Source organism: Streptomyces sp. NPDC047880 (assembly GCF_040706515.1).
Lineage (GTDB): Bacteria > Actinomycetota > Actinomycetes > Streptomycetales > Streptomycetaceae > Streptomyces.
On the sequence record NZ_JBEZOK010000023.1, the window covers coordinates 57,406 to 113,104 of the forward strand.

A 55,699-nucleotide genomic window follows, 5' to 3' on the forward strand; every position below is an offset into this window, starting at 1 on the left:
GATCACGTACGAACAAGACGGTCAGGGGAGTTGACGGTGACGGCCGCCCGCACCGCAGCCGTCACCACGCGCTCGGCCTGGCACGACGTACCGCGCTTCCAGGTGCGCCGGTTCGCCGCGATCGCCATGGCCGAGGCGCCCGAGCTCGCCGAAGAGATCCTCCGCGAGATCCAGCGCGAGTACCCGCACCTGCCCGTCGTCCTCGACGACTCCGGCGAGCCGATGGCCCTGGTCGGCATCCGGCGCGCCATCGAGGTGTTCGTGCAGCACCTGGAGCACTCCGAGGGGCGCCCGACCGTCCCGCCGGGCGTCTTCCAGGACTTCGGCCGCGGCGAGGGCCTGAACGGCCGCTCCCTCGACTCCCTCCAGGCCGTCTACCGCATGGGTGTACGCCTGGCCTGGCGCCGCTTCGCCGACATCGGCCAGCGCGTGGAGATCCCGCCCCCGGCCATGTACGAACTCGTCGACGCGGGCTACGAGTACCTCGACGGGCTGGTCGACCAGTCCGTACGCGGCTACGCCGAGGCCGCCGCCCGCCAGGCCGGTGAACGCCTGCGCCTGCAACGCCGCCTGATGGAACTGCTCCTCGCCGAGCACCACCGCGGCGACCCCGCCGAGGCTCTGACCGAACGCGCCGCCCGCATCGGCTGGCCCTTACCGGCGAAGGTCGCGGTCGGCGTGCTGCTCCGCCCGGCCCGGGAGGCGATGGCCCCCGCGGTCGGCCAGGGCGTCCTGCTCGACATGGAGTACGAGCAGCCCCGCATGGTCGTGCCCGAGCCGGACGCCGCGGGCCGCCCCGAGCTCCTGCACCGGGCCCTGGCCGGCTGGTCCGGCGCGATCGGCCCGCCGGTCCCGCTCACCGACGCGGCGAAGTCGCTGCGCTGGGCGGAGGCGGCGGTCCGTCTGGTGGAACGCGACCTCCTCCCCTCCGGCGAGGTCCTCCACTGCACCGAACACACCGAGGCCCTGGTCCTCCTTCAGCCGGAGGAACTCATCGACGACCTGGCCCTCAGGTGCCTGGCCCCCCTGACCCACTGCGGCCCCACGCACGGCCGCCGCCTCGCCGAGACCCTCCTGGCGTGGCTGGAGACCCGCGGCGGCGCCCCGGAGGTCGCCGCCCGCCTCGGCGTCCACCCCCAGACGGTCCGCTACCGCCTGCGCCAGATCCGCGAACTGTGGGGCGACGAGATCGACGACCCCGACCGCCGCTTCGAACTGGAACTGGTGCTGCGGGCGCAGCGGTTGCGGGGAGAGCTGGGGGCGTCGGCGGAGCGACGGAGGCGAGCGTGAGCACGCCACGGCGGGCGCCTCTCAGCGGGGCGGCTCCGTCACGAACGTGCCCGGCGGGGGCTGCTTCTCCGCCATCGCCCGGCCCCCCGCGAGTTTCGCCCTGAGCCGGATGACGGTTCCCGGCGGCAGACCCTCCACCAGTGCGCCGGGCACCGCGAGTTCCAGGCGCTCGCCCACGTACCGGGACAGCAGGTCGGCGTAGCCGGGGACCGGCCGGGCGTCGAGCACGTCGACGAGCAGCCGGTCCCAGCCGTCCAGCCGTGGGTGCGGACCGGAGGCGACCAGCCGCGTCTCCAGCGCGGTGAGATTCTCGATCGCCTGCACCATCCCGGTCACCTCCGTGTGTCCGCCGGCTGCCGGCCGCCGGCCCCCCCGTGTCCGCCAAGTCCCGCCCGCCCCCGCGACGCCCGGCCGTGCGCTCGCCGCACCGGATGCCGCAGAGACCCGCCCTCCGGGCGGAGGACGGGGGGACGGGGCTCCACGGAGACGGCCTACGGCCGACGGTACGAGTGCCCCACGCCGCCCCCGGTCGCGTTCGCCGCACGCGGCGTGCCGTTGAGCTCCGGCCGCGAACCCGCCTCGGTGAACGGTTCGGGCCCGCGCGCGGAGCCGCTCATCCGCTGCTCCAGCGCGTCGAGCCGGGCCTGGAGGGCGTGGACCGTCTCGGCCAGCCCGGTCTCGCCTGCCGGTGCCGAGCGCCCCGCGCCGGAGTGGACCGGCATGTGGACGGGACCCGGCACGGTGACCCCGACGGCGGCCGTCATCGTCGGACCGGAGGCGGAGATGCCGCTGACGGACACACCGGTCGCGGCGCCCGCGTAGGAGTGCGAACTCGGGGCGGTGGACGGGCCGAACGCGGTGTTGCCGGAACTGCCGGGGTAGGCATCCCCGGCGTCACCGCGGTTGGCCCCGAGCTCCAGCTCCCGCTCGTCGTCCGCCTGCACGAGACCCACCATGTAGTGGGTCTCGTCGGAGTTGTCCGGCTGGTGCTCGTCGATGTGCCACATCAGCAGCCCGTCGCCGGGCAGTGAGACGTCGTACCCCGTGCGCTGGCGGTTCTCGAGCAGGAAGTACTCGCTGCCCGGCAGCCCACCGGTCCACAACCGGTGCACCTGGTGGCTGTTCTTCACGTCGGGCAGGGACAGCGTCGTGGAACCGGTGACGTTGGCGACCGTCGCCCAGCCCTGGCCGATCTTGCACCAGGCCGACGGGTGCGTCGGGATGTCACCGCCGCCGCCCCAGGAACCGCCGCCCATCAGGCACCAGTTGCCGACGCCCTCGGACGAGCCGTCGATGTCGTACAGGTCCGGGAAGCCGAAGACGAGATGCCCCAACTCATGGGCGCAGACACCGATCTTGGCGTCCTCGGGGATGGTGAGGTAGGCGAAGATCCGTGCGCCGTCGGCGTTGTAGGCGTCCGGCAGGACCCACTTGTGCGACCAGATGTCCCCCGGGTCACCGGTGACCTCGCCGCCCCGCCCCGCGTGCACGACGATGAACGCGTCGACGAACCCGTTGCCGTCGTTGTCGTACGGGGCGTAGTTGATCTGCGGGTCGGCGGTGATCGCGGTGTCCCGGGCCATCAGCTGCGCCCGGGCCTCCCCGGAGGGCCGGCCGATGCCGAAGTTGCCGTTGGCGTAGAAGGACAGCTTCTTCGGCAGCCTCACCGGGCCGACGACCTCGCCGACGATGTCGACCAGACCGTGCGTGGCCTCCCGGAAGTACTCCCGGACACTGCCGTGGGGCATCGAGCCGAGGGAGAAGAACAACTCCTCGAAGTGCTCCTGAGAGGCCGTCAGCTCCTTGTCGGCGAAGTCGGCGAGGATGACGACCACACGTACCGCGCCGGTGAGCGGGGCGCGTTCGGCGGCCGCTGCGGCGATGGACTCCCGGGGTGTGCCCACGGGGAACTCGTCGGGTGGCTTGATCGTGCCGTCGTTGAAGCCGGGGTGGTGCGGCTCGCCGCCCACGACGAACTGGCCGCCCAGCGGCGAGGCGGACTCGATGCGCAGCCGCTCCTCCTGGAGCCGCTCGCGCAGTTCGGGACTCGGGGAGACGGCGCAGAAGTCGGACCGGACGGCGACGGCGCCCCTACGGCGGGGGAGATGGTCGGACATGGTGGTGCCCCTCGAAGTGGGAAGGTCGGGTTTCGGCCAGTGACGCACGCTGCTCGAACCGTCGCAACCGCAGTGGCCGGCCGCACCCGCGCGCGGTCCATCTCCCCGTCGCGGGACCGCCGGTGTGCGTATGCGCGCCGGGCCGATCCGAGGTTTGATGGAAGGGAGCGCCGGGCCGCCCCGCCCGCGCGAAGTCCTCAACAGGACGACACAACATTCAACTTCATCGGGTCGCCCCCGATCCCCGGCGCGGGCCCTCGCACTCACCACCCTCAGCGCCGCTCCAGTGACACACTCCTGTGTGGAGCACCCTCATGCCTGGCACCCCGGACTCGAACCGCCCTCCGCTCTCCGCAGCGGAGATCCGCACCTCCCCCCTCCAGGTCCCGCAGCACGACGCTCCGGACTCCAACGGCCTCAAGCCGGCCGAACTGCCCAAGTCGACGGTCGTTCCCGTGCGGGCTGCGGCGGCGGGTGAGACGGCGGCGCCCGACCTCGCTCCGTCGATGCCGACCGGGCAGGACGGCATCCGGCTCGAACCGAACCGCTTCCCGGTCGGCGAGCCCCCGCAGCTGGTCTTCGCCGGGCAGGAACTGGAACCGCTCCTGGTCTTCAACCCCGACGGCCGGCGCGTCTACGACGACCGGTCCTTCCCCTGGGTGCTGGCCTGTCACGTCTTCTCCGGCGCGCACGGCGGATCCGGCGCGCTGATCGGACCGCGGCACGTCCTGACCGCCAGCCACTGCATCGACTGGCAGCAACTCACCGTCTCCGTGACCCTGGTCCAGGGCGCGACCCAGATCGCCGCCGCCGGAGCGACCCACATCATGGCCTACGAGCACATCGTGGACGTGACGTACAGCAACGCCGACGACGACTACGCGATCGTGATGCTGGACCGCAGGCTGGGCGACAGCTTCGGGGCCTTCGGCTGCCGCACCTACGACTCCGGCTGGGACAACGAGACCGCGAACTGGTTCAACATCGCCTACGAGCCGCTCCTGCACGCCACGGCGGCGAACTTCCAGACCGGCTTCTTCCTCGACGAGGACGACTTCGATCTCGGCGGCGGCCGCATGCTGATCACCAAGACCGGTGACTTCCTCAAGGGCATGTCGGGCAGCCCGGTCTTCGGCTTCTGGCCGGAGGGCCCCTTCGTGGTCGGTGTGGCCAGCGCCGGCGCCAACGGCGGCGTCTTCGGCAACTACAACGCCATCGCCGGAGGCAACAACCTGACCCGGCTCGTCAGCAAGGCCAGGGCCGACTTCCCCTGATCCACGGCCCGCCTGTGCACCGGCAGGAGCCGCCGCAGGAACGCGGCCCCTGCCGGTGCGCGTCCGTCCCGTGCGCGCCTTCGCCCGATGCGTGCCTCGGTCCCTCGCGTGCCTTTGCCCATTGCCCGGGCATACCTCTATGGCTAGCCTGTGTTCGTCATGCCGATCGCCTGTTGAAATCTCGAACGCAGGCGCCTGAGACGTATAGGGAGGGGGCCGGTCGTGGGACGCCTCGTACCAGCCGTGACCCGGGCTCTCGACATTCTCGAGCTCTTTCTCGACGGGGACGGGACGCTCTCCGCCCCCGACATCGTGCGCCGGCTCCAGCTGCCGCGCACCACCGTGCACGAGCTGGTGACCACGCTCGCCGCCCGGAAGTACATCGTCCCGGTGCCCGGCCAGCCCGGACGCTACCGGCTCGGCGTACGCCCGTACCAGCTCGGAGCCCGCTACTCCGAGCAGCTCGACCTCGCCGCCGAGGGCCAGCAGGTGGCCCGGTCCGTCGCCGAGACCTGCGACGAGACGGTGCACGTGGCGATCCTGGAGGACACGGACGTCATCTACATCGCCAAGGTCGACTCCACGCACGCCGTGCGGATGGTGTCGGCGGCCGGGCGCAGGCTACCCGCCCACTGCACCTCCGTCGGCAAGATGCTGCTGGCCTCCCTTCCGGAGCCGGAGCTCACCGCGCGGATCCCGGACGGTGCCGAGCTGGTCGCGATGACCCCCAACAGCATCACCGACCCGGCCGCCCTGCGCGAGGCCCTGGCCGAGATCCGTGAGCGCGGCCTCGCCGTGGAGAACCGCGAGTCCAACCCGGACGTGTCCTGCGTGGCCGCGCCGGTCCGCGACCGCACCGGGCAGGTCGTCGCCGCCCTGTCGATCTCCGTGCCCATGATCCGCTGGAGCGAGGAGCGCCGCGCCGAGCTGGAGCAGCTCGCCGCCAAGGGCGCCGCCGAGCTGTCCGAGCATCTCGGTCACCGGGGCGTGGCATGACGGCGCCCTGCGAGGTCGCGGTGCGGGCCGAGGCCGAGCTGGGCGAGGGACCCACCTGGGACGCGGCGGCCGGCCGGCTGCTGTGGATCGACATCCTCGGCTCCCGCCTGCACACCTACGACCCGGCCACCGGGCGCCGCACCCTGCGCCGCACGGAACAGCACATCGGCGCCGCCAAGCCGCGCGCCGGCGGCGGACTGGTGCTGAACCTGCGCGACGGGGTCGGCCTCCTCGATCCCGACGGCACCTTCCGCTGGCTCCACCACGAGCCGGTCCCCGGCCGCCGCGCCAACGACGCGGCCGTCGCGCCCGACGGCGCGCTGTGGGCGGGCACCATGCGCTACGACGAGGCGCCGGGCGGAGGCACCCTGTCCCGCCTCACCGGCGACGGCACGGCCGAGGTCGTGCTCGACGACGTGGCCGTCAGCAACGGCACGGGCTGGAGCCCCGACGGGCGGCTCATGTACTACATCGACACCCCGACCCGGCGCGTGGACGTCTTCGACCACGCGGACGGGAGGCTCTCCGGGCGGCGGACGCTCGCCGTGATCGAGGAGGGCGCGGGCTTCCCGGACGGGCTCACCGTGGACGCCGAAGGGTGCGTGTGGGTCGCCCTGTGGCAGGGGTGGGCGGTGCGGCGGTACACGCCCGACGGTGAGCTGGACCGGGTGATCGGGCTGCCGGTGCCGCTGGTGACGGCGTGCGCGTTCGGCGGGGACCGGCTGACCGACCTGTACGTGACGACCGCCCGGGTGGGACTGACCGAGCCGTCCGCGCTGGCGGGGTCGCTGTTCGTGGTGCCGGGGGCGGGCAAGGGACTGGCACAGCCCGCGTTCGCCGGCTGACGAGAGACCGGCGGTACGGGCGCGACCGGGCTCCCGAGGCGCCCGCACGCGGGGACGATCGCCTGTGCTTCAGCGGCCCGTCCGGTCCAGCGGCACGCCCGTACGCACGCGGGGACGAACGCCCGTGTTTCAGCGGCCCGTCCGGTCCAGCGCCAGGCCCGTACGCGGGGAGCCCGTCCGTGGTTCAGGGGCCCGTCCGGTCCAGCCGCCGCAGGATCGCCCGCTCGTCGTCCGTCAGCGGCGCACCCACCGCCGCCGGCAACGGCGGTCCGCTCAGCGTCGCCAGTACCGTCGACGGCCGGAGCAGCCGCGTCGGCCCCGTCGTCATGCTCATCACGTCCCAGAGCGCGGACGCCGCGGTGTACGAGCCGGTCGCCGTGCGGATCATGCGGCGGGTGTAGGCGGTGACCAGACGGTCGGCGACGCCGGGCGAACCGCCACGCGTCCCGGGGTACCAGACGTCCTGGCTCACGGCCATCGTCCACGCGGACTCCACCGGCCTGGCCGCCCGCCGCTGCACCCGCCGGGCGAGCCCGGGCTCGCCGAGGCCGGACCGCCGCAGCTCCCGGCCCAGCTCACGGGCGCCCAGCGCGGCCACCGACATGCCCTGCCCGTAGGCGGGGTTGAACATGGCCAGCGCGTCACCGAGGACGACGAGGCGCTCGGGCCAGGAGCGGACCTTCTCCAGGTACCGGCGGTGGTTGCTGGTGCTGCGGCTGACGTGGACGTCGGTGAGCGGTTCCGCGCCGGAGATCAGCCGGCCCACGATGGGGTCGGGCAGGTCCAGGGTGTACCGGTGGAACGCGTCCGGGTCGGACGGCGGTTCGCCGCCGCCCCGCGTCCCGGCGAGGCTGACCATCCAGCGGTCGCCCTCGATCGGCAGCACCATGCCGCTGCGCCCGGGCCGCCCCTGATACGGGTCGGCCTGCACCATGGTCAGGGGGAAACGCTCGGCTCCCTCGGGGGTGCGGTAGAGACGGGTGGCGTTCACCAGGCCGGCGTCCACCGTCTTCTCGCGCACGTCGTGGACGCCCAGCGCCGACAGCCAGGTCACGATCCGCGAGCCGCGTCCGCTCGCGTCCACCACGAAGTCGGCGGCGAGTTCCTCCTCCCCGGCGGCGGTCGAGAGGCGAACCCCGGTCACCCGCTGCCGCGACCCGGTCAGCTCCAGCACCCGCGCCTTGCGTATCACCACCCCGGTACCGTCCAGCACGGCGCCCCGCACCGCCCAGTCCAGCAGGGCCCGGGTGCAGGTCAGCATCCGCGGTCCGGGGTGCCGCCAGCGCCGGAACCAGCCCTCGGGCGTGAGGGCGACCATGCCCGAGCCGAGCGGAATCTCGTGCGCCCCGGCGGCGAGCAGGTGCTTGCGCATGCTCACGCCCGGCACCAGGTCCTCCATGGGGGCCAGACCCCCGGCCATGAGGAGATGCGCGTGACGTCCCTGCGGCAGGCCCTTGCGGTGCTCCGGCCCCTCGGGCAGGTCGTCGCGGTCGAGCACGACCACCTCGTCCGCTACGGCGGACAGGGCCGCCGCGGCCAGCATGCCGGCCAGACCCGCACCGATGACGACAGCTCTACGCGACATGCGACTCCTCGCACTCAGCCATGAAGGCTCCTTCGCCCCTGAGGGCACTCCCCGACGTCCGGCCACAGCGGTGCCGGCGCACAACACCCGTGCGCCGGCACCGGTTTCGAGCCATACGGGCCTCGTTCCGGACAGCTCTCACCGTACCTTCACGTTCCGTGCGAGCGGCCTTCCGTGCGGGTCTCGTCCGGGTATTCGGCCGCCCACGGCAACCGTGGCCGCGGGGCGGGCCCGGGGGCGCGGTCAGCCGGTGAGCGACCTGCCGTCCGTGTGGTCGCGGGCCAGGGCGCGGATCGCCCGCAGGTCCTCGGTGCGGCGCAGGGCCCGGGACACGGCGCCGATCTCGCGCAGCAGGTCCGTGGTGTCACGGGCACCGGTGCCCTCGTCGTCCCGCGTCAGGTGCCTGGCGTCGGCCGCGTCCAGGATCGCCGCGGTGGCGGCGAGTGCCTTCGCCCGGTCGGGCGGGTGGCCGAGCGCCAGGGCGGCGTCGTGGAACCGTTCGCGCCGGTCCTCGTCGATGTGCCGGGCGAGCGGCAGCAGCACGTCGCGGATGAACGTCTCCCGGCGGACCAGCCGCAGCTCCGGCGTCGCACGCAGCAGGAACGGGACCCCGGTGCCGTTGACCGTCCTCATCAGCAGGTACAGCGGCCGCAGTTCGTGCAGGGCGAGCCGGACGTGCCAGCGGCCGTGCAGGTACTGCCCGGCGTGCGGCAGGATGAAGCCGACCGCGATGAGCACGGCGGACAGGCAGGCGAGCGGCGGGGCGACAGCGGTGCTCAGCCAGTCCAGGTCCCGCCCGGACCAACGGGCCGCCACGGCGCTGATCTTGGCGGCGTCGAAGAGCAACTGCGCGGCGTAGCCCACGCCGAGGAACTTCAGCCCCCAGCGCAGCAGCGAGTCGAGCCCGTCCGTGCGGACCCAGTTCCAGATCAGCCCGTTGGTGACCAGCGCGGCCACGGTGTGCGCGAGCAGGTACAGCACGATCACCTCGCGCATGTACGGGGTGTTCGCGTAGTACGTGTCGAGATCCCGCAGCCGCTCCACCGGCACGTCCGCGAGGGCGAACAGCACCCACATCGCGACGATCACACTCGAATAGACCGCGACGACCCCGCGCATCGCCCGCCGGGTGCGGTCCGAGCGGTCGGACAGGCCGTTGCGCCAGGAGATGATCAGCAGCAGGCAGAAGGCGCAGAACGCGGTGAGCAGCGAGTAGACCCAGGGGCCGGAGAAGTTCGAAACCCCGGTGAGCCGGTTGACCCGGGCGATCGTCGACGGCGCCACGAAGACGAACACCGCGCAGGCGAGCAGCAGCAGCCCGCCGACCGCGCGCAGCATCGGGTCCTGCCAGAGCCGGATGATGCTCGGCAGTTTGATCGCCAAGGCGGCGGCCAGGACCCCCGCGGGGATCCACCAGAAGTTCGGATAGAACTGGTTGACGAACTCGGCCGGGGTCAGCGCCACCGTCGTCACGGCGCCGCACCTCCTCGCGGCCCCCGGTAGTACAGGGACCGCTGCACGGGTTCGAGGGGTACGTCGGGGTCGCGCCCGCCCGGCAGCAGCGACCGGCACCCCGCCGCCAGCCGGTGTCCGAACGCGTCGGCCTCCGCCTCGTCCCGTTCCCGGGAGCCGTGCCGGGCGGCCACCGCCAGGGCGGCGTCCTCCCAGCCGGGCCGGTCGGCGAACGCGTGGGCCGCCGCCGCACCCGCCCCGTGGTGATGCCCGTGTCCCGCGTGCAGGTGCCACAGCTCGTGTCCGAGGATGACCAGCTGCTGCACGGCCTCGGCCCGTTCCTCGACGATGACGAGGTCGAAGTCCTGGAACTCGACCCACAGGCCGGTCACTTCTATCTCGTCGGGGAAGCGCTCGAACCGCAGCTCCACGGGCCGTCCGCCGCGCCGCGCGCTCATCTCCTCGCACAGCGCCCGGCACAGCGACCGTACGTCGGTGGGCCGCCGGGGTCTTTTCCGGACCGCGGTGGCGAGCTCGGCGGCCAGCCCGCGCATGGCCGGGCCGCTGCGTGAGCGCCTGAGCGCGGCGGCGACTCGGGCGGCCCTGATCCGCGCGCCCGCGATGTCCATCGCTCCCCCTTCTCGGCCCCCGGCCGATGGCTTTGGCGGCGCGTCCGAGACTACGCGCCCGAAAGTGTGCGCGTCATGCGATCCGATGTCCGTAGTTCAACCGGGAACGACCGAACTCGCCCAAAAGTCCTGCGCGAACTTCATGCATGACCCATTGACGCGCAAGCGCTTCGAACTTACGGTCCCGTTCGAAGTTACGAGTGCTATTCGAGATGTCGAACATAGAGACAGATCGTGACAGGCGTGGCCCACACCGGCTTGGCAGGGCAGTGGAACAGCCCCCGAAGAGGCGCGGGGAACCGCCCGATCAACCCCCGCGGACCCGCAGCCGCCACACCACAGAACCACCCACCCCGAAAGGCGACCATGCACACCGCCCGCTTCACCCTCGATCCCGCCTTCACCGTCGGCGACGTGAACCCCCGCCTCTTCGGCAGCTTCGTGGAACACCTCGGCCGCTGCGTCTACACCGGCGTCTTCGAACCGGACCACCCCACCGCCGACGACAAGGGCCTGCGCCGGGACGTCCTGGACCTCGTCCGCGAACTCGGCGTCACCGCCGTCCGCTACCCCGGTGGCAACTTCGTCTCCGGCTACAAGTGGGAGGACTCCGTCGGCCCCGCCGAGGACCGCCCCCGCCGCCTCGACCTCGCCTGGCACTCCACGGAGTCCAACCGCTTCGGCCTCTCCGAGTACATCGACTTCCTGCGCAAGATCGGCCCCCAGGCCGAACCGATGATGGCCGTCAACCTCGGCACGCGCGGCGTCGCCGAGGCCCTCGAACTCCAGGAGTACGCCAACCACACCGCGGGCACCGCCCTGTCCGACCTGCGCGTCTCCCACGGCGACAAGGACCCCTTCGGAATCCGGCTGTGGTGCCTCGGCAACGAGATGGACGGCCCCTGGCAGACCGGCCACAAGACCGCCGAGGAGTACGGCCGCCTCGCCGCCGAGACGGCCCGGGCCATGCGCCAGATGGACCCCGGCGTCGAACTCGTCGCCTGCGGATCCTCCAGCCAGTCGATGCCGACCTTCGCCGAGTGGGAGGCGACGGTCCTGAAGGAGACGTACGACCTCGTCGACCACATCTCGCTGCACGCCTACTACTGGCCCGAGAACGGCGACCTCGACTCCTTCCTCGCCTCCGCCGTCGACATGGAGTCCTTCATCGACAACGTCGTCGCGACCGCCGACCACGTGGGCGCCCGGCTGAAGTCGAAGAAGAAGATCAACCTCTCCTTCGACGAGTGGAACGTCTGGTACCTGCCCGAGTGGGAGGCCCGGGCCAAGACCTTCGGGCAGGACGACTGGCCCGAGGCCCCGCGCCTGCTGGAGGACAACTACAGCGTCACGGACGCGGTCGTCTTCGGCTCGCTCCTCATCGCCCTGCTCCGGCACGCCGACCGCGTCACGGTCGCCTGCCTCGCCCAGCTCGTCAACGTCATCGCACCGATCATGACCGAGCCCGGCGGCCCGGCCTGGCGGCAGACCACGTTCTTCCCGTTCGCACAGGCGGCACGGTACGGCCGCGGCCGGGTCCTGGACGTCCGCGTGGATTCCCCGACGTACGGGACGAAGAAGTACGGCGAGACCGACCTGCTGCACGCCACCGCAGTGCGCGCCGAGGACGGGACCGTCACCGTCTTCGCCGTCAACCGCAGCCGCACCGGCGCCCTGCCGCTCGAAGTCGCCCTCGGCGGCCTCGACCTGACGCGGGTCGTCGAGCACAGCGCCCTCGCGGACGCCGACCCCGACGCCCGCAACACCCTCGACGACCCCGAGCGGGTCACTCCCCACCCCGTCGACGGCACGGCCCTGCGGGACGGCACGCTGAGCGCCGTCCTGGAGCCGCTGTCCTGGAACGTGATCCGGCTGGGGTGAGGACCCGGGACCCGGTCAGCGTTCGATGCGCGGCAGGGCGGTCGAGGACGCCGAGGTCGAGGTCGTCCCGACCGCCCAGTAGCCGTCCGAACCCGGCACCTTCGCCAAGGCGTTCATGACGACGGGGGTGGTGGCCACCGGCCCCCGCTCGCTCACCCAGGCCGCGCCGTCCCAGCGCAGGTAGTGGGCCCGGGTCTGGTCCCAGAAGTCCCAGCCGGCGATCCGGTCGGGCCGCCCTCGCGCGTCGGCGACGATCCCGTTGAGCATGCCGACGCCGAACGGTCCGGAGACGCCCTGCCAGGTGCTGCCGTCACCGTGCAGGAGCAGCACGCCCGGGGGCTTGCCGATCGGACCGCCCACCCCGTAGTCGTGACCGACCAGCCACAGGTCGTCGTCGGCGACCGGCAGCAGCCCCGTGAGGGTCGCCCGGATGCCCTGGTAGGAGGGGAGTTCGGTCCAGGCGGAGCCGTTCCAGCGGGCCACGATGCCGACGCCGTACAGCCAGACGTCGCCGCGCGGGGTGAGGCGGACCCCCGAGGGCGTGGCCGTGGGCGCGCCGGGCGGTGCGGGGAGCCAGGTCCAGGTGCCGCCGTCGTGGTGCAGGAGCAGCCGGCCGTCGGAGGTGCGCCCGGAGAACCAGGCCCCGCCGCCCGGGTCGACCGCGACGTCCGTGAGGGAGGTGCCGGACCGGCCGCGGCCCGGGAAGTCGGTCTCCCGCCAGGTTCCGCCGTGCCACGCGAGCAGATGCGTGGCCCCGGCCGTGTCGGTGCCGATCGCCCACGCCGAGCGGGCGCAGGTCCCGGCGACGGAGTGCAGGTAGCCGCGGAAGCCAGGAGCGCCGGCGCCGGTCCGCGCCCACGCCGCGCCGTCCCACACCAGCGCCAGCGGCGACCCGAGGGTGCCGCCGCTGCGGCCCTCTTCACCCACGGCCCACGCCAGGCCGTCCCCGGCCGCGGCGACGTCCCGCAACTGGGCGGCCGGTGCGCCGTCCGGTACCGGCACGGCCTGCCACTCCCGGGGCGCCCCGGTTGCCCGTGCGGGCGCCGCCGCGGCCCGCCCTCCGCCCACCGGGGCGAGGCCCAGACCCGCCCCGGCACCGGCTAAACCGCTGATGAACCGCCGTCTTCGCACAGAAGTCCCCTCCCTGTGGCAGCCCGAAGGCACACCACGGTGAACCAGCCTGCCGGAGAAGGCAATGCACACGGACGGCCCGATCCGGTCACACCGGTTTCACCGGCACCCCTCCGGCCGCCGCGCCCAGCAGCGTCAGCCGTACCTCACCGGGCCCGGCCGGTGTGGTCCCGTCGGACAGCACCGCCAGCGCCAGTGTGTTGGCGCCACGGGTGCGCAGGACCCCGTTCGGCAGCACGAACGTGTGCTGCGGACCTACGTCGTTGACGTACTGGCCCATGTTCCAGCCGTTGAGGAAGATCTGGACGCGGTAGGCCCGGTCCGGGTCGTCGTCGAGGACGAGTCCGACCGAGGCGTCCACGCCCGGGTCGACGTCCAGCCGGAAGTCCGTCCGGTACCAGGTGACGCCCTGCCGCCGGTCGGCCCGGGGCAGTTCGGCGGCCTTCCAGTCGCCGTCGTCGTACTCGGGCAGGTGCCAGCCCTCGCGCTCCCCGTGGAGGCCGCCGTTGTTCATCGGCCCGCGCACGGGATCCGGCGCGGCGGCGCCCTGGACGCGCCACGTCACCTCGGGCGAGTCGCCCTCGAAGGTGACGGCGGTCAGTCCGCGTGCCGCCTTGTGCGTGTCGAGCGCCTCGCCGTCCATGTCGTGCTGCATCCGCCGCACGAGCACGCAGAGCACATGCCTCCCACGCTTCCCGTCCCGCGCCTCACGGAACTTCTCCCGCAGCCTCTTCGGCAGGTCGAAGTCGGCCTTCGCGGTCCACGTCCCCTGCCGTGCCCGGTCCTTGTCCGGCACCGGCATCCGGTGCGTGCCCAGCGGCTCGCCGTCCAGCCAGGCCATCAGCAGGCCCTGTGTGCCCGTGCTGTAGGCGAGGGACACGGACTCGATGCCGCCGTCGCCGCTCCACTCGCCGCGGTACCAGACGTCGCCGTAGTGGAAGCCGTAGTCGTCGGCGAACAGGACCGGCTGCCCGTCGGGCACCGGCGTGGTGCTGAAGGTCGTCTCCTTGTCGGCCGTCGTCCAGTCCGAGTCGTCGAAGTCCGGCTCGGCCTCGGGGTTCCCGGCCCGCCGCCGCCAGCCGTCGAGGGCGGGCAGGGCCGGCCGGGCCACGCCGGGCAGCGGCCGCAGCGCCAGCAGACTGCCGGAGGCGCTGATCCGGGTGGCGACCGGGCGCCCGTTCCAGGTGACGTGGGTGATGCCGCGCGGCCCCCACACCTCGAGGCCGGTCTGCCCGATGGTGTCGCCGCGGAGATGGACCGTCGAGCCGCGCAGCTCGGCCGACCGCAGCAGGGCGGGGCCGTAGACGAGGAGCGGGCCGGACGGGGTCTCGTAGGGCCACAGCCGCAGCGAGGTGGCGTCGTCGGCGAACAGCACCAGCATCGGCGTGTCCACGCCGTCGCCCTCGACCCGCACCCGGCTCAGTCCGCCGGCGCCGAGGGGGGCCGTGATGTTCAGCTTGCCCAGGTTGTAGGCCCAGGCGGGCTCCGCGTCCAGCCGCATGGGTGTCGGCTCGTCCGCGCACTCCAGGACGACCTGCGCCATCTCGCCCCGGCGGCCCGCGAACACGGCGATGTCCTGGCGTCCGGCGGTCAGGCTCACCATGGGCTGCACGGTGGAGTGCACCAGTGTCCGCCTGCCCAGTCTCAGACCGGCGGCGATCAGCTTGGCGTCCCGGGCCGGGACGGTGACCGGTACGTCGATCCCGGCGTCCGGCAGCGTCGCGGCGACCGCCTCGTCGGTGTCGTTGCGCAGGACGTAGACGTGGGCTCCGGTGTCGGGGTTGGCCAGGTGGTAGACCTTCATCCGCTCGTCGGTCGCCCGCACCGCCTTCGCCCGGTGCAGCTTGGCGAGGTCGGGCACGGACCGCAGCACCTGCCCGATCTGGTGCATCGGGGCGAGCTTCGGGGTGGCGTTGCGCGCCTCGTCGAACGCGGCGCCGTAGTCGTACGAGGTGTAGACCGCCGGCGCGGGCAGCCAGCCCCAGGAGGTGCCGCCGTACGTCATGTAGACGTTGTGCAGGGTGATTCCGTTGGCGAGGTTGGTGAGGTAGAAGCGCCGTTCGTACGCCGCGTCCCGGGTCCGGCGCGCCTCGGCGTACCCCTTGCCGTCGAAGCGGGCCCCGCCCCACGGGTCGAACCAGCCGCCGCCGAACTCGGGCACGAACCCGGGCGTGCGCGGACTGGCCGTCGCCCCGCCCTTGCGGCCGCCGGCCCCGAACGACCCCCAGTCCGGCGGCACGTGGTCCGGCTCCGGGTAGCCGTCGAACCCGTAGAGCCAGCGCCCCTTCTCGCCACCGGTGCCGAACGACCCGGGCGTCCAGGCGCCGTTGCGCCCCTTGTCGTTGTGGAACAGCGGCACGTCGATGCCGTCGGCGCGGACCTTGTCGTACAGGTACGACATGTAGGCGCGCCCGGACGGCTCGTCGACGTGCGCGTCGTACTCGTTCTCGATCTGGTAGAGCAGGACCGTGCCGGTGCCCCGCGTGAACAGGCGCTTGGCCACGATGGCGTTGACGGCGGTCAGCCACTCGTCGACATAGCGCAGATACGTCGGGTCGGAGGTCCGGGCCCGTCCCTCGGTGGCGGTCAGCCAGCCGGGGAAGCCGCCGGCGTCGACCTCCGCGTCGATGTACGGCCCGGGCCGCAGGATCACGTACATCCCCGTCTCGGCGGCCGTCCGCAGGAACAGGTCCAGGTCGCGCACGCCGGTGAAGTCGTAGCGGCCGGGAGCGGGGGAGTGGTGGTTCCAGGCGACGTACACGCTGACGGCGTTGTAGCCGTGCGCACGCATCTTCTCCAGGACGTCCCGCCACAGCGACGGGCTCGGCAGCCGGAAGGGGTGCATCTCACCCGACCACAGCACCAGGCGACGGCCGTCGACGATCAGCGAGTGGTGGTCGAAGCCGATCTCGTGCGGCCTGCCGTCCGCGCTCGGCACCGGTGGCGGCGGGCCGGTGGGTGCGCTGCGTGCCGGGTTGGCGGAGGTCGGCGACCCGCTGCCGGTCAGCGCGAAGCCGAGCGCCGCCGTGCCGGCCAGAGCGTGGAAGGTGCGCCTGCTGAGCTCCAAGGGAGCGCCTCCTGTTGTGCCTTGCGATACGTGGTGCGCGGTGCGTGTGCTTGTCGTACGGGGTGGGTGTGCTCGCTGTGGTGCGCGGTGCGTGTGCTCAATGTCTACAGGGTGACGGCGACAATGGTCCTATGAGGATCTCGGCACGTGCGGACTACGCGGTACGAGCGGTCGTGGAGCTGGCCGTCCGGCAGGGGGAGGGGCCGGTCAAGGCGGAGGCCGTCGCCACCGCGCAGGACATCCCCCACAAGTTTCTGGAGGGCATCCTCGGCGATCTGCGCCGGGGCGGTGTCGTCGACAGCCGGCGCGGCGGGGGCGGCGGCTACCGGCTGGCCCGGGAGGCCTCGCAGATCACGGTCGCGGACGTGATCCGCGCGGTGGACGGGCCGATCGTCTCGGTGCGCGGCGAACGGCCGACCGGCCTCGCCTACTCCGGCACCGCCGAGCCGCTGCTGCCGTTGTGGATCGCCCTGCGGGCCAACGTGCGCCGGATCCTGGAGGGCGTGACGGTCGCCGACCTCGCGGCCGGGGCGCTGCCCGAGCCGGTGGAACGGCTTGCGGCGGAACCGGCGGCCTGGGAGAACCCCTGAGGGGCGGCGGCCGTGCGCGGCGCGGTGCGTGATCCTCATTCCGTCCTCGGGATGTCCTCGGGATGTCCTCGGTCTGACGCCTTGGTGCAACGCACCCTATGCGCCCACCGGAGCCCGGGTGAATTCCCGCCAGTGTGAATGGCCGGAGAGCTACCTGGCCCGCCCCTGCCGCCCTGCGTACGATGCGACCGCTCCCGCCTTCACAGCTCCTTCATGGAACGGTCACAGACCCGGGGGCGCATGCGCTGTCGCTTTGACATGCCCATGTCTATCGCCTGTTCCACCCCCCACGTACGGATGGGAGAACCATGGCCGGTGGCCTGCTCCTGAGCGGCGCGATCGCCGCGCTGCTCACCAGCGCACTTCCCGCACAATCCCCGTCCTCCGGGTTCGACGACCCGCCCCCGGACAAGATCGTCATCAAGGTCGCCACGGTGAACGGCTCCGGCTGCCCGCAGGGCACTGCCGCGGTCGCCGTCTCCGAGGACAACACGGCGTTCACGGTGACCTACAGCGACTACCTCGCCCAGGCCGGCGGGAACTCCGACCCGACCGCCTTCCGCCGGAACTGCCAGCTCAGCCTGATCGTCCACGTCCCCGGCGGCTTCACCTACGCCATCGCGAGCGCGGACTACCGCGGCTTCGCCTCGCTCCAGCGCGGTGCGAGCGCCTCCCAACGGGCCTCGTACTACTTCCAGGGCTCGCCCAGCACGGTGTACCGGAACCACCCCTTCAGCGGCCCCTACAACGACAACTGGCAGGCCACCGACGAGACGGACTGGGCCCAGCTGGTCTACGCGCCCTGCGGAGTGCAGCGCAACTTCAACATCAACACCGAGCTCCGGGTCAACGCCGGCACCCAGTCGGCCGACAAGGTCAGCTTCATGACGATGGACTCCACGGACGGGGACATCAGCACGGTGTACCACCTGGCGTGGAAGGAGTGCCCTCCGAAGAAGTCGTGACGGTGTGAACGGGGCGGTCTCACCGGGCCGTCGGTCCGGGGGGCCGCCCTCGGCGGCGTCCCGCGCCGGCCCCGGCCAGTCCCGTCCCGGCCAGGACCCAGACGGCGAGGGCGGGCAGCGGCATGAAACCGCCCGGGCGGTCGATCTCGTCGGCGAAGGCCAGGGAGAGCACCGCCCAGATCAGTCCGCCGCCGACCATCAGCGCGGTGTTGCCGTGCTCCCGCAGGACGCGCATGCCCGCCCCCAGCAGGAGGGGCATGAGAGCCCACGAAGCGGCCGTGGTCACCAGCCACTCGAAGGCGCCGGCGAACATCGTCGCCTCATCCGTCGCCGCTTTGCCGCGGGCCCAGGCGTAGCCGGCGGTCATCAGGGCGTGGCAGGCGGCGGTGGCTACGGCGACGGTGACGGCGCCTTTGGCACGTCGTACGGACCGCATGGCGGGGATCCCCGTTCCTCGGAGGAGGGCCGGTCAGCCCCGGGGCGTCAGCGCCGCCGCGGTGGCCTCCACGAAGGCCTCCGGGTTGTCCAGCATGATGTTGTGGCCGCAGTCGGGGATCGCGACGACGGACACTCCGGCCTCGGTGAGAGCGTCGGTCCCGGGGAGCGGGCCGCCGGACTCGGGAAGCAGGAAGGTGCGGGGGATCTTCAGGTCCAGCAGCAGCTCCCGCATCGTGGGGGTCGTGCCGCGGGTGAGGTGGAACGCGCTGCGGTGCAGGGCCGCACGGCCGGCCAGACGCATCGTGGACCACCAGTGGGGGCCGACCCGGTCACGGACCTCCGCCCAGCCGCCCGCCAGGAACTCTTCCTCCGTGTAGGCGGCGATGCCGCTGCTGCCCGATGAGCCGGGTTCGCGCGGGATCGGGTCGAGGTTCGCGTCGACGAGCACCAGGCGGGAGACCAGGTGGGGGTGGCGGGCCGCCAGCACGATCGCCACCGAGCCGCCCATGCTGTGCGCGATCACTTCGGCGGCCGAGACACCCGCCGCCGTCAGGGCGCCGGCGAGCGCGTCGGCGTGGGACTCCAGGGTGTAGTCGAAGTGCGCCGGGCGGTCGCTGATGCCGTGGCCCAGCAGGTCGACCAGCAGGGAACGGCGTCCGGCCAGGCGCGGGTCGACCGCGGCTTCCGTGAAGTAGGCCGGGGACGTGGCGCCCAGCCCGTGCACGTAGACCCGCGGCGGCTCCTGCCCCGGCAGTTCGACCCAGCGGATTCGGTCGTCCTCGGGCGTTACGGCGGCGCTGCGCACGGTCGGCATCTCCTGCGGGCGTGACATCGGTGTCGGTGGACGGTCAACAGTAGCCTCCTGCGGCATGGAGTTCTTCTGCTATCACCGGGACCGGCCCGGGTCCCTCCCGTTGCGCGAGGAGCTGGGGGAGGCGCACTGGGCCTACATGGACCGCTACGAGGCGGAGCTGATCGCCCGCGGCCCGACCTTCGCCGCGGACGGGGAGACGCCCACCGGCAGCGTGCACATCGTCGGTCTGCCGGACCCCGCAGCCGCCCGCGCGTTCGCCTTCGACGAGCCCAGCCACCAGGCCGGGGTGTACCGGGACGTCCTGCTGCGGCGGTGGCGCAACCTGCTGGGCCGCACCATGTGGGACTTCCCCGGCGGCCGTTCGGGAGGCCACCGCTTCCTCGTCATCGGCCTCGGCGACGGTCCGGCCGCCGACCTCGACGTACCGTCCTGCCGCGACGAACTGATCGCGTACGGGCCGCTGTTGTCCGACGACGGAGCCGTGTGGCTGGGTACGGCCGCCCTGCTGCGGGCGCCGGACGCCGAGGCGGCCCGGGCCGTGCTGACCCGCGAGCGGTACGCCGGCATCGAGGTGCACGACTGGGAGTTCGGCGGGCGGCGGTGAGGGAGGGGGCCGCCCGGTGGATGAGCGGCCCCCCCCCGGCGGCGCGTGCCGTGTGTGCCCGGCGCCAGTCCTGTTCCACGCCGAGGGCCGGGGTGCCCGCGTAACCGGCGGACGTCGTGCTGCCGAGCGCGGCAACTCGTCGATGAGCGGCAGGTCGTCATCAGGCTGAAGGTGGACCGGCTGTACGGGACCGCGCTCGACCTCGAGGGATAGGGCTGCGGCACGATGAGCGCATGAACGCACAACGGGGCAGCACTGACGAACACACCCTCGCGGACCTCGCCCGGCGACTCCTCGCGGTGGACACCGGCGGCTGGTCGCCGGAGGGGGTGCAGACCATGGCTGACGGGCTCGGCTGGGCCCGGGGCGGTACCGCGGACCATCCCGTCCTGGTCACCGGCCGGTCCGCGGGCGATGCCCGCCTGCGTCCGGTCGGCCGGTACGAAGAGCGGTACGCCGAAGGCGAGTCGTACGTGGAACTCGCCGTGCCGGTGGCGACCGCGGCATCCGACGCCGCGGCGCAGGCCGCCGCCTTCCGCGCAGCCGGCGAGGAATTGACCGCGGCCCTGGGGCGGCCGTCCGTCATGGGTTCGCACGGAGAGATGGGCCCCTTCTACGACAGCGGGCCGTTCTGGGGCGCCCCCTTCCTGCGCTGGCGCGGCAGTGGGGACACCCTGGAGCTGCGCGCCGGGAAGGCGGGACCGGAGCTGGTCCTGCAGCCCACCGGCCCGGCGGAGAACTGGTTCTGGCGGCAGGGCCACGGCGAAGAGCACGCGATCAGCGGCTTCTTCGGCAGCAATCGCGACCCGGCCAACGCCGGCCTCGGCTTCCCCGGCGGCTGGACCGCCCGCAGCTGGGAGACCGTCACCCGGTCGCTGGGAGATTTCCTGGGAGCCCTGCCCGCCGAGTCCGTCGCCCTCGGCGTCGGTTTCGGCATGCCGTTCTACGGGCGGACCCGTGGCAGTGCGCCGCTCCTCTTCGACGTGACGTGCGGGGAGCGGCTGTCGATCGGCTGCTTCGCGCCGGACGGCGTCGACGCGGCCTCGCTCGGCTGGGGCACCGTCGCCGAGCACCCGGGCACGGCCTCGGTCTGGAGCGACGACGATCCGGTCTGGCGGGTCGACGCGGGTGGTCCCGGCGAGCCCAAGGGCCGCGCCCTCGCCGAGATGCTCGTGGCGACGGCCAGGGCGGCGGGGGTGAGCGAACCGACCGATCTGATCCTCGGCGGTGAGGCCGAGTACGTGGACGGCTATCACGTGACGTACTACGGGCTGGGTCTCCGCACCGGCTGATTCCCGGCGGACGTCGAAAGCCCCGGTGCGGTGATTCCGCCCCGGGGCTTGGTAGTTGCCGCGCGGACCATTGACGCGCAAAGGGTTCGACTCTACGGTCCGTTCGAAATTGCGAGCAACGTTCGGAATGTCGCGTCAGTGGTCCTGGCTCAACCACACGTGCCGGGCAAGTCGACCCCAGGCGGTAACACGAGATGACTTTCCGTCAGCCATTCGCCGTACCCCCTGACCGGTGACGGGCTGATCCCATGGCCGGGGCGTCGTATTTCTCGCTGGAAGAGCATCCGGGCGTGTGTGCCGCGGCACCACGATGCAGACAGGCCGGGCGAAACGGGGCGCTCCCGGGGCATCGGCCTGCGATTGCCGCACCCCTGGGGGGAAAACTTGAGCCACGCTTCCTTCGACATCCATGACATCCTCCATCCCCTTGATCTCGCCGCCCGGCAGCAGCTGGAGAAGATTCCGGGGTTGCAGGCGGCGGTGAGGAAGTACCGCGGCTTGGTCGCGGACCGCCGTGACCGTGCCATGCTGCTGTCCAACGCGATCCGGCTGGGCCCGCGCCAGGTGCCGGACGTCCACAGACTGCTGCCGCCGATCTGCGCGTCCTTCGGCATCGAGGAACCCGAGCTCTACCTCATGCCGGGTCCGGCCAACGCGATGACCATAGGGCACTCCAGAACCTGTGTCGTCATCCACAACGAGCTGCTCCTGGACCTTCCCGAGGACGAGATCCAGGCGGTGCTGGCCCACGAATGCGGCCACATCATGGCCGAGCACGTGCTCTACCGCCAGATGTCGATCGCGCTGTTCAGCGGCATGGGTTCGCTGGGCGGCAAGGCGGGCATCGTGGCCGCGCTGTTCTCGGAACCCCTGAAGGCGGCCCTGCTGGACTGGTACCGCAAGAGCGAACTCACCGCGGACCGGGCCGCGGTGATGTTCATGGGAGGCCCCGAGGAACTGCAGAGAGCCCTCTTCCACCTCCACGGGATTCCCAAGTGGCTGCCCAAGGAGCAGATCGACTACGAGGCGTTCACCGCCCAGGCCGACGAGTTCGACGCGGCGATGAACGAGACGAAGCTGGACCGCTTCCTGCTGCGCCACATGGACAAGGAGATGACCCACCCCAACCCGGCACTGCGCTTACGGGAGATCGGACGCTGGGCGCAGTCGGAGACGTACCGGCAGGTCCGAGCGATCGCTCAGGCCGCAAAGACCCCAGCCTCCTTCGAGGGTGACCCGGACGACTGCGGCGGATGCGGCCGCCCCGTCCGCACCGACTGGCTGTTCTGCCAGAGCTGCGGAAACGGCCTCAGGACCACGGCGGAGGCGAGCTCATGAGCGCGTTCAGCAGCGAGAAACTCATCACCGTCGTGGTCGCCGACCTTGCGCCGGTGGCCGACGACGTGGTCGCCCACTTCAAGGAACGGGACTACGACACCGCCTGCGCCGCGGTGCCGGGCGGCGGACAAGAGGTCAGCATCACCAAGGGGGGCGTGTTCAAGAAGGCGCTGGGTCTGCGCACCGCGCTCAAGATCGAGATCTTGCCGCAGCCGACAGGGACGCTGGTCAGGGCAGGGGTGGGGATCTTCGGAAAACAGGCGGTACCCTTCGCGATCGCCATGCTCGTCACCTGGCCGGTCCTCCTGACCCAGATCTGGGGGCTCATCAACCAGGCCGGACTGGACGACGAGGCGATCAAGGTGACCGAGCTGAGTCTGAACCGCCTGTCCCGGTTGGCGGGCGCGCCCGACATCACGGATGGGCTTGCCAAGTCGTCCGACCAGGCGCCGGGGTTCTGCCATCGGTGTGGTCAAGCGCGAGCCGTCGATGCCGACTTCTGCACGCGGTGCGGTGCTCCGCGCCTCGATCACATGGCAACCCCATAGGGGCCGGTCACAGGGTCGCCACATAGCGGGAGACCGCGGCGGCCGCGTTCTCCACCACGCCCCGTACCGTGGCCAGCGCATCCAGGACGCCCGCGTTGCGCAGATCGTCCGTCGCGCCACCGCCCCGGTCGAACCCGGCCGGCATGCCGGCCGGGCCGGTGGCGAGCAGTGCCGTCACACGGCCGGGATCCTGGCCCGTGTTGCGCACGATCTGCCGCAACGGGGCAGCGAGCGCGGCACGGAACAGTTCGGCGTCCGCGCCGAGCGCCTGCCCCACGCGATACAGCCCGGTGCCGCCCCCGGGCAGTACGCCGGAGCGGGCCGCCGAGCGGGCGACGGCGAGTGCCCGGACCGCCGCAGTGCGTGCCGCACTCCCGGTCGGGCCCGCGTACACGCGGAGCCGCCCGCTGCCGGGCGGCGCGGTTCCGGGAAGCCCGGTGACGACGGTGGAGGACGGCGCGATCAGCGCCCGCGCGGCCAGGCCGAGCGGGTGCCCGGCCAACAGGGCGTGGCCCGTCCGGGCGCACAGCGCGTCCCAGTCGACAACGGCGTCCGTGGGACGCACCACCACGGTCGGCGCGAAGAGACCGTGCAGGCAGCTCATGGCGAAGACGTCGACCCGCGGTGCGACGACCAGGAGCGGTTTCCTCTCCAGCCAGCCGATCGCCTGCAGTTCCTCGACCGGCAACTTTCCTTCCGGCGCGACGAGGACGTACGGCTCGTGGAGGGTCAGGGGACGGCTGGCGGAGTTCGGCACCAGGACCGACGCGTCCAGGGCGAGCCGGCTGACGACGGAGAGCCCCGGTCCGGGGAGGGCGGTTGTCCGGGTGCCGGCGGCGATCTCGACCTGGTCGACCCCCACGCGGGCGATCGCCGACATCACCAACTTCCCTCCCTGGGAGTCCCCCAGAGCCGTCGACACGGCCCGGCGCAGTTCTTCCTGAGAGGGCGGTCGCGGGTCGTCGAGCCGCGGCCGGTCCAGTCGGCGCAGGACGGCAGCGGCTTCTTCCTCGACGCGGTCGGTGACCTCCTGCCAGCGCGCGCCCGCGCGCACCGCCGTATGGACGGCGAAGAGCAGCTCATCGGCGACCACCGCTGCGGTAGCCGCCCCGTCGCCGTAGTCCCGGCGCATGTCCGTCATCACGTCGTGGACCAGTTCGATACCCGGCAACCACCGGGGGACGGTCCTCTCGACGACCGCTTCGAGTGCGGCGAGGGAGTCCCCGCCGCCGGGGCCGAGTTCGGGACGCACCGCGCTCACACCGACGTGGATCCCTACGACGAGATCCGAGGCGTCCGTCCCCTTCTCCGAGGCCATGTCCCGCCCCGTGGTGACGCGCCGACGCTGTGAAAGCCATCGCAGCGCGCCGGACCATGGGTTGCGCATGAGCTGGAGCCCTCGAATCGTGTCCTCGTGGCACTGCGCCGGTCGTGGCCAGCCACGGTCGATCATGATCTTTCGGGTGTAGACGAAGAGGTCTTCAGGGGTGAGATACGGCCGTCCGCTGGGGACCCCGTTGCCGATGACCTCCAGCAGCCCGCCCGTGAACGCGGTGTGCCGGTGGCCCGCGGGGGCCTTGCTCGGCAGAGTGGAGACCGTCGATGACAGGACGTACGTCCCTTCGATGCCCAGTTGCCCCATGACGAGCGAGGACGCGTCCGCCATGACGCCGACCGCTCGTCCGCTGTAGCAGCAGTCGAGGACGACCACGAGTCTTCGGGCACGGCGGACCGCGAGGATGTCCCGGACGTCGGAGTATCTCAAGCCGGTGAGCAGCGGCAGCTCGGGGCTCGTGCGGCCGGTGGCCAGCACCAGTTCGCCGGTGCCCTCATGGATCAGTCCATGCCCGGCGTAATAGACGAGCAGGGTGTCCAGAGGCTCACCCGCTGCTTCGGCCAGTACCGTGCTGACATCGGCCGCGTCCCTCTTGTCGGGCAGGACGACGCAGCGTTCACGAGGCAGCCCCCACGTGGCCGCGTCACAGAGGGCCGCGGCCAGATCAGTGAGGTTGTTGCCGACAGCGGGCAGCCGATCCAGGTCCTCGTACACGTCGTTGCCGATCAGCACCGCCATGGACTGGAGCGGATCGGCGGTGTCGGTCACGACGCCTCGTCGGCGGGTGCCTCGTCCTCGAGGCCGGAGTGTTCCTCCAGTACCCGGTTGATCAAGGCGGCTGGATCCTTGACGCTCGCCTCCACCTCCACGCTGCCCCGCGGGCCTTCGACCCTCACCCTCACCGGCGTCACCCGGCTCTGCAGCCACACCGAGACGGTCTCGGCCAGCACCGCCCCGGCACCCCCCGCCCCGAACGACGCGAGGAGGATTTCGCTGACCCCGCCCATGTCGTCCCGTCGGATCACGGGTGCGGGGCGAGTGAAACGGACCTGCCGCAGATCGGGCTCCCGAAGGAGCCATTGCTGCAAGGAACGCAGGTCTGCCTCGACCTGGCTGGACGTGACGGTGATGGTGATGTCCACGTCTGTACTGTGCCATGGCAGGTGCTCCCGCCGTGGCCGGATCGCGGAGGTTCGGGAGGATCGGTCGGGCAAGGCCGGATACGGGTGAACTGGCGCCGAGAAGAGGCGAGTTCAGCTGTACCGACTGCGCCGGACTACCCGGCCTGGCCCATCCCCGCCGCGTTCGGCCAGTTCTGGGCGGCGGGCCAGCCCGTGGCCGGGGCCGGGGTCAGGCCGTTCGTGCCGCGGACCTGGGCGGCCGTCAGGCCGCCGCGGGCCGGGACGCCGGGTGGCGTGGGCCCGGTGAACGGGGGCGCCATGGGCGACGGTGCGGGAGCCGGCGCCGGAGCAGGGACCGGCGCCGGGGCTTGGGCCGCGGGTGCCAGCGGCGGGACGGGGGCCTGAGCCGCGGGGGCCATGGGCGGCGCCGGGGCGGCCATCGGCTGAGGCGCGGGCTGCGGCATCTGCTGGGGGATCTGCGGCTGCGGCATCTGTGCCGCGGCCGGCATCGGCATCCCGCCGCCCGCACCCGCCGGTACGGCGGACGCGGCGGCGGGGAGCGGCATGCCGATGCCGGTGGCCGGAGTGGGGGCGGGAGCCGGGGCGGGCGCCGCCGGGGCGAGTCCCGGCCCGCCCGTACTCGCGGCCGCCGGGGCGGGCGCGAGCCCCGGGCCCCCCGTCGCCGCGGCGGCGGCCGGCGCCGGGGCCGACCCCACCGCCTGCGCCGCGAGCCCCCGCACGCCTGCCCCGTTCGTCTCGCTCACCAGCCGGTCCACGGCCGCCGTACCCGAGCTGTAGCTGGTCCCATGTCCCAGCTCGGGTACGGCGGCTCCCCTCCTGGACGTCCCGTAGAGCACCTGTTCCAGGCCGGACACCAGGCGACGCACGTCCACCTGGGGGCGCACCACGAGACGCAGGAAGCGGCTGGACGAACCGATCTTGTTGCCGCACTCGCGGACCAGGATCCGGTGCTCGGTGAGCATCCGGTCCCGGACCACGGTGCCCTCGGCGCCCACGGGGAGGCGGACGAAGAGGAAGTTGCCCTGCGACGGGTAGACCGTCAGACCGGGCAGGGAGGACAGCTGGCCGGCCATGTCGAGCCGGTCGCGGCGCACCTGCTGGAGGCTCTGCGCGTACTCGGCGCCGTGCTCCTTCAGCATGAAGACGACGTGCTCGGCGAAGGAGTTGAGGTTCCACTTCGGGAGCATCGAGCGGATGCGGCCCGCGAGCGCCGGGTTGGCGACGAGGTAGCCGAAGCGTATGCCGTGCAGGCCGAAGTTCTTGCCGAGGCTGCGCAGCACGACCACGTTGGGCCGCAGCATCGCCTCCTGGACGACGGACGGCTCGGCCTCGGCGTCCGCGAACTCCAGGAAGGACTCGTCGATGACGACCAGGTCGAGGTCGGCCATGGCGTCCATGAACTGGACGATGGCGTGCTTGTGCAGGAAGCCGCCGTCGGGGTTGTTGGGGTTGCAGATCACGGCGACGCGGGTGCCGCGGGCCCGGATGAACTCGGCGTACTGGGCGAGGTCGAGGGCGAAGCCGCTGGACTCCTGGAGCGGGAACATGTCGACCCGCTTGCCGGTCTCCATGGGCTGGTCGGTCCAGCGGCCGAAGGTGGGGACGGGGACGGCGAGGGACTCGCGGACCAGCAGATGGTCGATCCAGGTGATCAGCTCGGTCGAGCCGTTGCCCATGGCCACGCACTGCGGCGGGAGCTGGAGCAGGCTGCACAGCTCGGCCGTGATGGTGTCGGCGCTGCTCGGGTAGTACGTGATGATGTCGCGCAGCCGGACCGCCATGTCCTCGAACATGGCCGGGGTCGGGAAGTACGGGTTGCAGGGGATACAGAAGTCCACGGGGCCGGCTCCCTCGCCGCCCTCACGTGTCAGAGCCGCCATCGACGGGCTGTGTGCCGCGGTACTGCGGAACAGCGACGTGACGTTGTCGGCCATGGAACCTCCGTATGGGGCGGGCCCGTTGGGGACGGACGGGCCCGACGTTTAAGGGCGGCCCGCGCGGGGGAGCGCGGGCCGCCCTTACATACGGCGGCCGAGGTGACACCGTTCAACCGTCGGCAAACCGGTCAGAACATGTGCCGTACCTGTGAAGACTTGTCAGCAGCCGAACGAGTGGATCGTCGTCGTCCGGTACGTCTGCCCCGGTCGCAGCACCGTGGAGGGGAACTTCGGCTTGTTCGGCGAGTCCGGGAAGTGCTGCGTCTCCAGGCACAGCGCGTCGCCCTGCCGGTAGGTGCGGCCGGACGGGCCGGTCAGTGTGCCGTCGAGGAAGTTGCCGGAGTAGAACTGCAGGCCCGGCTCGTTCGTGGCGATCTTCAGGGTGCGGCCGGAGGCCGGGTCGCGCAGGGTCGCGACGTGCTCGGGCCGGGCGGTGATGCCCTTGTCGAGCACCCAGTTGTGGTCGAAGCCCTTGGCGGTGACCAGCTGCGGGTGCGAGGTCCGGATGTCCCGGCCGATCGGCTTGGCCCGGCTGAAGTCGAAGGGAGTGCCCGCGACCTTGGCCAGCTCGCCCGTGGGGATCAGGCCCGCGTCGGTGGGCGTGTAGCGGGAGGCGGCGATCTGCAGCTCGTGGTCCTCGATCGTGCCGCTGCCCTCACCGGCCAGGTTCCAGTAGACGTGGCTGGTGAGGTTGACGACGGTGGCCTTGTCGGTGGTGGCCTCGTAGTCGATGCGCCAGTCGCCGTGCCGGGTGAGCGTGTACGTCACCTTCGTCTTGAGCGTGCCCGGGTAGCCCATCTCGCCGTCGACGGACGTGTAGTACAGGTGCAGGCCGACGTCGGAGCCCTTCACGAACGGCTCGACGTCCCACACGCGCTTGTCGAAGCCCTGCGCGCCGCCGTGCAGGCTCTGCTCACCGTCGTTGACGGACAGCTGGTAGTTCTTGCCGTCGAGGGTGAACTTGCCCTTGCCGATGCGGTTGCCGTACCGGCCGATCAGGGCGCCGAAGTACGGGGTCTTCGCGACGTAGTCCTCGAGGTTGTCGAAGCCCGCGGAGACGTTGGCGTACCGGCCGCGACGGTCGGGGATCTCCAGGGACTGGACGACACCGCCCCAGGACAGGACCTTCAGGCGGGTGCCGCCGTTCTCCAGCGACCAGCGGTGGACCTTCGTGCCGTCGGCCAGTTTGCCGAAGAGCGTCTTCAACGGCTTCCTGCCTCCCGTGGCGTGCGCCGTGCCGCCGAGCGTGGTGGCGGCCATGCCCGCCGCCGCTGCTCCGGCGATGACCGTGCGTCTGTTCAGTTCCATGCGTGCGGCTCCCGTATGAAGGAGAGGGCCCCGCCTTCCGGCGGGGCCCCGATCTGACTTACGAACCGACCTTGCGCTTGTTCCACACGTCGAACCCGACCGCCGCCAGCAGCACCAGGCCCTTGATGACCTGCTGCCAGTCGGTGCCGATGCCGACGAGGTTCATACCGTTGTTCAGCACGCCCAGGACCAGGCCACCGATGATCGCGCCGAGCACGGTGCCGACACCGCCGCTCATCGACGCACCGCCGATGAACGAGGCCGCGATCGCCTCCAGCTCGAAGTTGAGGCCGGCCTTGGGAGAGGCCGCGTTGAAGCGGGCGGCGAAGACCAGACCCGCCAGGGCCGCGAGCATGCCCATGTTCAGGAAGACCAGGAAGGTGACCTTCTTGTCCTTCACACCCGACAGCTTGGCCGCCGGGAGGTTGCCGCCGATCGCGTAGATGTGGCGGCCGATGATCGCGTTGCGCATGACGTAGCCGAAGCCCACGAGCAGCACGCCCAGGATGAGCAGCACGATCGGGGCGCCCTTGTAGCTGGCCAGCAGCATGGTGAGCGTCAGCACCGCGGCGCCGATCGCGACCAGCTTCAGCAGGAACAGCTTGGCGGGCGGGACCTCCAGGTCGAACTCCTGCTGCCGCTTGCGGTCACGGACCTCCTGGAAGATCACGAAGGCGATCATCGCGAAGCCCAGCAGCAGGGTGAGGTTGTGGTAGTTCGTGTTCGGGCCGACCTCGGGCAGGAACCCGTTGGCGACCTTCTGCAGCCCGTCCGGGAACGGGCCGAGGGTCTGGCCCTCCAGGAAGATCTCCGTCAGACCGCGGAAGATCAGCATGCCCGCCAGGGTCACGATGAACGACGGTATCCCGCCGTACGCGATGAAGAACCCCTGTACGGCACCCGCGACCGCGCCCACGGCCAGGCACAGCACCACGGCCAGTGGCCACGGCAGGTCCTGCTTGACCATGAACACGGCGGCCATCGACCCGACGAAAGCCGTCAGCGATCCGACCGAGAGGTCGATGTGGCCGGCGATGATGACCAGCATCATGCCGATCGCGAGGATCAGGATGTAGCTGTTCTGCAGCACCAGGTTGGAGACGTTGCGCGGCAGCAGCAGGTCGCCGTCGGTCCAGACGGCGAACAGGACCACGATCAGGCCCAGCGCGATCAGCATGCCGTACTGCCGCATGTTGCGGCGCATGCCGTCCATCACCAGCTGCAGCAGGCCGTCGGCCGCGGCCCCTCCGCTCTTGCCCGGCGGCGCGGGGGCCGGGCTCTTGGCGGTCACGTCCGTGCTCATCGGGTTACCTCTTTGTCCTTCGTCATCTGACGCATCAGCGATTCCTGGGAGGCCTCGGCCCGCGAGAACTCACCCGTCAGCCGCCCCGCGGCCATCGTGTAGATGCGGTCGCACATGCCGAGCAGCTCGGGCAGCTCGGAGGAGATGAAGACGACCGCCTTGCCCTGGGCGGCCAGCTGGTCGATGACCGTGTAGATCTCGTACTTGGCGCCGACGTCGATACCGCGCGTCGGCTCGTCCAGGATCAGCACGTCCGGACCCGAGAAGATCCACTTGCTGAGGACGACCTTCTGCTGGTTGCCGCCGGAGAGCTTGCCCACCGGTTCGAACACCGTCGGCGCCTTGATGTTCATGGACTTGCGGAAGCCCTCGGCGACCTGCCGCTCCTCGTGCTCGTCGACCACACCCCGCTTCGCGACCTTGCCCAGGGCGCTCAGCGAGATGTTCCGGTTGATGGTGTCGATGAGGTTGAGGCCGTAGTGCTTGCGGTCCTCGGTGACGTACGCGATGCCGTGCTTGACCGCCTCCGGGACGGTCTTCGTACGGATCTCCTTGCCGTCCTTGAGGACCGTGCCGTCGGCGTACCGGCCGTAGGTCCGCCCGAAGACGCTCATCGCGAGTTCGGTGCGGCCGGCGCCCATCAGGCCCGCGATGCCGACGATCTCCCCGCGCCGCACGTGGAGCGAGACGTCGTCGCACACCTTGCGCTGCTGGTCGATCGGGTGGTGCACGGTCCAGCCCCGGATCTCCAGGGCCGGGGCCGCGCCCTCCTCGGGCTCGTGCGGGGACCGCTCCGGGAAGCGGTTCTCCAGGTCCCGGCCGACCATGCCGCTGATGATCCGGTCCTCGGTGGTCTCCGGGGCCTTCACGTCGAGGGTCTCGATGGTCTGGCCGTCGCGCAGGATCGTCACCGAGTCGGCGACCTTGCGGATCTCGTTGAGCTTGTGGGAGATGATGATCGAGGTGATGCCCTGCTTCTTCAACTCCAGGATCAGATCCAGGAGTTTGCCGCTGTCCTCGTCGTTCAGGGCTGCGGTCGGCTCATCCAGGATGAGCAGCTTCACCCTCTTCGACAGGGCCTTCGCGATCTCCACGAGCTGCTGCTTGCCCACGCCGATGTCGGCGACGCGGGTGTCCGGGTGGTCGGACAGGCCGACCCGGCGCAGCAGTTCGGTGGCGTGCCGCAGGGTCTCGGTCCAGCTGATGATCCCGCGGGTGGCGTGCTCGTTGCCGAGGAAGATGTTCTCCGCGAGGGAGAGGTAGGGCACCAGGGCCAGTTCCTGGTGGATGATCACGATGCCGCGTTCCTCGCTGGCCCGGATGTCCTTGAACTGGCAGACCTCTCCCTCGAAGAGGATGTCGCCCTTGTACGTGCCGTGCGGGTGGACGCCGGAGAGGACCTTCATCAAGGTCGACTTGCCGGCGCCGTTCTCCCCGCAGATGGCGTGGACCTCGCCCTGCCGGACGGTCAGCGTGACGTCCGACAGCGCCTTGACGCCGGGAAAGGTCTTGACGATCGAGCGCATTTCCAGGACGGGTCCCGCCATGGTCGTGCCTTCCAATCAGTGGTGAATCGTCGGTGGGTGGCGGGGACTACTTGAGGTCGCTCTCCTTGATGTAGCCGGAGTCGACGACCTCCTTCTGGTAGTTCGACTTGTCCACCGCGACCGGCTCCAGCAGGTAGGCCGGGACGACCTTCGCGCCGTTGTCGTAGGTCTTGGTGTCGTTGACCTCGGGCTTCTTCTTGTTGAGCAGCGCGTCGACCATGTTGGAGGAGACCTTGGCGAGCTGGCGGGTGTCCTTGTAGACGGTCATCGACTGCTGGCCGGCGATGATCGACTTCACCGAGGCGACCTCGGCGTCCTGACCGGTGACGACCGGCAGCGGCTTGCTCTTGGAGCCGTAGTCGTCGGACTTCAGCGCCGACAGGATGCCGATGGAGATGCCGTCGTAGGGGGAGAGGACGGCGTCGACCCGCTGGCTCTTGTAGGCCGAGGTCAGGATGTCGTCCATGCGCTTCTGGGCGGTGCCGCCGTCCCAGCGCAGGGTGGTGACCTGGTTGAGCTTGGTCTGGCCGGAGCGGACGACGAGCTGCTTCTTGTCGATGTAGGGCTGGAGGACGTTCATCGCGCCCTGGAAGAAGTAGCGGGTGTTGTTGTCGTCGTTGGAGCCGGCGAACAGCTCGATGTTGAACGGGCCCTTCTTGGAGCCGTCCTTCAGGCCGAGCTTCTCGACGATGTAGGTGCCCTGGAGCTCGCCGACCTTCTCGTTGTCGAAGGAGGCGTAGTAGTCGACGTTCTGCGTGCCGAGGATCAGGCGGTCGTAGGAGATGACCGGGATGTTCGCGTCCTTGGCCTGCTGGAGCACGTTGTTCATCGACTTGTTGTCGATCGCGGCGATGATCAGCGCCTTGACGCCCTGCGTGATCAGGTTCTCGACCTGCGAGACCTGCTGGTCGGGGTCGTCCTCGCCGTAGACCAGCTTGGTCTTGTAGCCCTTGGACTCCAGGTCCGTGACGACGTTCTTGCCGTCGGCGATCCAGCGCTCGGAGGACTTGGTCGGCATCGCGATGCCGATGGTGGCGCCCTTGGTGTCGCCCCCGCTCTCCTTGCTGCCGCCCTCACCGCTCTGGCCGCAGGCGGACAGGGTCAGGGCGAGGGAGGCGGCTCCGGCTATGGCGGTGACTGCGGCTCTGCGGATACGCATGATCATCATCCTTGATCTGTGGCAGGGCTCGGTCTGAGGCGCGAAGTCGCTCAGGGGTGGTCGTGCCGGAAAGACCGAGAAGAGATGTGGTGGATTGTGGTCGACTGTGTCTTCTTTTGTGAAGCCGAGTAGCCGGAACGTTATGACGAGATTTCGAACCGTTGCAGGTGGCCCGGCAGCCGGGACCCGAGCGGCGCCATGTCGCCGTCCGCTCCATGGCGCGCCAGGAGGTCCAGGGCAAGCCGGCCGCGACGCACCCGCTCCTTGGCGGTGGCCAGCGTCAGCTCCCGCAAGTGGTGCCCGTACGGGTAGATGCCGGGGGCCTTGGACAGGCCGAACTTCAGGTACAACGGGGCCCCGCGTCTGATGAGTTCGGCCACCTCGTACATGCGGACGTAGCCGCCGAGGTCGTCGGGTGCCTCGATGTACATGTCCATCGGGGCGCCCGACACCCGCCGGATCTCGGTGAGGTGATCGAGCGTCAGGTCGCTGGGCACGTTGACCGAGTCGGCACCGAGGCGCTCGTATACCGCGTACGCGGCCGGGTTGACCGGACCGATGAGCGCGGAGACCTTGAGCGTCGTATCGGCCGGGATGATGCCGGCCGCCCGTGCCCGGTGCAGCGTCCACAGCACGCCCTCGTCGGCGACGAGCAGGCACTTGACGCCCAACTCGGTCGCCCTTACGGCGTCTTCGAGGCAACCGGCGACGGCGTCGTGGCCGCGGGCGCGCAGTCCGGCCCCCCGCGAGTCGGTGCGCGTGGACCCTCCGATGTCCCAGGTGCCGCGCGGGCCGGTGAACAGGCAGAGCTCGATGTCGCGTTCACCGGTCGACTCGACCATCTCGGTGATCTCGGCGTCGGTCAGCATCCACACGCCGCTGCCCTGGCTGATCCGGTGGATCGGCACGTCCAGCCGCGAGGCCTCCTTCAGCACCACCGCGAGTGCCTCGGGACCCTCGCAGGAGGGGATCTCGGTGCGCCAGCGTCCACCGCCGGGGAAGGAGTGTGCGGAAGTGTCGGCGGGGTCGGGGTCGGGTGCGCTCAGGCCCAGTGCGGCGAGGGCCGGCTCACCGGGCCGGCGGGCTGCCGTGGCGGAAGCGTCGGTCACAGGAATGTCCTTCAGTTCGATATTTCGGACGAGGTTCGCGGCTCTGGGTAGGGCAAGGCTGGGTGTACGCCGGTACGGGAGCCGTCAGGTTGCCCCCGTACCGGCGTACGGCTAGGGGCGGAGCAGAACCTTGCCCACCTTGGGATCGCCGGCCCCGACCAACTCGATGGCCTGCGAGAACTCGGTGAGGGGCAGCTCGTGCGTCACCAGCGGCAGCGGGTCGAGGAGACCGGCGGCGAACACCCGCACCGTGTGCGCCCAGGCGTCCGGCGGCGCACCGAAGACGGTGTGCACCTCCAGTTGCCGTACGACGAGGCCGGTCGGGTCGAGACCGTCGGCGTCCGGCGCCGGGATGCCGGTCAGGACCAGCCGCCCGCCGCGCCGGAGCAGACCGGCGGAGATCCGGGCGGCGTCCGCGGACCCGGCCGTCTCGATCACCACGTCGAAGTCGTCCGGGAGCCTCTGGTCCTTCGTCCGGAAGTCCGTCGCGCCGTACTGCCGCGACAGCGCCTCGCGGTCCCGGCGGGTGCCGACGACCAGCAGCTCGGCCGGTGAGGTGGCCTTCAGGAACTGCACGGCGAACATGCCGAGCGTGCCGGTGCCGACCACCGCGACGCGCTCACCGGGCTGCGCGTTGCCCTTCAGCGTGGCGGCCGCGATGCAGGCGGCGGGCTCCAGGAGGGCCGCGGCCGTCAGGTCGCAGTCGTCCGGGAGGGCGTGCAGGAGACGGGCCGGGAGGGTCAGCGTGGCCGCCATCGCGCCCGGCTGGGTGAACCCGGTCTCCTCGTACCCGGCCGTGCACAGGGTCGTGTCGCCCGCGTGGCAGCGGTCGCAGACCTGGCAGTTTCGAAAGCCCTCACCGACGACCTTGCGGCCCACGAGGGACTGCGGGACACCGGGGCCCACGGCCTCGACCGTCCCGGACCACTCGTGGCCCGGGGTCAGCGGGTAGCGCACGTAGCCCTCGGGCCGGTTGCCCTGGTAGACCTCGCGGTCGCTGCCGCAGATCCCGGCGGCGTGCACCCGGACCAGGGCCTCGCCGGCCTCGGGCCGCCGGGGCTCGTGCGGCACGAGACGGTGCTCGCCCGGGGCGTCGACGACGACCGCGGTGCTCACTGCGAGCCCTTCGGCTTGCGCTGTTCCCAGCCCTCCGCCCAGAGGTCGAACCGGGCCTGCTGCTGGGGGAATTCGGCGGCGGCGTCGACGTCCAGCTCCACACCGAGGCCGGGGGCGTCGGAGAGGTGGAAGCAGCCGTCCTCCGGGTTCACCTGCGGGGCGCCCTTGACCACCTTCTTGATCTCCGCGTCCGCGAAGTCGTTGAAGTGCTCGAGGATCTTGAAGTTCGGGGAGGTGAAGCCGACCTGGAGGGACGCGGCGGTCAGCACCGAACCGCCCACGTTGTGCGGAGCCACCAGCATGTAGTGCGTCTCGGCGGTCGCCGCGAGCTTCCTGGTCTCCCAGATGCCGCCGATGTGGCCGACGTCCGGCTGGATGATGTCGACGGCCTGGCTCTCGAACAGCTCCCGGAACTCGATCCGGTCGTGGATGCGCTCACCGGTGGCGACCGGCATGTCGACCTTGGCGGCGACCTTCTCCAGCGCCTTCAGGTTCTCCGGCGGGACCGGCTCCTCCAGCCATGCCGGCTTGAACGGCGCCAGCTCCTTGGCCAGGCGCACGGCCGTGGCGGGGGAGAAGCGGCCGTGCATCTCCAGCATCAGCTCGGCCTCGGGGCCGATGGCGTCGCGGACGGCCTCGATCAGGGAGACCGCGTACAGGGTCTGCTCGTGGTCCAGCTCGTAGTGGCCGGTGCCGAAGGGGTCGATCTTCAGCGCCCGGTAGCCGCGCTCCATCACGCCCTGGGCGGCCTTGTGGTAGGCCTCCGGGGTCCGCTCGGTGGTGTACCAGCCATTGGCGTACGCCTTGACCTTGTCGGTGACCTTGCCGCCCAGCAGCTGCCAGACGGGGACGCCCAGGGCCTTGCCCTTGATGTCCCAGCAGGCCATCTCGATCACGGCGATGCCGGACATGACGATCTCGCCCGCACGGCCGTAGTCGCCGTACTTCATGCGCTTGACGAGATCCTCGACGGCGAAGGGGTCGGAGCCGAGGATGTGGTTGGCCTCGGCCTCCCTCAGGTAGCCGAGAAGGGCGTCGGTGTGTCCCAGCATCCGGGTCTCGCCGACTCCGGTGATCCCCTCGTCGGTGTGCACCTGGACGTACGTCAGGTTGCGCCACGGCGTCCCGACCACGTGTGTGCTGATTCCGGTGATGCGCACGGCGGTTGTCCCTCGCAGCTTCGTCGGCTCGGTTCTTTTCAGTCTGTTCCGTCAGCGTCCCGCACGCGTTCCGGCGCCTCGGTTGTTCGAGATTTCGGCACACGTTCGAAATGCTGGCGTGACAGTAAGGATCGGGCGTGGGGGGTGTCAATGGGTCGCGCGCATAACGGTTTCGGCAGTTTCGAAACCACCCAGGGGCCGTGTCCCTACAGAACCTTCACAGCGGGCTCTAGGAACGTGACCGATGCGGAACTTAACCTTCCCGCGTCATGGACTACTGCGACCCGTGCCGACGGCACCTCAACGGCGCCCTCGCCTGCCCGGGGTGCGGCACCCCCGCCCCATCGCTGCGCCGACGCGATCCGGTGTACGCCGGGTACGGCACCGGCGCGCCGGGGCACACCGCCGACGAACCGGCGAGGCCGTCGGGCTCGTACGAGTCGCACGCCCCCGACACCGGACACGACCACGCACGCGACGGCGCGTACGGCGAGGACGACGGCGCGTACGGCGACGGCGCGTACGACGACGACGCGTACGGCGACGACCGCGACGCGCGTAGCGACGGCGATGAGGGTGACGCGTACGGCGATGCCGATGCCGATGCCGATGCCGATGCCGATGCCGACGGCGAGCGCGTGGGGCGCGCGGCCCGGAGGCGGGGGCGCGGCCCGTCAGCCGACGGCCCGGGCGCATCGAGCCGGCGGGACCGCAAGGCCGCGGCCCACCGGCGCCGTCGGCGCCGGACCCTGTTCGTGGCCGCCGGTTTCGTGCTGGCGGCCGGGGGCCTGAGCCTCGCGGAGCTCGGCATGGACGCCCCCCGTTCGACGCCCAGACCGGCCGCGGCCGGGGGTGAGTCGGCCGACGGGGACGCCGCACCGGAGACCGGCGAGCCGGGCCGCGGTGCGGACGGGAAGGGAGCCGGGGCCGAGGGTCCGTCAGGCTCCGCCTCACCGACGGCGTCTGACTCGCCGTCCGCTTCCGGATCCCCGAAGAACGAGAAGTCGGAGTCCCCGGACGGCGGCGAACCGTCGAAGGACCCCGGGGCGGCGGCGGGAGACGCCCCCACCGGCCCGGCGCCCTCTCCCACGGCCGCCCCGCCGACCTCCGGCCCGGGCCCCGAGCCGACCTCGGACCCGACCACCCGCGCCCCGGAACCGGAACCCTCCGCTTCCGAACCGTGCAAGCGCTTCCTCTGGTGGTGCGCCTAGCGTCCACCCGGCCGGCCTCGCCACGTCGCCGTCGCCGAAGACGACCATGGTCCGGCCGCCGATGAGAAGGCCGGTGGCGTCGGTGCGGCAGGAGTGGAGGTGCTCCTTCCTGCCGGAGGATGGAACGCCTCGGGCGGTCCGCCTTGCCCGGCTCGGGGCCGCAGGGGCCACTGACGGGTTCCCCGGCGGCGGTCCGTCTCAGCCCAGCATGCGCCGCAGGGTGTCCCGCAACCCCACCCGCTCCTCCTCGGAGAGCCCGGCCAGGGGCTCCCGGGCGAACCGCAGCGACTCCCGCAGGCTCCGGGCCACCTCGCGCCCCTCCGCCGTCGCCGCCGCCACCTTCACCCGGCGGTCGGCCGGAGCCGGCTGCCGTTCGACCAGGCCCCGGGCCTCCAGCCGGTCCACGATCCCCGTGACGTTCGACGGCTCGCACCTCAGCTGCTGGGCCAGCCTCCGCATCGGCAGCGGTTCGAGGCACAGCAGGCCGAGCAGCCGCGCCTGCGCACCGGTGAGGGAGTGCTCCGCCGCCGCCGACTCGTAGTCCTCGTGGAACCGCGCCACGACCTCCCCGATCAGCTCGACGACCTCGAGGGTCAGCGGGTCCGGGCGGTTGGTCATCTCTTGGGGCGTCGGTGTGGTGGAGGCCATGCCATCGAGGGTACCCGGTTATTTGACAACCTGAAATTTTCAGGAGCATGGTTGTTTCAGGTACTGAAACATCCGCATCGAGCCAGAGGTAAGGCGCACCATGACCGACACCCCCGCCCTCCCCGCCGTCAGCCGCGAGTGGCACCTGGCGAGCCGTCCCGTCGGCTGGCCGAAGCCCGAGGACTTCGCCTTCGTCGAGGTTGACGTACCGCAGCCGGGTGAGGGAGAGGTCCTCGTCCGGAACAAGTACCTCTCCGTGGACCCCTACATGCGCGGCCGCATGAGCGACGCGAAGTCCTACGTCGCCCCCTTCGAGCTCGGCAAGGTCATGCAGGGCGGCGCCGTCGGCGAGGTCGTGGCGTCGAACGCCGAGGGGCTGTCCGTCGGGGACCACGTGCTGCACTTCTTCGGGTGGCGGGAGTACGCGGTCGTCGGTGCCAAGAACGCCGTGAAGGTGGACCCGGACGCCGCGCCCCTGTCGACCTACCTCGGTGTGCTGGGCATGACCGGCCTCACCGCCTACGCGGGTCTGCTGCGGACCGCCGCCTTCAAGGAGGGTGACACGGTCTTCGTGTCCGGCGCCGCCGGTGCCGTGGGCGGCCAGGTCGGGCAGATCGCCCGGCTGAAGGGCGCCTCGCGGGTCATCGGCTCCGCCGGTTCGGACGAGAAGGTGAAGCTCCTCAAGGAGGAGTACGGTTTCGACGCCGCCTTCAACTACAAGGACGGGCCCGTCGCCGAGCAGCTGCGCGCCGCCGCCCCCGACGGCATCGACGTCTACTTCGACAACGTCGGCGGTGACCACCTGGAGGCGGCCATCGGCTCGCTCAACCAGGGCGGCCGGATCGCCGTCTGCGGCATGATCTCCGTCTACAACAACACCGAGCCCGCGCCGGGCCCGAAGAACCTGGCCCGCCTGATCGCGACCCGCGGCCGCATCGAGGGCTTCCTGGTCGGGGACCACTACGACCTGCAGCCGCAGTTCGTGCAGGAAGTCGCCCCCTGGGTCGCCTCCGGTGAGCTGAAGTACCGCGAGACCGTCGTCGAGGGCATCGAGAACAACGTGGAGGCGTTCCTGGGCGTTCTGCGCGGCGACAACACCGGGAAGATGATCGTCAAGCTCTGACGCCTTCCGGCGGGATTCCGACATACGGTAACTCGTTTCCGAATTCGTCCCGGCCCGGGCGCCAGCCGCGGCGGACGACCGAAGGAACACAACCGCGTGCCGATCCAGCAGTCCGACGTCCTGTACACCGCCGTCGCCACCTCGAACACCCCCAGTACGCCCTCGGGCTCCTCGGCGTGGCCGCGAAGAAGGCGACGCTGCCCGCGACCAGGGCGCTGGTCTCCTCGCAGACCGGCCGGGTGCACGCGGCCCTCGGCGACGAGCAAGGTGCCGAGCGGCACCTTGCCGCCGCTGACGAACTGGTCGCGGGCGGCCTGGGCGACGACGTCCCGCAGTGGGTGGCGTACTTCGACGCCGCCGAGCACGCCGGCGCCCGCGCGGTCTCCGCCCGCGACCTGCACGGCATCGGTCGGACCCGCTGTGCCAGTGATCACTTCACGGACGCGCTCGCCCTACGCAGGCCCGGCTTCGACCGAGTGAGGGTCATGGACCGCATCGGGCTGGCCGCCGCGTTGTTCACGGAGAACGAGCCGGAGCAGGGCGCCGCCGCGGCCCATCAGGCGCTGGACGAGGCTACCCGTGCCAACTCCACGCTGGTCGCCTCCCGCCTCAACACGCTGCTGGACGCCGCCCGGCCCTACCGGACCGCCGCGGTGGACGAAGTCCGCACTCGTGCGGCGGATCTTGCCGCGGCCCGGCCGACCACCGTCGCTGCCTGAGACCATCGACACCATGGGCAAGCACTCCCGGCCCGGACCGCCGAACCCGCCGTCCCGCGCCGTCCCGCGCCTCGACGCCGACGACGGGCTCGCGGCGTACAACAAGCGGCGCCGCCCGCCGCTGGACGTCTGGCGCCGGCACCGCCCGCTCCACGGCGGCGGTGGTCACCTCCGCCCGGAGGAGCCCCGGGCCCTGGAGCAGTGGAACGGATTTTCGTACGAGCCCGCAGGTACCGCCGCGAACCTTGCGGAGGCCCACCGGTGGGTGAACGAACAGACGACCGACGCAACCGGCGGCCCGGTTGAGGAACATCGGAACAGCGATTAACGGTAGCGCCGACTCTGCTTCCGGGGCCCGCTCCCGAAGCTTCCGCCAAGTGGCAAGTAGCTGTGCGTGACGATCGTCGCGGACGGTGATCCTCATGAACGGCACGGACAGGATCATTACGTGGAGCAACCATGCTCGGGATCCTTCCGGTCTTCGATGTCTCCATCAAACCCGGGGCGACTCATGATCGTCTGCACGCGCGAGGCCGAAGTAATCGGACCCGGACGACAAGCCACCCGTCAAGGACGGAAAGCCCGGCGGCTGACACAGGGCGGATGGCGTTTCGACAAGGGCCAGCCTCGCAGGAGGCTGGCCCTTGCAGACTGCGCTCGAATCCTATATGAGCTGGATCGCCGAATACATCTGGTCGTCGATACCGTTGAAGTTGAGACGACTGGTGGCAGAAAACAAGCCTTCTGAGCCGATGTACCTCGTGGGGCCGAAGCAGCCGCGCGTGAATCCCGGGTTGAGCGTCGTCTGAGCACAGTCGACATCACTGCCGAAGTTCGTGCGTATATCGCCCTCAATCTTGATGGCGACACTTGCCTTGTTCTGGACGACAAGCACGGACTGTGCATAGCCGCCCGAGTTGATCACGAAGCAGTGCTTGAACCTGACGTTCTGCGAACCCACGTGATTCCTGTAGGTGCCGCAATTCCAGGTGGAATCGGTACTCACGGCCTTCCAGTTGACCTCGGCCGCGCTTGCCGGCGTCGCGGTGAGCGCAAGCACACCGGCCGCGGCGCCGGCCAAGGCCACCTTCTTGAGACGCATGTCTCCCCCGTTCTCCAGATTCTGCCGTTCCGTGGTCGCGCAACGACGCGCCGCCCGGCAAGCCACCGGGTGGACGGTGATGATCGTACAACCACCGGCCGCGGGAGGAAATCGTCATACGATCACAGAACGCCACGCCGAGTGCCAACAAGGTGAGCAGGATGGCTTCCTGGGTGACGCGCGCGATGCCCGCCAGCGCGTGCTCGCGCGCAGAGCCCCCAGCCGAGGGCCAACACGGCGGTCCCGGCGATCGTATGGCGATGCCGTGCTCGACATCGAACCAGGACGTCTCCCGGGAAGTGCTTAGACGTCGTTTCAGTCCCACAGTCGTGATGCGGATCGGACCCTAAGCGATCGCATGATCGGCTCGATGGGCCCTGGTTTCTAGCAGGGCGTCTTGATGTAGTTCCTTCCGTAGGCGACTCCGGTGTGCCCGTTGATCGTCAGCTCAACTCGGGGAATGTCGATGTACTGGCACTTACCCACCTGCACTGTCGGCGCATAGCACCCACGGGTGAAGCCCGAGTTCAGCAGGCTCGGCGCGCACCAGACGTCGCCCCCCAGCTGAGACTCGAACACGACGCGACCCTTTTCGAGATCCCAGCCGTGGAGCTCGTTCGCGTTCTGCACAACCAGCACGGCCTGGGCGCCACCACTGGCGTTCGTGACAGCGCACGCCTTGAAGTTCAAAGGGGACAGTCCCGGCTGAAACGTCTGACCGTGCGCGACCCAGTCCCCACATGCCCAGGTCGAGCTACTGACGGTCTTCCAGCCGACCGTGTCACTGGCCACGGCCGACTGGGAGCCAAACAGCACAAGACCTGCCGCAATAGTCGCAATCTTGAACCAACTACGCATGACAACCCCGCTTGAATACATGGGGAGACCTCAGCGCCCCCCGACAGCGAAGAGGATCATACAAGCTTTCGAATTGAAGGTTCGGCACCGGCGACGGCGTGCGTCCGCGAGCTGTGACCCAGCGCTTCATGTGGCGGGTGAGCGGCTGAGTTGGCGGGCTGAGTGTTTGAGTTGGCAGGGACACCGGCGTCGATCTTCTTGACCAGGTCGTAAGGCCAGCTTGCCGAGGTTCCGCACTGCACGATCAGAGGTGCCTCTGGCTGCCAGAGGTCCCAGGGCAACGTCCCGCTTCAGCGGCCCTGCGCCGCGCAGGTCCTGCAAAATGCGCTGAGCTTGCTTCTTGCCAAACTGGTCACCGAAGCTGTTGTTCTTGTAGAAGTTCAGCGCAGAAGTCCTCTCAAAACCCGCGTGTTGTGCGAGATAGTTCGGACAGGCTTCCCCGGGTGGATCTGACGCCCGATCAAGCCGCAATCGCGGTAGAGCGAAATGATTGTCCGAAGTGTGAAGCCCCGGCGGGCAGTGCCTGCCGGACCCGCGGCGGGAAGACCGCGACGAAGTACCACACTGCCCGCTTCATCCTCGTGCCCGCACTCCGCGAGGAACTCGACGTCCTCGTGCCCGAGGACCGCGGTCCGGGACGGCCGTGGAAGCAGGGTCCGGGGCGGCGCTGCTGGCGCAGGCCCGACACGAAGGGGAGGACGCGTGATCCCGATGCCATCGCATCGCACGAAGGGACCGGGCGTGCTCGGTGCTACCCCAGAGCAGCCCATCGGCCCCTTCGGGCGTTGGCCCGAGCTGCGAGGACCTGGAGCCGGAAGCCGACACCGACCGGGACGGACCGACCCCACCCGGGCGAGTGATGCTGGAGGCGTGGGCCGCATCCGCTTCTGCGTCTCCTGCGGGGCCCGGCTGCCGAGGGACGCCTCGGCCCGGCGCCGGTACTGCGACGGCGTGTGCCGGGCCCAGGCGTACCGGGACCGGCGGACCAGCGATCAGATCATGGTCCTCGCCCTGATGCTCGGCGAGGCAGAGTGGACCGGTGACGAGAGGATGATCCAGCTGCTGACCTGCCCGGAGTGCGGGCGAATCACCTTTGCCGGCGCCAGCCGCCGCCAGGACGCGCTCTACTACTCGGGACGCTGTCGATCGAGAGCGTGGCGCCGTCGTGAGGCCCGCCGCGCCCGGCTGCGAGCGTGACGTCCAGCCGTCACAAATCGGCGCTCTACCAGCGAGTATGACGCCTCCACGTCACGCTGCTGTGGCCCCGACTCGAACAAGATCATTTCTTAGCGCCAACCGCTGTTCCATTGATTCCCGAGGCCGGGCAAGAACGGGGACGGCTTCGGGATCATCGTCGAGATCTCGGCGGACATCCCGAAGGTGGACCGGGGGACCGCCCGGACCCTGGTCGAGAAGGCCCACGAGGTCTGCCCGTACTCGAAGGCGACCCGCGGCAACATCACCGTGACGCTGATCTGACCACGCTCGTTGCCTACGCGGAGGCCGCACCCTTGGACGTGGGGTGCGGCCTCCGCCCATGCCCGGACCCAGGGGCCGGTGCCCCCGTGCTGCCCCCTGGGACGTGTCCGCACAGTCCCGCCTGCCACGGCACTGGAGAGCCAGCGCCGCCGCGTGCACCGACTCCCCCTGGGACGTGTCCGTGGAGTCCCGCCTGCCACGGCACTAGAGAGCCAGCGCCGCCGCGTGCACCGACCGGGCCAGCCGGTTGTTCTCCGGGGCCGCACCGCCCGGGAAGGCGAACCGGCGGCGCGTGTAGCCGTAGGCGAGGCCGCTCCGCGGGTCCGCGAAGGCCTGGGAGCCGCCCGCGCCGCTGTGCCCGATCGTCCCGGCGCCGAGGAACGGGTGCCACGTGTCAGCCGTCGTCTGGAAGCCGAGCCCGAACGACTTGTGGGCCCGGGCCACCAGGTCGTAGCCGGCCGAGTGGAGCTGCCCGAACTCCGCCACGGTGTCCGGCTTCAGCAGCGCGGGCTGTTCGCCCATCCCGCTGATCGCCGCCGCATACATCCCCGCCAGGCCCCGCGCGGACGCCACCCCGCCCACCGACGCCGGGCCCTTCGCCCGGATCAGCGGCATGTTGGGGAGAGTGGCGAGGTCGGTCGGCTCCGCCGCGTTGCCGTTGAACGCGATCGAGGCCAGCGAGTGCGGACCCGTGGGCGCGGCGTCGAGTACGGCCCGCTGCTCGGGGGTCGGGTCCATCGGCTGGATGCTGCGGAAGCGCGGCTCCTCGGACGCGGGCAGGCCCAGGTGGAAGTCCAGCCCGTACGGGGTCCTGATCCGCTCCTGGTAGACCTCCTGAAGCGGACGGCCGGTCGCCCGGCGTACGACCTCGCCGACCAGGGCGCCGGCCACCAGCGCGTGGTAACCGAAGGCCGTGCCGGGGCGCCAGAACGGCCGCTGGTCGGCGAGGCGCTCGGCGAGCTGGCGGTCGTCGGCCAGTTCCGCGAGCGTGAAGCCGGTGTCCGTACCGACCACCCCCGCCCGGTGCGCCAGCAGGTCCCGCAGCGTCAGGGCGCCCTTGCCCTCGGCCGCGAACTCCGGCCAGTAGTACGTCACCTTGCGGTCCAGTTCGAGCGTGCCGTCCTGGACGAGCAGAGCCACGACCAGGTAGGCGGCGCCCTTCGTGGACGAGAACACACCGTAGAGGGAGTCGGCGTCGGTCCCCGCCCACAGGTCGACGACCTTCCGTCCGCGGACGTAGGCGCACAGCTGCCCCTCGTAGTCGGCCCGCTCCCCGGCGACGAACGCGGTGAACTCCTCGCGCACCGCCTCGAAGCCGTCCGCCACACTGCCGTGGATCTCCTGCGTCATCCGCTCTCCTTGACTGAAGCGCTGTCTGTCACTGTGATCATTTCCCCTGCCACCTGCGGGAATTCCCCCGCGGGACGGTCCCGCGAGAGCGGTCCGACGCCGGATCGGCGAGGGTGCCGGTGCCAGGGAGGGCGGCGATCGGCAACGGTCTCGCAGGAACGGTTCTCGTGGTGCGCACGCCTACCTCCTCCTGGGGCTTCCTGAGATCGGTACGGCGAGGTGTACCGGTTCGACTCAACGGCGGCAAGAGCACTCGGCCTCCCCTGCGACCCGGACGGCCCGCCCCGGCGCGTCCGGCCTGACCTGCGCGACCTGTGACAGCGGTGTGACCGGAGCGCGTCAAGCACGCGACACGGGCCCGGATAGGGTTTCCCCATGCGCGATCTAGGGACGGGTTTCCGGTACCTCCTGAAGGGCCAGCGGTGGGTGGCCGGGCACGGCAGGAGCTTCGGCTTCGGGCTGCTCCCGGGGCTGATCACCCTCGTCCTGTACGCGGCGGCACTCGTCGCGCTGGCGCTGTGGGGCGAGGACGCCGTCACCTGGGCGACGCCCTTCGCCGACGACTGGTCGAGCCCGTGGCTCGCCCTCTTCCGCGGCTTCCTGACCGCCGTGCTGTTCGCCCTCGCCCTGCTCCTCGCCGTGGTGACCTTCACCGCGGTGACCCTGCTGATCGGGCAGCCCTTCTACGAGAACCTCTCGGAGAGGGTCGACCGGGACGTCTCCCCGGACGGGCACGCCCCCGAGTCGGGGCTGCCGCTCTGGCGCGAACTGTGGATCTCCGCCCGGGACAGCCTCCGGATCGTGGTGCGGGCCGCCCTCTGGGGGGTGCTGCTGTTCGCGTGCAGCTTCATCCCGGTGGCCGGGCAGACGGTCGTCCCGGTGATCGGGTTCTTCGTCACCGGGTTCTTCCTCACCGAGGAACTGACCGCCGTCGCCCTCCAGCGCCGCAGCGTCGAACTGCGCACCCGCCTCACCCTGCTGCGCTCCCGCAAGACACTCGTCTGGGGCTTCGGCACACCGCTCGCCGTGGCGTTCCTGGTGCCGTTCGTCGCGGTGTTCCTGATGCCGGGCGCAGTGGCGGGCGCCACCCTCATGGCACGTGACCTGCTGGGCGAGGACATCCGTGAGGGCGGCGAGGAGGACGACCAGGCCGCTACGACGCTTCCGCAGCCACCCGCAGAATGGCCCTCACCTGGGCGATGATGTCCAGCCGGTTGCGCACGAACTCCGAGTCGGTGATCTCGCCGGTGTTCCCCGCGCCGAACTGCAGCACCGGCGTGTGCACATGCCCGCCCGGCAGTGTCCCGTGCAGCCCCAGTCGGTCGCGCAGCAGTGTCGCCCGGTAGGCGATCTCGTTGGAGAGGTAGTCCCCGCCGCCGCCCGCGCGTGCGGTGGAACCGGGCGTCGGCCCGTCGGGGCGGACGACGGCCTGGGAACCGCCGGCCGGGATCTCGGTGACGGTGGTGTTGTCGTACACCGGGAAGCGGCCCGTGCTCGCGGCGACGATCGCCGCGTGGGGCAGCGTGGTCGTCGTCCACTGCGGCTGCGAGGCCGGGTCGGAGACCGGCACGGTCTCGGTGCGGCCGATGTTGTCGTTGTCCCCGAAGCCGCCCCGCCAGGCCCCGTTGGTCCGCTCGATGTCGAACCGCCCGGCCCTGCCCTGGCTCACGGTCGTGAACAGGTCGGTCTGCGGCAGGTGCGGCCGCAGAGCCCGCTCCACCGTGCCGTCGGTGAAGTCCTGCCAGCGCACCGGGAACACCACCGTCTCGACCCGGGCCGGCCCGTCCGCCGTCTCGAGCACCGTGCCGTCCAGGGCCAGCGCGGTGGCGCCGGACGGGTTGGAGATGCGGATGTCCCGGTCCAGGGTGAACGGGTCGAAGCCGGTGAGCAGGATCCGCTTCAGGCCCGTGCCGTGCGGATACCGGAGGGAGTCCTGACCGCGCGAGGTGCGCTCCAGCTCGTCCAGCAGCGCGGCCCGCTGCCGGTCCGTCAGGCCGAACCGCGGATCCCAGGTGCGCACTTCACGCGTCATGCCGAGCCGCGCCCAGTACAGCGGCCGGTCGTCGTCCCGGCTCAGGTCGCCACCGGCCGGGCCACGTCCCTGCGCCCGGTCGACCGCGAGCCGCCACAGCCCCGAGCCCTCCCGGGCCACCGCCCGGTGAGCCTCCCCGTAGGAGCGGGCCGAGCCGAGGGACCGGGCCAACCGCGGCGCCAGGGCGTCGAATCCGGAGCGGCGCAGGATCTCCTGGGGCGCGGCCCGGTCGAGCCGCTGCTCCTCGACGGTGGGGGAGGGGGCCGCCGGGGCGGCGCTCGCGGCCGTCGGGGTGGCGAAACCGGTCAGCAGGGCGAGACCGAGCAGGCCGAGGCGAACGCGTATGCGTGTCACGGGGGTTCAGGCCTTCCGTCGTGGTGGGGGGTCGGTGCCGGACGGCCGCAGTATCGCGTGACGGGTGGGGGCCACGCCATGGGTGGGGCTCAGCCGGGGATCTCCGCCACCGCCTCCCGTACCGCGTCCAGGAAGGCCGAGGCCGCCGGAGTCAGGGACCGGCCGCGCACGGTCGCCGCGTACACCGTCCGGGCAGGGGCGCCCTCCTCGCGCACCCGCGGCAGCGTGACGTCCGGGCGCACGGACGCGGCCGCCGGCGCGCTCGACGTGGTCGACATCCGCACGTGCCTGACCGGCATCTCCGAACCGGAGCAATGCGGGTCCGCGCGAAGGGAGTTCCTCAGAACGCCGGCAGTGCGAGCCGTGGCCGCCCCGGCACGCCGGCCGGCTTCGGGAGTGTCGGGGCCGGTCCGGGCGAGAGTGCCGAGGCCACCGTCGACCTCCCGCGCCGCTCTTCGAAATCTGGGACGAGGCGACCGGATCATGGTCGTTTGTGAAGGGTTCGTACGAGATCCAGGCCGGACGCTCGATCACGGACCGCAGGATCACGGCGGCGATTAACGTCTGATCCGGGACACGTTCCCCACCAGGCAGCCCCGGTCCGGGACCTGACCTCCGGACCGGGGCTCGTGGTCTGTCACGGGCGGCTCAGCGGGTGCCGAACCCGTACACCGTCTCCGAGCGGAACACCTCGCCCGGCCGCAGCACGGTCGTCGGGAAGTCCGGCCGGTTCGGCGAGTCGGGGAAGTGCTGCGTCTCCAGCGCGATGCCGTCCCCGGGCGCGAAGGGCTCGTCCAGGTGGTCGGCGGTGTACAGATGGAGGCCGGGCTCGGTGGTCGCCACCGTCAGCACCCGCCCGGACGCCGGGTCGTGCAGCTCGGCGACCTCGACCGCGGTGTCCGTCACCCCCTTGTCGAGCACGAAGTTGTGGTCGTATCCGGAGCCTGTCTTGCGTGCCTCGCGGAAGTCGAACCGTGTACCGCTCACCTCTTCGGGGCCACCGGCGGGAATCAGGTCCGCGTCGACCGGTGTGTACCGGGAGGCGGCCAGCCGCAGCTCGTGGCCGCCCGCCTCACCGGAGCCGGCCAGGTTGAAGTAGCTGTGGTTCGTCAGGTTCACCACGGTCGGCGCGTCCGTCACCGCCTCGTACGCGATCCGCAGCGACCCGCTCACGTCGAGCGTGTACGTCGCCGTGACCTCCAGGCGCCCCGGGAACCCCTCCTCGCCGTGTGGACTGATCCGGGTCAGCCGCACCCCGTGCTCCACGGGCTCCGCCTCCCACGCCCGCTTGTCGAAGCCGCGCGGGCCACCGTGCAGCGAGTTCGGCCCGTTGTTCGGTTCCAGTGCGTACGTCCGCCCGTCCAGGGTGAACCGGGCGCCGGCGATCCGGTTGGCGTACCTCCCGACCAGCGCGCCCAGATACGGCTCCGGGCGGGCCAGGTACCCGTCGAGATCCGGGAACCCCAGCACCACGTCACCGGCCCGGCCCTCCCGGTCCGGCACCTCCACGGACTGCACGATCCCGCCGTACGACAGGACCCGCACCCGCACCCCCGCCCGCTCCAGGGTCCAGCGGTGCACCGGGGTCCCGTCGGAAAGTGTTCCGAAGAGTTCGTTCATGTGCGGAACTCTAAGTCAGGGGGCCTTTCGCGGTGACGGTGCGGTACGCGATCTCCGCCAAGCGGGCCTGTCCGTTCACACTGGGGTGGAAGTAGTCCCAGCGGCTCAACTGGGCGGTGCCGAAGCGGTAGTCGTACACCGCGCCCCCGTCGTAGCGGCACCGCTTGTCCTCGGCGCAGACCTCCTTGAGGACCTTGTTGTAGTCCTCCACCCGCTTCTGCACCGTGTCCCGTCGCAGGGTCGCCGCCGAGTCCAGGGCGTCGGCGTCACCCAGCATCGACGGGCAGATGCCCAGCTTCCACACCTGCTTGCCCAAGGGGCTGGTGCGGCCCTCCGACCACAGTCGCTTCAGATTCGGCACGCTCGCCACGAACACCTGCGCCTTCGGCAGGGCCTCGCGCAGCGAACGCAGGGAGTCCTCGAAGTCGGCGCGGAAGGCGGAGACCGGGGTCATCGCCGAGGGCGTGGACCGGCAGGCGTCGTTGGCCCCCACCATCACCGCCACCAACTGGGGCCCGCGCCGCACCGCCCGGGCCACCTGCCCGGGCAGGTCGGCCATCCGCGCTCCGGTCACGGCGTAGTTCCAGCTCCGCTCGGCGGCCCCGGCCCTGCCCAGCAGCCGCACCGCGAGCGAGTCGACCTCGGGGCTGGCGCCGGTCGCCCAGGACGCCTCCGGGCAGTCCGACAGCACATCACAGGCGTCGAACCCACGCGTGATGGAGTCACCGACGGCCGCGACGGACGTGGGGCTGCGGTCCCACAGGGGAGTGGGCTTGGGCGACGGCTTCGCGCTCTCCGGCGGTGCGGCGGAATCGCCCCCCACGGCATCACACCCGGCGACACCCAGCGCGGCCGCCGCGACCACGGCCAGAACGCCCCGTGTACGCCGGCCCCGTTTCCGCATCCCTGGTCCATCCCCTCGCCACGCCGTGCCTGTCCCCCCAACCCATAACAACGCACGAGGGTTCCCGACCGATCAGGTGCAACGGCTCACACCCGTACAAGCGTCCCCCTGGGTGAATGGCGGGCGTTTCCCGGCACCTGGACCGACCGTACGTCACACTCCTTGCGCCACCGCACGGTAGCCTCGCCATCAACGTGACCCGCCCGGTCACAGCCGTTCCGCCCGTTTGCACCATGTCCCACTCTGCCCGGAGGTTCCGGTGACGACACGTGGAGTTCTGTACGTGCACTCCGCGCCGCGCGCGCTGTGCCCGCACGTCGAGTGGGCCGTCGCCGGGGTGCTCGGCACACGCGTCAGCCTGGACTGGATCCGCCAGCCGGCCGCCCCGGGCACCTGGCGCTCGGAATTCTCCTGGCAGGGCCAGGCGGGTGCGGCGTCCAAACTGGCCTCGGCGCTGCGCGGCTGGCACCTGCTGCGCTTCGAGGTCACCGCAGAACCCTGCCCCACCGCCGAGGGCGAGCGCTACAGCTGCACCCCCGACCTCGGCATCTACCACGCCGTCACCGGCATCCACGGCGACATCCTCATTCCCGAGGACCGCCTGCGCGCGGCCCTGCAACGCAGCCGACACGGCGAGACCGACCTGGAAGCCGAGATCGGCAAACTCCTGGGCAAGCCCTGGGACGACGAACTGGAACCGTTCAGGTACGCCGGCGAAGGCGCCCCGGTCCGCTGGCTCCACCAGGTGGTGTAAACGCCTTGAGGGGACGCGCCTCCCAAAGGGGCGCGGGGAACTGCGCGAACCACCCCCACCGGCCCGCACCCGGCACACAACGTCACATGAACGGCGAACGGCCCGAACCCCCACCGGAGTTCGGGCCGATCAACGCTCAGGATCAAATGGTCCGGAACGCCAACACCACGTTGTGCCCACCGAACCCGAACGAGTCGTTCAGCGCGGCGATACGCCCCTCGACGGGCAGCTTGCGAGCCTCATCCCGAACGACATCGGCGTTCGCCTCGGCCTCCGGGTCGAGGTTCTCCACGTTGATCGTCGGCGGCGCCACCCGGTGGTACAGCGCGAGCACGGTCGCCACCGTCTCCACGCCACCCGCACCACCCAGCAGATGCCCGGTCATCGACTTCGTCGCGGACACCGCGAAGTGGTCGGCGTGGTCGCCGAACACCTTCCGCAGCGCCTTCAGCTCGGCGATGTCCCCGGCCGGCGTGGACGTCGCGTGCGCGTTGACGTGCACGATCTCCGCCGGGTCCAGGTCGTTGCGGTCCAGCAGGTTCTGCAGGGCGTGCGAGATGCCCCGCCCCTCCGGCTCGGGCTGCACGATGTCGTGCGCGTCGGCGGAGACACCCTGCCCGACCGCCTCGGCGTACACCCGGGCCCCGCGCCTCGCGGCGTGCTCGGCGGACTCCAGGACGACGACACCGGCACCCTCACCGAGGACGAAGCCGTCCCGGGCGGTGTCGTAGGGACGCGACGCGCCCTGCGGGTCGTCGTTGTTCTTGGACATCGCCATCATGTTGCCGAACGCGGCGATGGGGAGCGGGTGGATCGCCGCCTCCGTGCCACCCGCGACGACGACGTCGGCGCGGCCGGTACGGATCATCTCGATGGCGTAGCCGATGGCCTCGGCGCCGGAGGCGCAGGCGGAGACCGGCGTGTGCACGCCCGCCCGGGCGCCCACGGCCAGACCCACGTTGGCCGAGGGGCTGTTGGGCATCAGCATGGGCACGGTGTGCGGGGAGACGCGGCGGACGCCCTTCTCCTTCAGCACGTCGTACTGGTCGAGCAGGGTCGTCACGCCGCCGATGCCGGAGGCGATGACCGCGCCCAGCCGGTCGGGGTCGACGTTCGAGTCCTCGCCGGCCTTCGCTTCAAAACCGGCGTCGGCCCAGGCCTCCTTGGCCGCGATCAGCGCGAACTGCGCCGAGCGGTCCAGTCGGCGGGCCTGCGGCCGTGGGATGACCTCGGTCGGCTCCACGGCGACCGGGGCCGCGATCTTGACGGCCTGGTCGGCCGCCCAGTCCTGCTCCAGGGGCTTGACACCGGACTTGCCGGCGATCAGGCCCTCCCAGGTAGAGGCTGCGTCGCCACCCAGCGGTGTGGTTGCGCCGATACCGGTGACGACCACGGTGCGATTGGTCGAGTTCACGGGAATTCTTTCTCCAACGGAATCGAGGATTAAGCGGCGCCACCGCCGGGTGGCGGGGCAGTCAGCCCAGAGGGCCGGATCGGCTGCTCAGCCCTGGTGCTTGAGGATGTAGTCGGTCGCGTCACCGACGGTCTTGAGGTTCTTGACGTCCTCGTCGGGGATCTTGACGTCGAAGCGCTCTTCGGCGGCGACGACGACCTCGACCATGGACAGCGAGTCGACGTCCAGGTCGTCGGTGAAGGACTTGTCCAGCTGGACGTCCTCAACCGGGATGCCGGCGATCTCGTTCACGATCTCGGCGAGACCGGCGACGATCTCTTCCTGAGTGGCGGCCATGTTGGCGCTCCTTCGTAGATATCCAGAGGGTGTGGCGGGTATTTCCTCGCGCACCGGATCGCATGATCCGGCACGGAGTGCCTAGGGGAGGGTAACGACAGTCGCTGCGTAGACGAGACCCGCCCCGAAGCCGATGACGAGCGCGGTGTCGCCGCTCTTCGCCTCGCCGGTCGCCAGGAGCCGCTCCATGGCGAGCGGGATCGAGGCGGCCGAGGTGTTGCCGGTGGTGCGTACGTCACGTGCGACCGTGACGGACTCCGGCAGCTTGAGTGTCTTCACCATCGAGTCGATGATCCGCTCGTTGGCCTGGTGCGGAATGAAGACGTCCAGGTCATCCGCGGTGATGCCGGCGGCGTCCAGCGCCTCCTTGGCGACCTTCGCCATCTCGAACACGGCCCAGCGGAACACCGCCTGGCCCTCCTGCGTGATGGCGGGGAACTTGGCGACCTCGCCGGAACGGTAGTCCGTCCACGGTACGGTCTGCTTGATCGTCTCGGACTTGTCGCCCTCGGAGCCCCAGACGGTGGGGCCGATGGCGGGCTCGTCGGCCGGGCCCACGACGACCGCGCCGGCGCCGTCGCCGAACAGGAAGGCCGTCGCCCGGTCCTCCAGGTCGGTCAGGTCGCTCAGCCGCTCCACGCCGATCACCAGGACGTACTCCGCCGAGCCCTCGACGATCATGCCCTTGGCGAGGGTCAGGCCGTAGCCGAAGCCCGCGCAGCCGGCCGAGATGTCGAAGGCGGCGGCCTTGGCGGTGCCGAGCTTGTCGGCGATCTCGGTGGCGACGGCCGGGGTCTGCTTGAAGTGCGAGACGGTCGAGACGATCACGCCGCCGATCTGCTCGGCGGAGATCCCGGCGTCGGCGATCGCCTTGCCGGAGGCCTCGATCGACATCGCGGCGACCGTCTCATCGTCGTTCGCCCAGTGCCGGGTCTCGATGCCGGAGCGCGAGCGGATCCACTCGTCGGACGAGTCGATCGTCTCGAGGATCACCTCGTTCGGCACGACCCGGGTCGGACGGTAGCCGCCGACGCCGAGGATGCGCGCGTACGGGGCGCCCTTGCTGGGCTTGATCTTCGCCATGCGGTCGGCTCCTTGGGGCGGCGGTCAGGCGTGCTCGGCGATGAGCTCGCGAGCCGCGTCGAGGTCGGCGGGGGACTTCAGGGCCAGCGTCTTCACCCCGGGCAGGGCCCGCTTGGCGAGACCGGTGAGGGTGCCGCCGGGGCACAGCTCGATCAGGGCCGTGGCACCGAGCTCCTTGAAGGTCTCCATGCACAGGTCCCAGCGGACCGGGTTGGCGACCTGGCCGACCAGGCGCTCCAGCACCTCGGCGCCGCCGGCGACGGTCCCGCCGTCCTTGTTCGAAACGTAACGGACCTTCGGGTCGCCGGGCGCCAGGGCCCTGGCGGCCCCGGCCAGCGTGTCGACGGCCGGTGCCATGTGGTGCGTGTGGAACGCGCCGGCGACCTTCAGCGCGACGACTTTGCGCACGCCCTCGGGCTTGTCCGCCTCCAGCGCGGCGAGCTGCTCCTTGGTGCCGGCCGCGACGATCTGGCCCGCGCCGTTGATGTTCGCCGGGGTCAGGCCCAGCTTCTCCAGGTGCGGGACGGTGACGGCGGGGTCGCCGCCCAGCAGCGCCGCCATGCCCGTCTCCGTGACCGCGGCGGCCTCGGCCATGGCGAGCCCGCGGGTGCGGACCAGGCGGAGCGCCTCCTCGTGCGGGAGCACCCCGGCGAGCGACGCGGCGGTGATCTCACCGACGCTGTGACCGGCGATCGCGCCGACCTTCTGCGGCAGCTCGGCCGGATCGCCGAACAGCAGGTTCGCGGACGCGAGTCCGGCCGCGACCAGCAGCGGCTGCGCCACCGCGGTGTCGCGGATCTCCTCCGCGTCGGCCTCGGTGCCGTAACGGATCAGGTCGATCCCCGCGGCGTCGGACCAGGCCTCGAGGGCACCGCGAACACCGGGGAGGTCGAGCCATTCAGTCAGGAAGCCGGGCGTCTGAGCGCCCTGGCCGGGAGCGACGAGTACGAGCACTCTCACACTCTCTCTTGGGGACGGGCACAACCGCCCGTGGGGACAGGGACGAAGAACACGGAGGGGTTTTGTCGAGCTTCGACAAAACCTTAGAGCTGAGGATCTCCATCGACCAGACGCCCCAGGATCAGCGCGATCCGCAGGGTGAACGCAGAGCGTACATCGGAGGGTGACCATCCGGTGACGTCAGTCACACGTCGAAGCCGGTAGCGGACGGTGTTGGGATGAACGAACAGCATCCGGGCGGCCCCCTCGAGGCTGCTCGCCTGTTCGAGGTAGACGCTGAGGGTCTCCAGGAGCGCGGCCCCGGCCTCCTCCAGCGGTCTGTAGATCTCCTCCACCAACTGCTCGCGGGCCGAGGGGTCACCCGCCATCGCCCGCTCCGGGAGCAGATCGTCGGCCAGGACCGGGCGCGGGGCGTCCTGCCAGGCGGAACACGCCTTCAGCCCGGCCGCGGCGGCCTGCGCGGACCGGGTCGCGGCCAGCAGGTCAGGCACCACCGGGCCCGCGACGACCGGCCCGGCCGCGAACGGGCCGATGAGCGACTTGGCGACGGCCAGCGGGTTGTCGCTGCCGCCCGCGATGACCACCAGGCGGTCGCCGAGCACCCCGGTGAGCACCTGGAGCTTGGCGTGCCGGGCGGCCCTCCGGATCGCCTCCACGGTCAGTTCCGAGTCGCCGTCGGGCGCCGTGCCGAGGACGACGCACACGTGCTCGGGCGAGTTCCAGCCGAGCGCGGCGGCCCGGGAGACAGCACCCTCGTCGGCCTCGCCGCTGAGCACGGCGTTCACCACCAGGGACTCCAGCCGGGCGTCCCAGGCGCCGCGTGCCTCGGCGGCCTGCGCGTACACCTGGGCCGTGGCGAAGGCGATCTCCCGGGCGTAGACGAGCAGCGCCTCGCGCAGCACCCGCTCGTCGCCGGGGGCCGCGACCTCGTCGATCGCGCTCTCCATGACCTCGATGGTGGTGCGCACCATCTCCACGGTCTGGCGCAGGGTGATCGCCCGGGTCAGTTCACGCGGCGCGGTGCCGAACACGTCGGTGGAGATGGCCTGCGGGGCGTCCGGATGCCGGAACCACTCGGTGAACGCGGCGATGCCCGCCTGTGCGACCAGACCGATCCAGGAACGGTTCTCCGGGGGCATGGCCCGGTACCAGGGCAGCGTCTCGTCCATCCGCGCGATGGCCTGCGCGGCGAGCGATCCGGACGACTTCTCCAGCCGCTTCAGTGTCGCGGCATGCTGATGGACGTCGTGGGCTGCGGCTTCGTTCTTGCTGGTTTCGGGTTCGGGCACGGGGACAAGACTGCCTCATCCGGACGGGCAGGTGGGCCGCAGGGCCTACCGTGGACTTCGTGATGGACGTCAGGCGCGCGGACGAGCGCTACCCCGGAGGGGACGCGGCCGCAGGGATCGAGTCGTGGCACGCCTTCTCCTTCGGGCCGCACTACGACCCGGACAACCTCCGCTTCGGTGCGGTGCTCGCGTGCAACGAGGAGCGGCTGGCGCCCGGGGCCGGCTTCGACGAGCATCCGCACAGCCACACCGAGATCGTGACCTGGGTGGTGGAGGGCGAGCTGACCCACCGGGACTCCGCCGGGCACGAGTCGGTCGTACGCCACGGCGACGTGCAGCGGCTCAGCTCGGCGGGCGGGGTGCGGCACGTGGAACGCAACGACGGCCCCGGGCCCCTGACCTTCGTCCAGATGTGGCTGGCCCCGCTCGAGCCCGGCGGCGACCCGTCCTACGAGGTCGTCCACGGCATCGCCGACTCGACGCCGTACGC

General features: G+C 71.1%; 52 protein-coding genes and 3 pseudogenes (2 of these 55 running past the window's edge). 23 read left to right on the top strand and 32 right to left on the bottom strand.

Translation table 11 applies throughout. The annotated features are described in order from the left end of the window. A protein-coding gene (locus tag AB0937_RS28815) for a hypothetical protein (protein WP_234848896.1) crosses the window boundary here: on the top strand, window positions 1–34 show its 3' portion. The gene continues 119 nt to the left of window position 1, outside the view; the window shows 34 of its 153 coding nt (coding positions 120–153); its start codon lies off the left edge, out of view; the stop codon is at window positions 32–34. A gap of 2 nt (window positions 35–36) precedes the next feature. Beyond that, window positions 37–1,290 carry a helix-turn-helix domain-containing protein gene (locus AB0937_RS28820; protein WP_366715562.1) on the top strand — a complete coding sequence of 418 codons (1,254 nt, stop codon included), beginning with the start codon at window positions 37–39 and terminating at the stop codon, window positions 1,288–1,290. Between the two features lie 21 nt (window positions 1,291–1,311). On the opposite strand, the gene AB0937_RS28825 is transcribed toward AB0937_RS28820, so the two are convergent. Together AB0937_RS28825 and AB0937_RS28830 are read right to left on the bottom strand one after the other, a co-directional pair. Next, window positions 1,312–1,617, bottom strand: coding sequence for a hypothetical protein (locus AB0937_RS28825; protein WP_366715564.1), 306 nt, complete (start codon window positions 1,615–1,617; stop codon window positions 1,312–1,314). 164 nt (window positions 1,618–1,781) lie between these two features. Continuing rightward, window positions 1,782–3,407, bottom strand: a complete 1,626-nt coding sequence (locus AB0937_RS28830; RefSeq protein WP_366715566.1) for a M6 family metalloprotease domain-containing protein — start codon at window positions 3,405–3,407, stop codon at window positions 1,782–1,784. A 314-nt stretch (window positions 3,408–3,721) separates the two neighbouring features. Here AB0937_RS28830 and AB0937_RS28835 point away from each other — a divergent pair, with 314 nt between their 5' ends. The 3 genes from AB0937_RS28835 (at window position 3,722) to AB0937_RS28845 (ending at window position 6,522) form a co-directional block, all read left to right on the top strand. Continuing rightward, window positions 3,722–4,681 carry a trypsin-like serine protease gene (locus AB0937_RS28835; protein WP_366715568.1) on the top strand — a complete coding sequence of 320 codons (960 nt, stop codon included), beginning with the start codon at window positions 3,722–3,724 and terminating at the stop codon, window positions 4,679–4,681. 222 nt (window positions 4,682–4,903) lie between these two features. After that, entirely contained in the window at window positions 4,904–5,677 is a 774-nt protein-coding gene (locus tag AB0937_RS28840) for an IclR family transcriptional regulator (RefSeq protein ID WP_366715570.1), read from the top strand. Beyond that, a complete protein-coding gene (locus AB0937_RS28845) occupies window positions 5,674–6,522 on the top strand; it encodes an SMP-30/gluconolactonase/LRE family protein (RefSeq protein ID WP_366715571.1) in 849 nt (282 codons plus the stop codon). The genes AB0937_RS28840 and AB0937_RS28845 overlap by 4 nt, the downstream gene beginning before the upstream one ends. A 184-nt stretch (window positions 6,523–6,706) precedes the next feature. Here the strand turns inward: AB0937_RS28845 and AB0937_RS28850 are convergent, their stop codons facing one another. The 3 genes from AB0937_RS28850 to AB0937_RS28860 all read right to left on the bottom strand — a co-directional run bounded on the left by AB0937_RS28850 (window position 6,707) and on the right by AB0937_RS28860 (window position 10,188). After that, a complete protein-coding gene (locus AB0937_RS28850; RefSeq protein ID WP_366715573.1) occupies window positions 6,707–8,107 on the bottom strand; it encodes an FAD-dependent monooxygenase in 1,401 nt (466 codons plus the stop codon). Between the two features lie 243 nt (window positions 8,108–8,350). Continuing rightward, window positions 8,351–9,580 (bottom strand): DUF6545 domain-containing protein, encoded by a 1,230-nt coding sequence (locus AB0937_RS28855; RefSeq protein ID WP_366715575.1) that lies wholly within the window; start codon window positions 9,578–9,580, stop codon window positions 8,351–8,353. Further along, complete coding sequence (locus AB0937_RS28860; protein WP_366715577.1) at window positions 9,577–10,188, bottom strand: toxin-antitoxin system, toxin component family protein; 612 nt, start codon at window positions 10,186–10,188, stop codon at window positions 9,577–9,579. Before AB0937_RS28860 ends, AB0937_RS28855 begins: the two co-directional genes overlap by 4 nt. 366 nt (window positions 10,189–10,554) lie before the next feature. On the opposite strand from AB0937_RS28860, the gene AB0937_RS28865 reads away from it, so the two are divergent. Continuing rightward, window positions 10,555–12,069: an alpha-N-arabinofuranosidase gene (locus tag AB0937_RS28865; RefSeq protein ID WP_366715579.1), complete on the top strand. Its 1,515-nt coding sequence runs from the start codon at window positions 10,555–10,557 to the stop codon at window positions 12,067–12,069. Between the two features lie 15 nt (window positions 12,070–12,084). Here the strand turns inward: AB0937_RS28865 and AB0937_RS28870 are convergent, their stop codons facing one another. Both AB0937_RS28870 and AB0937_RS28875 read right to left on the bottom strand, forming a co-directional pair. Further along, on the bottom strand, window positions 12,085–13,071 hold the full coding sequence (locus AB0937_RS28870) for a hypothetical protein (protein WP_366715580.1): 987 nt from the start codon (window positions 13,069–13,071) through the stop codon (window positions 12,085–12,087). 217 nt (window positions 13,072–13,288) lie between these two features. Next, on the bottom strand, window positions 13,289–16,267 hold the full coding sequence (locus tag AB0937_RS28875) for a beta-galactosidase (protein ID WP_366715582.1): 2,979 nt from the start codon (window positions 16,265–16,267) through the stop codon (window positions 13,289–13,291). 131 nt (window positions 16,268–16,398) lie between these two features. On the opposite strand from AB0937_RS28875, the gene AB0937_RS28880 reads away from it, so the two are divergent. Then, window positions 16,399–16,857, top strand: coding sequence for an Rrf2 family transcriptional regulator (locus AB0937_RS28880; RefSeq protein WP_366715584.1), 459 nt, complete (start codon window positions 16,399–16,401; stop codon window positions 16,855–16,857). Between the two features lie 308 nt (window positions 16,858–17,165). Then, entirely contained in the window at window positions 17,166–17,822 is a 657-nt protein-coding gene (locus AB0937_RS28885; RefSeq protein WP_366715586.1) for a DUF4360 domain-containing protein, read from the top strand. A gap of 19 nt (window positions 17,823–17,841) precedes the next feature. Here AB0937_RS28885 and AB0937_RS28890 read toward each other — a convergent pair whose 3' ends face one another. Both AB0937_RS28890 and AB0937_RS28895 read right to left on the bottom strand, forming a co-directional pair. Beyond that, window positions 17,842–18,258, bottom strand: coding sequence for a hypothetical protein (locus AB0937_RS28890; protein WP_366715588.1), 417 nt, complete (start codon window positions 18,256–18,258; stop codon window positions 17,842–17,844). Between the two features lie 33 nt (window positions 18,259–18,291). After that, window positions 18,292–19,065, bottom strand: coding sequence for an alpha/beta hydrolase (locus AB0937_RS28895; RefSeq protein ID WP_366715590.1), 774 nt, complete (start codon window positions 19,063–19,065; stop codon window positions 18,292–18,294). Between the two features lie 64 nt (window positions 19,066–19,129). Here AB0937_RS28895 and AB0937_RS28900 point away from each other — a divergent pair, with 64 nt between their 5' ends. From AB0937_RS28900 to AB0937_RS28920, 5 genes and pseudogenes are all read left to right on the top strand, one after another. Then, window positions 19,130–19,678 carry a YciI family protein gene (locus AB0937_RS28900; RefSeq protein WP_366715592.1) on the top strand — a complete coding sequence of 183 codons (549 nt, stop codon included), beginning with the start codon at window positions 19,130–19,132 and terminating at the stop codon, window positions 19,676–19,678. Between the two features lie 132 nt (window positions 19,679–19,810). Continuing rightward, a pseudogene (locus AB0937_RS28905) lies at window positions 19,811–19,891 on the top strand (PPOX class F420-dependent oxidoreductase); the annotation flags it as partial. 20 nt (window positions 19,892–19,911) lie between these two features. Then, window positions 19,912–20,970 (top strand): hypothetical protein, encoded by a 1,059-nt coding sequence (locus AB0937_RS28910; protein WP_366715594.1) that lies wholly within the window; start codon window positions 19,912–19,914, stop codon window positions 20,968–20,970. 384 nt (window positions 20,971–21,354) lie between these two features. Beyond that, window positions 21,355–22,308 carry a M48 family metallopeptidase gene (locus AB0937_RS28915; protein ID WP_366715596.1) on the top strand — a complete coding sequence of 318 codons (954 nt, stop codon included), beginning with the start codon at window positions 21,355–21,357 and terminating at the stop codon, window positions 22,306–22,308. Beyond that, complete coding sequence (locus AB0937_RS28920; RefSeq protein ID WP_366715597.1) at window positions 22,305–22,856, top strand: zinc ribbon domain-containing protein; 552 nt, start codon at window positions 22,305–22,307, stop codon at window positions 22,854–22,856. The genes AB0937_RS28915 and AB0937_RS28920 overlap by 4 nt, the downstream gene beginning before the upstream one ends. 7 nt (window positions 22,857–22,863) lie before the next feature. Here the strand turns inward: AB0937_RS28920 and AB0937_RS28925 are convergent, their stop codons facing one another. The 10 genes from AB0937_RS28925 to AB0937_RS28970 all read right to left on the bottom strand — a co-directional run bounded on the left by AB0937_RS28925 (window position 22,864) and on the right by AB0937_RS28970 (window position 35,973). Beyond that, complete coding sequence (locus tag AB0937_RS28925; RefSeq protein WP_366715599.1) at window positions 22,864–24,960, bottom strand: caspase family protein; 2,097 nt, start codon at window positions 24,958–24,960, stop codon at window positions 22,864–22,866. Further along, entirely contained in the window at window positions 24,957–25,334 is a 378-nt protein-coding gene (locus AB0937_RS28930) for a hypothetical protein (RefSeq protein WP_366715601.1), read from the bottom strand. Before AB0937_RS28930 ends, AB0937_RS28925 begins: the two co-directional genes overlap by 4 nt. Before the next feature lie 134 nt (window positions 25,335–25,468). Further along, a complete protein-coding gene (locus tag AB0937_RS28935; RefSeq protein WP_366715603.1) occupies window positions 25,469–27,268 on the bottom strand; it encodes a histidinol-phosphate transaminase in 1,800 nt (599 codons plus the stop codon). A 162-nt stretch (window positions 27,269–27,430) separates the two neighbouring features. Next, window positions 27,431–28,579 carry an aldose epimerase family protein gene (locus AB0937_RS28940; protein WP_366715605.1) on the bottom strand — a complete coding sequence of 383 codons (1,149 nt, stop codon included), beginning with the start codon at window positions 28,577–28,579 and terminating at the stop codon, window positions 27,431–27,433. 58 nt (window positions 28,580–28,637) lie between these two features. Next, window positions 28,638–29,882 (bottom strand): multiple monosaccharide ABC transporter permease, encoded by a 1,245-nt coding sequence (gene mmsB, locus AB0937_RS28945; RefSeq protein ID WP_366715607.1) that lies wholly within the window; start codon window positions 29,880–29,882, stop codon window positions 28,638–28,640. Further along, on the bottom strand, window positions 29,879–31,429 hold the full coding sequence (gene mmsA / locus AB0937_RS28950; protein ID WP_366715609.1) for a multiple monosaccharide ABC transporter ATP-binding protein: 1,551 nt from the start codon (window positions 31,427–31,429) through the stop codon (window positions 29,879–29,881). The genes mmsB and mmsA overlap by 4 nt, the downstream gene beginning before the upstream one ends. 46 nt (window positions 31,430–31,475) lie before the next feature. Next, window positions 31,476–32,588: a multiple monosaccharide ABC transporter substrate-binding protein gene (gene chvE, locus AB0937_RS28955; RefSeq protein ID WP_366715611.1), complete on the bottom strand. Its 1,113-nt coding sequence runs from the start codon at window positions 32,586–32,588 to the stop codon at window positions 31,476–31,478. Between the two features lie 140 nt (window positions 32,589–32,728). Beyond that, window positions 32,729–33,697, bottom strand: a complete 969-nt coding sequence (locus AB0937_RS28960; protein WP_366715613.1) for a hypothetical protein — start codon at window positions 33,695–33,697, stop codon at window positions 32,729–32,731. A gap of 111 nt (window positions 33,698–33,808) precedes the next feature. After that, a complete protein-coding gene (locus AB0937_RS28965; RefSeq protein ID WP_366715615.1) occupies window positions 33,809–34,813 on the bottom strand; it encodes an alcohol dehydrogenase catalytic domain-containing protein in 1,005 nt (334 codons plus the stop codon). Continuing rightward, window positions 34,810–35,973, bottom strand: coding sequence for a mandelate racemase/muconate lactonizing enzyme family protein (locus AB0937_RS28970; RefSeq protein ID WP_366715617.1), 1,164 nt, complete (start codon window positions 35,971–35,973; stop codon window positions 34,810–34,812). Before AB0937_RS28970 ends, AB0937_RS28965 begins: the two co-directional genes overlap by 4 nt. Window positions 35,974–36,242: 269 nt before the next feature. Between AB0937_RS28970 and AB0937_RS28975 the strand changes: the two genes are divergently transcribed. Beyond that, the gene (locus AB0937_RS28975; protein ID WP_366715619.1) at window positions 36,243–37,184 is read left to right on the top strand and encodes a hypothetical protein; all 942 of its coding nucleotides are present in this window, start codon (window positions 36,243–36,245) and stop codon (window positions 37,182–37,184) included. Between the two features lie 198 nt (window positions 37,185–37,382). Here the strand turns inward: AB0937_RS28975 and AB0937_RS28980 are convergent, their stop codons facing one another. Next, window positions 37,383–37,832, bottom strand: coding sequence for a MarR family transcriptional regulator (locus AB0937_RS28980; RefSeq protein WP_366715621.1), 450 nt, complete (start codon window positions 37,830–37,832; stop codon window positions 37,383–37,385). 100 nt (window positions 37,833–37,932) lie between these two features. On the opposite strand from AB0937_RS28980, the gene AB0937_RS28985 reads away from it, so the two are divergent. The 3 genes from AB0937_RS28985 (at window position 37,933) to AB0937_RS28995 (ending at window position 40,002) form a co-directional block, all read left to right on the top strand. After that, complete coding sequence (locus AB0937_RS28985; RefSeq protein ID WP_366715623.1) at window positions 37,933–38,955, top strand: NADP-dependent oxidoreductase; 1,023 nt, start codon at window positions 37,933–37,935, stop codon at window positions 38,953–38,955. Window positions 38,956–39,131: 176 nt separating this feature from the next. Continuing rightward, window positions 39,132–39,674 (top strand): hypothetical protein, encoded by a 543-nt coding sequence (locus AB0937_RS28990; protein WP_366715625.1) that lies wholly within the window; start codon window positions 39,132–39,134, stop codon window positions 39,672–39,674. A 13-nt stretch (window positions 39,675–39,687) separates the two neighbouring features. Continuing rightward, window positions 39,688–40,002 carry a DUF6087 family protein gene (locus tag AB0937_RS28995; RefSeq protein WP_366715627.1) on the top strand — a complete coding sequence of 105 codons (315 nt, stop codon included), beginning with the start codon at window positions 39,688–39,690 and terminating at the stop codon, window positions 40,000–40,002. 336 nt (window positions 40,003–40,338) lie between these two features. On the opposite strand, the gene AB0937_RS29000 is transcribed toward AB0937_RS28995, so the two are convergent. Both AB0937_RS29000 and AB0937_RS29005 read right to left on the bottom strand, forming a co-directional pair. Beyond that, complete coding sequence (locus tag AB0937_RS29000) at window positions 40,339–40,776, bottom strand: hypothetical protein (protein WP_366715629.1); 438 nt, start codon at window positions 40,774–40,776, stop codon at window positions 40,339–40,341. 384 nt (window positions 40,777–41,160) lie between these two features. Continuing rightward, window positions 41,161–41,634 (bottom strand): hypothetical protein, encoded by a 474-nt coding sequence (locus AB0937_RS29005; protein WP_366715631.1) that lies wholly within the window; start codon window positions 41,632–41,634, stop codon window positions 41,161–41,163. 870 nt (window positions 41,635–42,504) lie between these two features. On the opposite strand from AB0937_RS29005, the gene AB0937_RS29010 reads away from it, so the two are divergent. Together AB0937_RS29010 and AB0937_RS29015 are read left to right on the top strand one after the other, a co-directional pair. Continuing rightward, a complete protein-coding gene (locus AB0937_RS29010; RefSeq protein ID WP_366715633.1) occupies window positions 42,505–42,831 on the top strand; it encodes a hypothetical protein in 327 nt (108 codons plus the stop codon). 126 nt (window positions 42,832–42,957) lie between these two features. Further along, window positions 42,958–43,113 (top strand): annotated as a pseudogene (locus tag AB0937_RS29015) (organic hydroperoxide resistance protein); the annotation flags it as partial. Window positions 43,114–43,317: 204 nt separating this feature from the next. Here AB0937_RS29015 and AB0937_RS29020 read toward each other — a convergent pair. Further along, window positions 43,318–44,463, bottom strand: a complete 1,146-nt coding sequence (locus tag AB0937_RS29020; RefSeq protein ID WP_366715634.1) for a serine hydrolase domain-containing protein — start codon at window positions 44,461–44,463, stop codon at window positions 43,318–43,320. Between the two features lie 375 nt (window positions 44,464–44,838). On the opposite strand from AB0937_RS29020, the gene AB0937_RS29025 reads away from it, so the two are divergent. Then, window positions 44,839–45,666, top strand: a complete 828-nt coding sequence (locus tag AB0937_RS29025) for an EI24 domain-containing protein (RefSeq protein ID WP_366715636.1) — start codon at window positions 44,839–44,841, stop codon at window positions 45,664–45,666. Here the strand turns inward: AB0937_RS29025 and AB0937_RS29030 are convergent. Beyond that, window positions 45,617–46,849 carry a pyroglutamyl peptidase gene (locus AB0937_RS29030; protein WP_366715638.1) on the bottom strand — a complete coding sequence of 411 codons (1,233 nt, stop codon included), beginning with the start codon at window positions 46,847–46,849 and terminating at the stop codon, window positions 45,617–45,619. The genes AB0937_RS29025 and AB0937_RS29030 overlap by 50 nt on opposite strands. Window positions 46,850–46,938: 89 nt before the next feature. Then, the gene (locus AB0937_RS29035) at window positions 46,939–47,127 is read right to left on the bottom strand and encodes a hypothetical protein (RefSeq protein ID WP_366715639.1); all 189 of its coding nucleotides are present in this window, start codon (window positions 47,125–47,127) and stop codon (window positions 46,939–46,941) included. A gap of 105 nt (window positions 47,128–47,232) precedes the next feature. Here AB0937_RS29035 and AB0937_RS29040 point away from each other — a divergent pair. Continuing rightward, window positions 47,233–47,417: pseudogene (locus tag AB0937_RS29040) on the top strand (fibronectin type III-like domain-contianing protein); the annotation flags it as partial. 80 nt (window positions 47,418–47,497) lie between these two features. Here the strand turns inward: AB0937_RS29040 and AB0937_RS29045 are convergent. Together AB0937_RS29045 and AB0937_RS29050 are read right to left on the bottom strand one after the other, a co-directional pair. Then, a complete protein-coding gene (locus AB0937_RS29045) occupies window positions 47,498–48,469 on the bottom strand; it encodes an aldose epimerase family protein (protein ID WP_366715641.1) in 972 nt (323 codons plus the stop codon). A gap of 10 nt (window positions 48,470–48,479) precedes the next feature. Beyond that, entirely contained in the window at window positions 48,480–49,373 is an 894-nt protein-coding gene (locus AB0937_RS29050; RefSeq protein ID WP_366715643.1) for an SGNH/GDSL hydrolase family protein, read from the bottom strand. A gap of 259 nt (window positions 49,374–49,632) precedes the next feature. Here AB0937_RS29050 and AB0937_RS29055 point away from each other — a divergent pair, with 259 nt between their 5' ends. Then, window positions 49,633–50,127, top strand: a complete 495-nt coding sequence (locus tag AB0937_RS29055) for a DUF3145 domain-containing protein (RefSeq protein WP_366715645.1) — start codon at window positions 49,633–49,635, stop codon at window positions 50,125–50,127. Between the two features lie 142 nt (window positions 50,128–50,269). On the opposite strand, the gene fabF is transcribed toward AB0937_RS29055, so the two are convergent. The 5 genes from fabF to fasR all read right to left on the bottom strand — a co-directional run bounded on the left by fabF (window position 50,270) and on the right by fasR (window position 55,209). After that, window positions 50,270–51,541 carry a beta-ketoacyl-ACP synthase II gene (gene fabF, locus AB0937_RS29060; protein WP_366715647.1) on the bottom strand — a complete coding sequence of 424 codons (1,272 nt, stop codon included), beginning with the start codon at window positions 51,539–51,541 and terminating at the stop codon, window positions 50,270–50,272. 87 nt (window positions 51,542–51,628) lie between these two features. Next, window positions 51,629–51,877, bottom strand: a complete 249-nt coding sequence (locus AB0937_RS29065) for an acyl carrier protein (protein WP_003989952.1) — start codon at window positions 51,875–51,877, stop codon at window positions 51,629–51,631. Window positions 51,878–51,958: 81 nt separating this feature from the next. Continuing rightward, window positions 51,959–52,960 carry a ketoacyl-ACP synthase III gene (locus tag AB0937_RS29070; protein ID WP_366715650.1) on the bottom strand — a complete coding sequence of 334 codons (1,002 nt, stop codon included), beginning with the start codon at window positions 52,958–52,960 and terminating at the stop codon, window positions 51,959–51,961. 24 nt (window positions 52,961–52,984) lie between these two features. After that, window positions 52,985–53,914, bottom strand: a complete 930-nt coding sequence (locus tag AB0937_RS29075; RefSeq protein WP_366715652.1) for an ACP S-malonyltransferase — start codon at window positions 53,912–53,914, stop codon at window positions 52,985–52,987. Window positions 53,915–54,003: 89 nt separating this feature from the next. Continuing rightward, window positions 54,004–55,209, bottom strand: a complete 1,206-nt coding sequence (gene fasR / locus AB0937_RS29080; RefSeq protein ID WP_366715654.1) for a fatty acid biosynthesis transcriptional regulator FasR — start codon at window positions 55,207–55,209, stop codon at window positions 54,004–54,006. Window positions 55,210–55,271: 62 nt separating this feature from the next. On the opposite strand from fasR, the gene AB0937_RS29085 reads away from it, so the two are divergent. Next, window positions 55,272–55,699, top strand: the 5' portion of a protein-coding gene (locus tag AB0937_RS29085) for a pirin family protein (RefSeq protein WP_366715708.1). 223 nt of this gene lie beyond the right edge of the window; the window shows 428 of its 651 coding nt (coding positions 1–428); the start codon lies at window positions 55,272–55,274; the stop codon falls past the right edge of the window.

What these genes read in the sequence shown, in the direction of transcription:
- AB0937_RS28825 (WP_366715564.1), bottom strand. Translation starts at nt 1,617, where the DNA reads ATGGTGCAGGCGATCGAGAATCTCACCGCGCTGGAGACGCGGCTGGTC.
- AB0937_RS28830 (WP_366715566.1), bottom strand. Translation starts at nt 3,407, where the DNA reads ATGTCCGACCATCTCCCCCGCCGTAGGGGCGCCGTCGCCGTCCGGTCC.
- AB0937_RS28835 (WP_366715568.1), top strand. Translation starts at nt 3,722, where the DNA reads ATGCCTGGCACCCCGGACTCGAACCGCCCTCCGCTCTCCGCAGCGGAG.
- AB0937_RS28845 (WP_366715571.1), top strand. Translation starts at nt 5,674, where the DNA reads ATGACGGCGCCCTGCGAGGTCGCGGTGCGGGCCGAGGCCGAGCTGGGC.
- AB0937_RS28850 (WP_366715573.1), bottom strand. Translation starts at nt 8,107, where the DNA reads ATGTCGCGTAGAGCTGTCGTCATCGGTGCGGGTCTGGCCGGCATGCTG.
- AB0937_RS28860 (WP_366715577.1), bottom strand. Translation starts at nt 10,188, where the DNA reads ATGGACATCGCGGGCGCGCGGATCAGGGCCGCCCGAGTCGCCGCCGCG.
- AB0937_RS28865 (WP_366715579.1), top strand. Translation starts at nt 10,555, where the DNA reads ATGCACACCGCCCGCTTCACCCTCGATCCCGCCTTCACCGTCGGCGAC.
- AB0937_RS28880 (WP_366715584.1), top strand. Translation starts at nt 16,399, where the DNA reads ATGAGGATCTCGGCACGTGCGGACTACGCGGTACGAGCGGTCGTGGAG.
- AB0937_RS28885 (WP_366715586.1), top strand. Translation starts at nt 17,166, where the DNA reads ATGGCCGGTGGCCTGCTCCTGAGCGGCGCGATCGCCGCGCTGCTCACC.
- AB0937_RS28890 (WP_366715588.1), bottom strand. Translation starts at nt 18,258, where the DNA reads ATGCGGTCCGTACGACGTGCCAAAGGCGCCGTCACCGTCGCCGTAGCC.
- AB0937_RS28900 (WP_366715592.1), top strand. Translation starts at nt 19,130, where the DNA reads ATGGAGTTCTTCTGCTATCACCGGGACCGGCCCGGGTCCCTCCCGTTG.
- AB0937_RS28910 (WP_366715594.1), top strand. Translation starts at nt 19,912, where the DNA reads ATGAACGCACAACGGGGCAGCACTGACGAACACACCCTCGCGGACCTC.
- AB0937_RS28920 (WP_366715597.1), top strand. Translation starts at nt 22,305, where the DNA reads ATGAGCGCGTTCAGCAGCGAGAAACTCATCACCGTCGTGGTCGCCGAC.
- AB0937_RS28935 (WP_366715603.1), bottom strand. Translation starts at nt 27,268, where the DNA reads ATGGCCGACAACGTCACGTCGCTGTTCCGCAGTACCGCGGCACACAGC.
- AB0937_RS28940 (WP_366715605.1), bottom strand. Translation starts at nt 28,579, where the DNA reads ATGGAACTGAACAGACGCACGGTCATCGCCGGAGCAGCGGCGGCGGGC.
- mmsB (WP_366715607.1), bottom strand. Translation starts at nt 29,882, where the DNA reads ATGAGCACGGACGTGACCGCCAAGAGCCCGGCCCCCGCGCCGCCGGGC.
- mmsA (WP_366715609.1), bottom strand. Translation starts at nt 31,429, where the DNA reads ATGGCGGGACCCGTCCTGGAAATGCGCTCGATCGTCAAGACCTTTCCC.
- chvE (WP_366715611.1), bottom strand. Translation starts at nt 32,588, where the DNA reads ATGCGTATCCGCAGAGCCGCAGTCACCGCCATAGCCGGAGCCGCCTCC.
- AB0937_RS28975 (WP_366715619.1), top strand. Translation starts at nt 36,243, where the DNA reads ATGGACTACTGCGACCCGTGCCGACGGCACCTCAACGGCGCCCTCGCC.
- AB0937_RS28980 (WP_366715621.1), bottom strand. Translation starts at nt 37,832, where the DNA reads ATGGCCTCCACCACACCGACGCCCCAAGAGATGACCAACCGCCCGGAC.
- AB0937_RS28985 (WP_366715623.1), top strand. Translation starts at nt 37,933, where the DNA reads ATGACCGACACCCCCGCCCTCCCCGCCGTCAGCCGCGAGTGGCACCTG.
- AB0937_RS28995 (WP_366715627.1), top strand. Translation starts at nt 39,688, where the DNA reads ATGGGCAAGCACTCCCGGCCCGGACCGCCGAACCCGCCGTCCCGCGCC.
- AB0937_RS29000 (WP_366715629.1), bottom strand. Translation starts at nt 40,776, where the DNA reads ATGCGTCTCAAGAAGGTGGCCTTGGCCGGCGCCGCGGCCGGTGTGCTT.
- AB0937_RS29005 (WP_366715631.1), bottom strand. Translation starts at nt 41,634, where the DNA reads ATGCGTAGTTGGTTCAAGATTGCGACTATTGCGGCAGGTCTTGTGCTG.
- AB0937_RS29020 (WP_366715634.1), bottom strand. Translation starts at nt 44,463, where the DNA reads ATGACGCAGGAGATCCACGGCAGTGTGGCGGACGGCTTCGAGGCGGTG.
- AB0937_RS29025 (WP_366715636.1), top strand. Translation starts at nt 44,839, where the DNA reads ATGCGCGATCTAGGGACGGGTTTCCGGTACCTCCTGAAGGGCCAGCGG.
- AB0937_RS29035 (WP_366715639.1), bottom strand. Translation starts at nt 47,127, where the DNA reads ATGTCGACCACGTCGAGCGCGCCGGCGGCCGCGTCCGTGCGCCCGGAC.
- AB0937_RS29045 (WP_366715641.1), bottom strand. Translation starts at nt 48,469, where the DNA reads ATGAACGAACTCTTCGGAACACTTTCCGACGGGACCCCGGTGCACCGC.
- AB0937_RS29050 (WP_366715643.1), bottom strand. Translation starts at nt 49,373, where the DNA reads ATGCGGAAACGGGGCCGGCGTACACGGGGCGTTCTGGCCGTGGTCGCG.
- AB0937_RS29065 (WP_003989952.1), bottom strand. Translation starts at nt 51,877, where the DNA reads ATGGCCGCCACTCAGGAAGAGATCGTCGCCGGTCTCGCCGAGATCGTG.
- AB0937_RS29070 (WP_366715650.1), bottom strand. Translation starts at nt 52,960, where the DNA reads ATGGCGAAGATCAAGCCCAGCAAGGGCGCCCCGTACGCGCGCATCCTC.